The organism is Blastococcus saxobsidens, from assembly GCF_010682065.1.
Taxonomy (GTDB): Bacteria; Actinomycetota; Actinomycetes; order Mycobacteriales; family Geodermatophilaceae; genus Blastococcus; species Blastococcus saxobsidens_B.
On sequence record NZ_JAAGWG010000006.1, the window covers coordinates 1 to 55,222 of the forward strand.

The 55,222-nt window shown below is 74.3% G+C and carries 56 protein-coding genes, 1 pseudogene and 1 riboswitch (1 of these 58 cut by a window edge); of the genes and pseudogenes, 31 read left to right on the forward strand and 26 right to left on the reverse strand.

The window, feature by feature from the left end:
- The 5 genes from GCU60_RS04165 to GCU60_RS20070 form a co-directional block, all read left to right on the forward strand.
- Positions 1–960, forward strand: a 960-nt coding sequence (locus GCU60_RS04165) for an alpha/beta fold hydrolase (RefSeq protein ID WP_163202536.1), incomplete at its 5' end; no start/stop codon positions are given.
- 74 nt (positions 961–1,034) lie between these two features.
- Complete coding sequence (locus GCU60_RS04170; RefSeq protein ID WP_163202538.1) at positions 1,035–1,541, forward strand: hypothetical protein; 507 nt, start codon at positions 1,035–1,037, stop codon at positions 1,539–1,541.
- Positions 1,538–3,013, forward strand: a complete 1,476-nt coding sequence (locus GCU60_RS04175; RefSeq protein WP_163202540.1) for a phosphatase PAP2 family protein — start codon at positions 1,538–1,540, stop codon at positions 3,011–3,013. Before GCU60_RS04170 ends, GCU60_RS04175 begins: the two co-directional genes overlap by 4 nt.
- A 105-nt stretch (positions 3,014–3,118) precedes the next feature.
- A complete protein-coding gene (locus GCU60_RS04180) occupies positions 3,119–4,228 on the forward strand; it encodes an AI-2E family transporter (RefSeq protein ID WP_163202542.1) in 1,110 nt (369 codons plus the stop codon).
- 171 nt (positions 4,229–4,399) lie between these two features.
- Entirely contained in the window at positions 4,400–4,699 is a 300-nt protein-coding gene (locus GCU60_RS20070) for an STAS domain-containing protein (protein WP_163202544.1), read from the forward strand.
- A gap of 45 nt (positions 4,700–4,744) precedes the next feature.
- On the opposite strand, the gene GCU60_RS04190 is transcribed toward GCU60_RS20070, so the two are convergent.
- Positions 4,745–5,152 (reverse strand): four-helix bundle copper-binding protein, encoded by a 408-nt coding sequence (locus GCU60_RS04190; protein ID WP_163202546.1) that lies wholly within the window; start codon positions 5,150–5,152, stop codon positions 4,745–4,747.
- Positions 5,153–5,324: 172 nt separating this feature from the next.
- On the opposite strand from GCU60_RS04190, the gene GCU60_RS04195 reads away from it, so the two are divergent.
- Positions 5,325–6,983: a Na+/H+ antiporter gene (locus GCU60_RS04195; protein ID WP_163202548.1), complete on the forward strand. Its 1,659-nt coding sequence runs from the start codon at positions 5,325–5,327 to the stop codon at positions 6,981–6,983.
- Between the two features lie 9 nt (positions 6,984–6,992).
- Here the strand turns inward: GCU60_RS04195 and GCU60_RS04200 are convergent, their stop codons facing one another.
- The 5 genes from GCU60_RS04200 to GCU60_RS04220 all read right to left on the reverse strand — a co-directional run bounded on the left by GCU60_RS04200 (position 6,993) and on the right by GCU60_RS04220 (position 11,956).
- A complete protein-coding gene (locus GCU60_RS04200; protein WP_163202550.1) occupies positions 6,993–7,844 on the reverse strand; it encodes a formate/nitrite transporter family protein in 852 nt (283 codons plus the stop codon).
- Between the two features lie 148 nt (positions 7,845–7,992).
- Positions 7,993–8,856, reverse strand: coding sequence for a dioxygenase (locus GCU60_RS04205; protein ID WP_163202552.1), 864 nt, complete (start codon positions 8,854–8,856; stop codon positions 7,993–7,995).
- A 76-nt stretch (positions 8,857–8,932) separates the two neighbouring features.
- Positions 8,933–9,904 carry a zinc-binding dehydrogenase gene (locus tag GCU60_RS04210; protein WP_163202554.1) on the reverse strand — a complete coding sequence of 324 codons (972 nt, stop codon included), beginning with the start codon at positions 9,902–9,904 and terminating at the stop codon, positions 8,933–8,935.
- 10 nt (positions 9,905–9,914) lie between these two features.
- The gene (locus GCU60_RS04215; protein WP_163202556.1) at positions 9,915–10,757 is read right to left on the reverse strand and encodes a citryl-CoA lyase; all 843 of its coding nucleotides are present in this window, start codon (positions 10,755–10,757) and stop codon (positions 9,915–9,917) included.
- Positions 10,754–11,956 (reverse strand): CaiB/BaiF CoA transferase family protein, encoded by a 1,203-nt coding sequence (locus tag GCU60_RS04220; protein WP_163202558.1) that lies wholly within the window; start codon positions 11,954–11,956, stop codon positions 10,754–10,756. Before GCU60_RS04220 ends, GCU60_RS04215 begins: the two co-directional genes overlap by 4 nt.
- 228 nt (positions 11,957–12,184) lie before the next feature.
- Here GCU60_RS04220 and GCU60_RS04225 point away from each other — a divergent pair, with 228 nt between their 5' ends.
- From GCU60_RS04225 to pdxY, 3 genes are all read left to right on the forward strand, one after another.
- On the forward strand, positions 12,185–13,675 hold the full coding sequence (locus GCU60_RS04225; RefSeq protein WP_163202560.1) for an amidohydrolase family protein: 1,491 nt from the start codon (positions 12,185–12,187) through the stop codon (positions 13,673–13,675).
- Between the two features lie 140 nt (positions 13,676–13,815).
- Positions 13,816–14,643, forward strand: coding sequence for an IclR family transcriptional regulator domain-containing protein (locus GCU60_RS04230; protein ID WP_163202562.1), 828 nt, complete (start codon positions 13,816–13,818; stop codon positions 14,641–14,643).
- Between the two features lie 75 nt (positions 14,644–14,718).
- Positions 14,719–15,570 carry a pyridoxal kinase PdxY gene (pdxY, locus tag GCU60_RS04235; protein ID WP_163202564.1) on the forward strand — a complete coding sequence of 284 codons (852 nt, stop codon included), beginning with the start codon at positions 14,719–14,721 and terminating at the stop codon, positions 15,568–15,570.
- Between the two features lie 27 nt (positions 15,571–15,597).
- Here the strand turns inward: pdxY and GCU60_RS04240 are convergent, their stop codons facing one another.
- Genes GCU60_RS04240 through GCU60_RS20080 form a run of 4 tightly spaced genes read right to left on the reverse strand, consistent with a single transcriptional unit; the run spans position 15,598 to position 19,530 of the window.
- On the reverse strand, positions 15,598–16,419 hold the full coding sequence (locus GCU60_RS04240) for a hypothetical protein (protein ID WP_163202566.1): 822 nt from the start codon (positions 16,417–16,419) through the stop codon (positions 15,598–15,600).
- 32 nt (positions 16,420–16,451) lie between these two features.
- The gene (locus tag GCU60_RS04245; protein WP_345770385.1) at positions 16,452–17,897 is read right to left on the reverse strand and encodes an ATP-binding protein; all 1,446 of its coding nucleotides are present in this window, start codon (positions 17,895–17,897) and stop codon (positions 16,452–16,454) included.
- Complete coding sequence (locus tag GCU60_RS20075) at positions 17,894–18,655, reverse strand: NAD(P)/FAD-dependent oxidoreductase (protein WP_345770407.1); 762 nt, start codon at positions 18,653–18,655, stop codon at positions 17,894–17,896. The genes GCU60_RS04245 and GCU60_RS20075 overlap by 4 nt, the downstream gene beginning before the upstream one ends.
- On the reverse strand, positions 18,646–19,530 hold the full coding sequence (locus tag GCU60_RS20080) for a response regulator (protein WP_239520431.1): 885 nt from the start codon (positions 19,528–19,530) through the stop codon (positions 18,646–18,648). The genes GCU60_RS20075 and GCU60_RS20080 overlap by 10 nt, the downstream gene beginning before the upstream one ends.
- Before the next feature lie 215 nt (positions 19,531–19,745).
- Between GCU60_RS20080 and GCU60_RS04255 the strand changes: the two genes are divergently transcribed.
- On the forward strand, positions 19,746–20,090 hold the full coding sequence (locus GCU60_RS04255; protein WP_163202568.1) for a UBP-type zinc finger domain-containing protein: 345 nt from the start codon (positions 19,746–19,748) through the stop codon (positions 20,088–20,090).
- 210 nt (positions 20,091–20,300) lie between these two features.
- Positions 20,301–21,266, forward strand: a complete 966-nt coding sequence (locus GCU60_RS04260) for a sensor histidine kinase (RefSeq protein ID WP_345770386.1) — start codon at positions 20,301–20,303, stop codon at positions 21,264–21,266.
- Between the two features lie 13 nt (positions 21,267–21,279).
- Here the strand turns inward: GCU60_RS04260 and GCU60_RS04265 are convergent, their stop codons facing one another.
- The gene (locus GCU60_RS04265) at positions 21,280–21,666 is read right to left on the reverse strand and encodes a zf-TFIIB domain-containing protein (protein ID WP_163202570.1); all 387 of its coding nucleotides are present in this window, start codon (positions 21,664–21,666) and stop codon (positions 21,280–21,282) included.
- Positions 21,667–21,874: 208 nt separating this feature from the next.
- Between GCU60_RS04265 and GCU60_RS04270 the strand changes: the two genes are divergently transcribed.
- Complete coding sequence (locus GCU60_RS04270; RefSeq protein WP_163202572.1) at positions 21,875–22,681, forward strand: 3-oxoacid CoA-transferase subunit A; 807 nt, start codon at positions 21,875–21,877, stop codon at positions 22,679–22,681.
- Positions 22,678–23,346 carry a CoA transferase subunit B gene (locus GCU60_RS04275; RefSeq protein ID WP_163202574.1) on the forward strand — a complete coding sequence of 223 codons (669 nt, stop codon included), beginning with the start codon at positions 22,678–22,680 and terminating at the stop codon, positions 23,344–23,346. Before GCU60_RS04270 ends, GCU60_RS04275 begins: the two co-directional genes overlap by 4 nt.
- Before the next feature lie 71 nt (positions 23,347–23,417).
- Here GCU60_RS04275 and GCU60_RS04280 read toward each other — a convergent pair whose 3' ends face one another.
- Entirely contained in the window at positions 23,418–24,599 is a 1,182-nt protein-coding gene (locus GCU60_RS04280; protein WP_163202576.1) for an MFS transporter, read from the reverse strand.
- Positions 24,600–24,799: 200 nt separating this feature from the next.
- Here GCU60_RS04280 and GCU60_RS04285 point away from each other — a divergent pair, with 200 nt between their 5' ends.
- Together GCU60_RS04285 and GCU60_RS04290 are read left to right on the forward strand one after the other, a co-directional pair.
- Positions 24,800–25,627, forward strand: coding sequence for a PaaX family transcriptional regulator (locus tag GCU60_RS04285; protein WP_163202579.1), 828 nt, complete (start codon positions 24,800–24,802; stop codon positions 25,625–25,627).
- A 52-nt stretch (positions 25,628–25,679) separates the two neighbouring features.
- Positions 25,680–26,825, forward strand: coding sequence for an alpha/beta fold hydrolase (locus tag GCU60_RS04290; RefSeq protein WP_163202581.1), 1,146 nt, complete (start codon positions 25,680–25,682; stop codon positions 26,823–26,825).
- 73 nt (positions 26,826–26,898) lie between these two features.
- Here the strand turns inward: GCU60_RS04290 and GCU60_RS04295 are convergent, their stop codons facing one another.
- Positions 26,899–27,780, reverse strand: a complete 882-nt coding sequence (locus GCU60_RS04295; RefSeq protein WP_163202583.1) for a PaaX family transcriptional regulator — start codon at positions 27,778–27,780, stop codon at positions 26,899–26,901.
- 178 nt (positions 27,781–27,958) lie between these two features.
- Between GCU60_RS04295 and GCU60_RS21465 the strand changes: the two are divergent.
- The 3 genes and pseudogenes from GCU60_RS21465 to GCU60_RS04310 form a co-directional block, all read left to right on the forward strand.
- Positions 27,959–28,117: pseudogene (locus GCU60_RS21465) on the forward strand (ATP-binding cassette domain-containing protein); the annotation flags it as partial.
- Positions 28,118–28,179: 62 nt separating this feature from the next.
- On the forward strand, positions 28,180–28,707 hold the full coding sequence (locus tag GCU60_RS20090) for an FAD-dependent oxidoreductase (RefSeq protein ID WP_345770387.1): 528 nt from the start codon (positions 28,180–28,182) through the stop codon (positions 28,705–28,707).
- Positions 28,708–28,710: 3 nt separating this feature from the next.
- The gene (locus GCU60_RS04310; RefSeq protein WP_163202585.1) at positions 28,711–29,013 is read left to right on the forward strand and encodes an antibiotic biosynthesis monooxygenase; all 303 of its coding nucleotides are present in this window, start codon (positions 28,711–28,713) and stop codon (positions 29,011–29,013) included.
- 110 nt (positions 29,014–29,123) lie between these two features.
- On the opposite strand, the gene pcaC is transcribed toward GCU60_RS04310, so the two are convergent.
- From pcaC to pcaH, 5 genes are all read right to left on the reverse strand, one after another.
- A complete protein-coding gene (gene pcaC / locus GCU60_RS04315) occupies positions 29,124–29,528 on the reverse strand; it encodes a 4-carboxymuconolactone decarboxylase (RefSeq protein ID WP_163202587.1) in 405 nt (134 codons plus the stop codon).
- Positions 29,525–30,295 (reverse strand): 3-oxoadipate enol-lactonase, encoded by a 771-nt coding sequence (gene pcaD / locus GCU60_RS04320; RefSeq protein WP_163202589.1) that lies wholly within the window; start codon positions 30,293–30,295, stop codon positions 29,525–29,527. Before pcaD ends, pcaC begins: the two co-directional genes overlap by 4 nt.
- Positions 30,292–31,617, reverse strand: a complete 1,326-nt coding sequence (gene pcaB / locus GCU60_RS04325) for a 3-carboxy-cis,cis-muconate cycloisomerase (protein ID WP_163202591.1) — start codon at positions 31,615–31,617, stop codon at positions 30,292–30,294. Before pcaB ends, pcaD begins: the two co-directional genes overlap by 4 nt.
- 37 nt (positions 31,618–31,654) lie before the next feature.
- Positions 31,655–32,311: a protocatechuate 3,4-dioxygenase subunit alpha gene (pcaG, locus tag GCU60_RS04330; RefSeq protein WP_163202593.1), complete on the reverse strand. Its 657-nt coding sequence runs from the start codon at positions 32,309–32,311 to the stop codon at positions 31,655–31,657.
- 106 nt (positions 32,312–32,417) lie between these two features.
- Positions 32,418–33,164 (reverse strand): protocatechuate 3,4-dioxygenase subunit beta, encoded by a 747-nt coding sequence (gene pcaH / locus GCU60_RS04335; RefSeq protein WP_163202595.1) that lies wholly within the window; start codon positions 33,162–33,164, stop codon positions 32,418–32,420.
- Positions 33,165–33,235: 71 nt separating this feature from the next.
- Between pcaH and GCU60_RS04340 the strand changes: the two genes are divergently transcribed.
- From GCU60_RS04340 to GCU60_RS04350, 3 genes are all read left to right on the forward strand, one after another.
- Positions 33,236–34,012, forward strand: a complete 777-nt coding sequence (locus GCU60_RS04340) for an IclR family transcriptional regulator (RefSeq protein ID WP_163202597.1) — start codon at positions 33,236–33,238, stop codon at positions 34,010–34,012.
- 51 nt (positions 34,013–34,063) lie between these two features.
- Positions 34,064–35,233 (forward strand): 4-hydroxybenzoate 3-monooxygenase, encoded by a 1,170-nt coding sequence (locus GCU60_RS04345; RefSeq protein ID WP_163202599.1) that lies wholly within the window; start codon positions 34,064–34,066, stop codon positions 35,231–35,233.
- Between the two features lie 72 nt (positions 35,234–35,305).
- Positions 35,306–35,587, forward strand: a complete 282-nt coding sequence (locus tag GCU60_RS04350; protein ID WP_163202602.1) for a hypothetical protein — start codon at positions 35,306–35,308, stop codon at positions 35,585–35,587.
- On the opposite strand, the gene GCU60_RS04355 is transcribed toward GCU60_RS04350, so the two are convergent.
- Complete coding sequence (locus tag GCU60_RS04355; RefSeq protein WP_163202605.1) at positions 35,565–37,028, reverse strand: mannitol dehydrogenase family protein; 1,464 nt, start codon at positions 37,026–37,028, stop codon at positions 35,565–35,567. The genes GCU60_RS04350 and GCU60_RS04355 overlap by 23 nt on opposite strands.
- A 162-nt stretch (positions 37,029–37,190) precedes the next feature.
- Here GCU60_RS04355 and GCU60_RS04360 point away from each other — a divergent pair, with 162 nt between their 5' ends.
- The 3 genes from GCU60_RS04360 to GCU60_RS04370 all read left to right on the forward strand — a co-directional run bounded on the left by GCU60_RS04360 (position 37,191) and on the right by GCU60_RS04370 (position 41,049).
- Positions 37,191–38,366 (forward strand): acyl-CoA dehydrogenase family protein, encoded by a 1,176-nt coding sequence (locus tag GCU60_RS04360; protein WP_163202607.1) that lies wholly within the window; start codon positions 37,191–37,193, stop codon positions 38,364–38,366.
- Positions 38,367–38,372: 6 nt separating this feature from the next.
- Positions 38,373–39,521 carry an acyl-CoA dehydrogenase family protein gene (locus GCU60_RS21470; RefSeq protein WP_163202609.1) on the forward strand — a complete coding sequence of 383 codons (1,149 nt, stop codon included), beginning with the start codon at positions 38,373–38,375 and terminating at the stop codon, positions 39,519–39,521.
- A 220-nt stretch (positions 39,522–39,741) separates the two neighbouring features.
- Positions 39,742–41,049 carry a hypothetical protein gene (locus GCU60_RS04370; protein WP_163202611.1) on the forward strand — a complete coding sequence of 436 codons (1,308 nt, stop codon included), beginning with the start codon at positions 39,742–39,744 and terminating at the stop codon, positions 41,047–41,049.
- A 62-nt stretch (positions 41,050–41,111) separates the two neighbouring features.
- On the opposite strand, the gene GCU60_RS04375 is transcribed toward GCU60_RS04370, so the two are convergent.
- From GCU60_RS04375 to GCU60_RS04385, 3 genes are all read right to left on the reverse strand, one after another.
- Positions 41,112–41,897, reverse strand: coding sequence for an SDR family oxidoreductase (locus tag GCU60_RS04375; RefSeq protein ID WP_204261445.1), 786 nt, complete (start codon positions 41,895–41,897; stop codon positions 41,112–41,114).
- Positions 41,898–41,963: 66 nt separating this feature from the next.
- Complete coding sequence (locus GCU60_RS04380; RefSeq protein ID WP_163202613.1) at positions 41,964–42,809, reverse strand: HDOD domain-containing protein; 846 nt, start codon at positions 42,807–42,809, stop codon at positions 41,964–41,966.
- On the reverse strand, positions 42,806–44,929 hold the full coding sequence (locus GCU60_RS04385) for a putative bifunctional diguanylate cyclase/phosphodiesterase (protein ID WP_345770388.1): 2,124 nt from the start codon (positions 44,927–44,929) through the stop codon (positions 42,806–42,808). Before GCU60_RS04385 ends, GCU60_RS04380 begins: the two co-directional genes overlap by 4 nt.
- Before the next feature lie 250 nt (positions 44,930–45,179).
- Between GCU60_RS04385 and GCU60_RS04390 the strand changes: the two genes are divergently transcribed.
- The 4 genes from GCU60_RS04390 (at position 45,180) to GCU60_RS04405 (ending at position 49,669) form a co-directional block, all read left to right on the forward strand.
- On the forward strand, positions 45,180–46,736 hold the full coding sequence (locus GCU60_RS04390) for a Re/Si-specific NAD(P)(+) transhydrogenase subunit alpha (RefSeq protein WP_163202616.1): 1,557 nt from the start codon (positions 45,180–45,182) through the stop codon (positions 46,734–46,736).
- A complete protein-coding gene (gene pntB / locus GCU60_RS04395) occupies positions 46,733–48,148 on the forward strand; it encodes a Re/Si-specific NAD(P)(+) transhydrogenase subunit beta (protein ID WP_163202618.1) in 1,416 nt (471 codons plus the stop codon). Before GCU60_RS04390 ends, pntB begins: the two co-directional genes overlap by 4 nt.
- 56 nt (positions 48,149–48,204) lie before the next feature.
- Positions 48,205–49,071 carry an MEDS domain-containing protein gene (locus GCU60_RS04400; protein ID WP_163202621.1) on the forward strand — a complete coding sequence of 289 codons (867 nt, stop codon included), beginning with the start codon at positions 48,205–48,207 and terminating at the stop codon, positions 49,069–49,071.
- 166 nt (positions 49,072–49,237) lie between these two features.
- On the forward strand, positions 49,238–49,669 hold the full coding sequence (locus GCU60_RS04405) for a hypothetical protein (RefSeq protein WP_163202623.1): 432 nt from the start codon (positions 49,238–49,240) through the stop codon (positions 49,667–49,669).
- 35 nt (positions 49,670–49,704) lie between these two features.
- On the opposite strand, the gene GCU60_RS04410 is transcribed toward GCU60_RS04405, so the two are convergent.
- Positions 49,705–50,112 (reverse strand): hypothetical protein, encoded by a 408-nt coding sequence (locus GCU60_RS04410; protein WP_163202625.1) that lies wholly within the window; start codon positions 50,110–50,112, stop codon positions 49,705–49,707.
- A 74-nt stretch (positions 50,113–50,186) separates the two neighbouring features.
- On the reverse strand, positions 50,187–50,504 hold the full coding sequence (locus GCU60_RS04415; protein ID WP_163202627.1) for a DUF2218 domain-containing protein: 318 nt from the start codon (positions 50,502–50,504) through the stop codon (positions 50,187–50,189).
- 187 nt (positions 50,505–50,691) lie between these two features.
- Here GCU60_RS04415 and GCU60_RS04420 point away from each other — a divergent pair, with 187 nt between their 5' ends.
- Both GCU60_RS04420 and GCU60_RS04425 read left to right on the forward strand, forming a co-directional pair.
- On the forward strand, positions 50,692–51,891 hold the full coding sequence (locus tag GCU60_RS04420) for a glycoside hydrolase family 3 protein (RefSeq protein WP_163202630.1): 1,200 nt from the start codon (positions 50,692–50,694) through the stop codon (positions 51,889–51,891).
- A 55-nt stretch (positions 51,892–51,946) separates the two neighbouring features.
- A complete protein-coding gene (locus GCU60_RS04425; RefSeq protein WP_204261446.1) occupies positions 51,947–52,570 on the forward strand; it encodes a maleylpyruvate isomerase family mycothiol-dependent enzyme in 624 nt (207 codons plus the stop codon).
- An 82-nt stretch (positions 52,571–52,652) separates the two neighbouring features.
- On the opposite strand, the gene GCU60_RS04430 is transcribed toward GCU60_RS04425, so the two are convergent.
- On the reverse strand, positions 52,653–53,468 hold the full coding sequence (locus GCU60_RS04430; RefSeq protein WP_163202635.1) for a lytic transglycosylase domain-containing protein: 816 nt from the start codon (positions 53,466–53,468) through the stop codon (positions 52,653–52,655).
- Positions 53,469–53,667: 199 nt separating this feature from the next.
- Positions 53,668–53,831, reverse strand: a riboswitch (cyclic di-AMP (ydaO/yuaA leader).
- Positions 53,832–54,084: 253 nt separating this feature from the next.
- Here GCU60_RS04430 and GCU60_RS04435 point away from each other — a divergent pair.
- Positions 54,085–54,978 (forward strand): metallophosphoesterase, encoded by an 894-nt coding sequence (locus GCU60_RS04435; RefSeq protein ID WP_163202637.1) that lies wholly within the window; start codon positions 54,085–54,087, stop codon positions 54,976–54,978.
- Between the two features lie 31 nt (positions 54,979–55,009).
- On the opposite strand, the gene GCU60_RS04440 is transcribed toward GCU60_RS04435, so the two are convergent.
- Positions 55,010–55,222, reverse strand: partial view of a class I SAM-dependent methyltransferase gene (locus GCU60_RS04440; protein ID WP_345770389.1) — the end only. It continues 435 nt past the right edge of the window; only the last 213 of its 648 coding nucleotides appear in the window; its start codon lies off the right edge, out of view — the gene reads right to left on this strand; the stop codon is at positions 55,010–55,012.

Consider the following 55,222-nt stretch of genomic DNA (forward strand, 5'->3'; position numbering starts at 1 on the left):
GAGCGCTCCATGACCGGCACCACCTCGTTCGACGACCTGCGCCTCGACGTCCGTACCTGGGGGGCTCCCGACGGCGTCCCGATCGTGCTGGTGCACGGCCTGGGGCTGTCGGTCGAGTCCTGGGGCTCGGTGCCCGAGCGGCTCGCGGAGCGCCACCGCGTGGTCGCCTACGACCTCCGCGGGCACGGCCGCAGCGACCGGTCGCCCCTGGACGACTACCGCCTGGAGGCACACCGGCGCGATCTCGACGCCGTCCTCGGCAGCACCGTCCCCGACGGGGGGACGGCCGTGGTGGTCGGGCACAGCCTGGGCGGCGGGATCCTGCTCGCCCAGGCCGCCACCGGCGACCGGCGCATCGCCGCGGTGGTGCTCGCCGGTTCCGGGGGTTCCGGGGTGACGGCCCCCGGGCTCCCGGCCGGCTACCTGCCCGGCCCGGTGCGGACGGCGTTCCGCGCCGCCTGGCTGCGGACGCTGCGCGCCGCGGCGCGCGGGGCCCGCTCCGTGGCGCCGCTGCGCCCGCTGGCCGACCGGATGGTGCGGCGGATCGCCTTCGCGCCCGGCGAGCCCGCGGACCTGGTCGCCCGCGTCCGGGACGACGTCGTCGCCACCGCGCCCCGGGCCCTCGCCGGCACCACGCTGGCCAGCGTCAGCCACGACGGCGTCCGGTACGCCGCCGCCGTCCGGGTGCCGACGCTGGTCCTGCACGGCACGGCCGACCCGGAGGTGCCCGAGGACGAGGTGCACCGGCTGATGGACACCCTCGCCGACGCCGAACTCGTGGAGGTGCCCGGCGCCGGTCACATGCTCCCGCTGGTCGACCCGGCGCTCGTCGCCGAGCAGATCGACCGCTGGGCGACCTCCGCCCGGGCGCGGTCCGGTGGCGCGGAGGAGGCGTCCGCACGCCCCGAAGATGACGAGGTCATGGCATCCGGCCCCCAGGCGGCATCGCCGACCCCGTGACGGGCACCGGACCGACATCACTCCCGGATCGGCCTTCGCTCCCGGCCGCCGGAACCCGTCGAGAGGACAGCACCATGGCCGTTCCCGAGCGCTCCCTCCGCAGCCCGGCAGCAGCGGGCCTCCTCCTGGCGTCGACGGGCGTCCTGGCCGGCTGCGGGCAGGACGACAGCACCGGGGCGGGGGCCGACGCGTCGGTCGGCGACGTCCAGCAGGAAGGGAGCACCGAGGCCTACGACGGCCCGTACACCACGCGCTTCGCCGCGGAGGTGCAGTCCTACGACGGGAAGACAGTGGCGCTGTCGGCCGACGTCAACCGGGTCCTCGGTCCCGCGGCCTTCTCGCTCGCCGGCACCGACGACACCACGATCCAGCCGCTGCTCGTCGTCGCGCCCGATGCGGACACCGAGGTGCGGACCGATCACACGGTGGCCGTGACCGGGACCGTGCACCTCTCCTTCGACCTGGCCGCGGTCGAGCAGGAGACCGGAACCGATCTGGACGACGGGCTCCTGGAGAGGTTCGACGGGAAGCCGTACCTGACGGCTGGGCGCGTCGAGGCGTCGGCGCCCGCAGACCGGTGAGCGGCCACCGGGCCGAAGAGGCCCTGGCCGGGCCCACCTCCGCCCAGGACGCCGGACCCGGCGCCCGCCGCTTCGGCGCCCGCGCGCTGCTCGGGCTGGCGGCGGTCGTGGTGGGAGCGCTGCCCTTCCTCGCCCTGTGGCTGCTGGTCCAGGGCCGTTGGAGCCCGCTGGCCGACCTCGACGGAGAGGTCGCGGCCGACCTGAACGCGGCGGTGGCCGGCTCCCCGGCCGTGGTCTCCGCCCTCCGGCTGATCACCGACGCGGGAGGCACCGGGACGGCCGTGTGGGTGCTGACCCTCACCACCCTGGTCCTGGCCATCCGCGGGCAGCGACGGCTGGCGTACTTCGTCGCCGCCACGGGAGCCGGTCTGGCGGTCCTCGTGCCGCTCACCAAGGCCCTGGCCGATCGCGCCCGCCCGCTCGTGGCCGAGCCGGTGGTCGACACGCCGAGCAACGCCAGCTTCCCGAGCGGGCACGCCATGACCTCGCTGGACACCTGGGGGGTCCTCGTGCTCATCGCGCTGCCGGCCGTGCGCCGCCGGTGGCACCCGTGGCTGGTCGGGGGCGCCCTGCTGCTGGTGCTGGCCGTGGGCTTCACCCGGGTCGCGCTGGGGGTGCACTTCGTCTCCGACGTGCTGGCCGGCTACGCCCTGGGAGCCGCGTGGCTCGCCGCCATGACCGCCGCATTCCGCGGCTGGCAGCACGAGACCGCCGCGGTGTCCCGCGGCGGCCCGCACGACCCGCTGGAGCTGGGGCCCGACGCCGCGCCGCACCTGGACGTGCGGCCGGAACCGGCCCGCACCGGGCGGGGCCGGATCGCGCTGCGGCTGGCCGCCCTCGCCGCGCTGCTGTGGGCGGCGCTGGCCGCCGCGGGCCTGGTCCTCACCGCGGCCTTCGGCGACTCCGCCCTGGTCCGGGCCGACCTCGTCGTCGTCCGGTGGTTCTCCGAGCACCGCACGGCCACCTGGACCACCCTCGCCGAGCTCGCCGGGGGCCTCGGCGACACGCGCACGATCATCGCCGGAGGCGTGAGCGCCGCCGTCCTGGGAGTGGCGGTGACCCGGCGGTGGCGACCCGCCGTGTTCGTCGCCGTCGCCCTGGCCGGCGAGGTGCTCCTGTACTTCCTGATCGCCGAGACCGTGGACCGGGCCCGCCCGGCGGTCGCCGACCTCACCGAGGGCCTGCCCGTCGCGGCCAGCTGGCCCTCCGGCCACGTCGCCGCCGCCACGGTGCTCCACGGGGCGATCGCCGTCCTCGTCGTGCGGCTGGGGCGGTCCCGCTTGCGGTGGCTGGTGCTGGCGCTGCCGATGCTCGCGGTGCCCGCCGTGGCGCTGTCGCGCATCTACGTGGCGGCGCACCACCCCACCGACGTCCTGGCCGGTGTGCTGCTCGGAGCCGTCTGGCTCCTGGGTTGCCGGCACCTGCTGCTGCGCGACCTGCGCACCGCGCCGCCCTCCATGACGATTCGCTGACTTCCGGCCGCGTCGCCCGCCGCGGGCGTGTGCGGAGGCCGCCGGCGGGCACCACCGGAGCCGGCGGTGGACGATCACCGGCCGGTTCCGACTCGGAGGTCCCGCATGGGAGAGCCCAGCGCACGGCCGGCGCCGCCCCCAGGGCGCTACCGGCCGGCCGGCGCCGCACGGCTGGCGATCGTCTGCGCCGCCGCACTGGGCGTGGCGGCCGTGGGCTGGCTGGTGCTGGGGCTGCTGACACAGCTGGCCCTGGTCACCTGCTCGCTGCTGGCCGCGGTGCTGCTGACCGCGCTCGCCGCCCCCTTCACCCGGCGGCTGCGGCGGATCGGCGCGCCGGCGGGGCTGGCCGCGGCCGGTGCGGTGCTGGCCCTCCTCGCCCTGCTCGCCGGGATCGGCACGCTGGTCTGGTTCCGCACCAGCTCACGGCTCACCGACCTGGCGCCGGCCATCACCGTCGGCATCGACCGGATCCGGGCCTGGCTGGTCGACGGTCCGCTCGGGCTGGACCCGGAGCGCGTGGAGGGCATCCGCGACCGGATCGTCACCCAGCTGTTCGCGGCGGTCCCCGACCCGGTGTCCGGTGCGACGATGGCGGTCACCGTGGTGAGCGCCCTGCTGCTCGTCCTCTTCATCGTCTTCTTCCTGCTCAAGGACGGCGCCGGCATGTGGGCCTGGATCGTGGAACGGGTCCCGGCCAGGCAGCGGGAGCGCATCGACGGCGCCGGTGACCGCGCCTGGTCCACGCTGAGCGCCTACGTGCTCGGCGTGGTCGCCGTCGCCGCGGTCGACGCCGCCCTGATCGGACTGGGCCTGCTGATCGTCGGCGTGCCGCTGTGGCTCTCGCTGACGCTGCTCACGTTCTTCGGGGCGTTCGTGCCCTACTTCGGCGCGGTCCTCAGCGGAGCGGCTGCCGTGCTGGTCACGCTGGTCACCAACGGCGCTGCGGATGCGATCACCATCCTGATCGTGGTGCTGGTAGTCCAGCAGATCGAGGGCAACCTCCTGCAGCCGCTGATCATGCGGCGGGCGGTGCAGCTGCACCCGGTCGTCACGCTGGTGGCGGTCACGTCCGGCACGCTGCTGTTCGGCATCCTCGGCGCGGTGGTCGCGGTGCCGCTGACCGCCGTCACCCACCACGTGGCGGAGTACCTCCGCACGCACCGCCCGGCCGCTTTGCCGCTGCCCGAGCCCGGCACGGCCGCCGTCGCCGGATGAGCGACGGGGACCGTCGGGGTGGCCGCCATGCGACGACTCCGTGACGTTCCGCGCCGGTCCCTCCCGGCGACCGGCGTGCGCTGACACCCTGGCTCCGGTACCCCGGACGGGGGCTCGACGAGCCGGGGGCCCAGCCGTGCGACAGCACGGGCACGACATCGAGGAGGAAGCGTGAGCTCGAGCCCCGTACCCAGGCCGGCACCGGACGGCGACTCCTTCACCGAGACCATCGACGGCCGCCTCGGCTCGATCCGGGCCGAGGGTCACCTGACCGGGCGCGCCGCGGACATGGTGCGCGGCACGGTGGAGGTGCTGCGGCGCAGCGGCCACGACCGCGTCGTCGTGGACCTCAGAGAGGTCCGGCAGGTCGACGACGACGGGCTGCGCGCCCTCCGCACGCTCGCGGACGGCATCCGCGACGACGGCGGACGGCTGACCCTGCTGCACCCGCCCCGCCCCCGGCAGGACTGAGCGGAGGCGTCCTCCGCTCCCCGCCGGGGGTGCGAGCCGCCGGGCTCAGCCCAGGCTGCTGATCAGGTCCCGGCAGGCGGCCTCGCAGCGGCGGCACGCCTCCGCGCAGACGCGGCAGTGCTCGTGCATCTCCGCGTGGCTGCCGCACTCGTCCCCGCACGCCTTGCACGCGGCGGCGCAGGCCTCCAGGACCGCCCGCGTCAGGTTGGCGTCGTAGCCGGTGTGCCGGGACAGGACCCGACCGGTCGTGTCGCAGATGTCCGCGCAGTCGGTGTTGGTGCGGATGCACTTCGTCAGCTCGGCGACCATGTCCTCGCCGAGGCAGGCATCGGCGCAGGCGGTGCACGCCTGCGCGCACTCGACGCAGGCCTCGATGCACTCGAGCAGCTTCTGCCTGTCCACCCCGCCGAGGTCCTTGGGATAGGTGTCCAGCATCTGTGCGGCGACCGTCATGAGGGGTCCTCCCGGTACGTGGTCCCGGCCGCGGTCGCGGCGCGGGGGCTCTCGCCACCGGACGCCTACCCCCGGGGGCAGGGGCCCGCACCCGCGCCCGATGACGATCCCGTGACGAGCGGGGGAACCGTGCCCGGCGGCAGGGGCCGGGCAGGTCGGGAACGATGCGGGGGTGGGTGTGGAGACCGTGCTGCTGCTCGTCCTCGCGTCGGTGGCGGTCATCGTCGCCGTGCACGCCGTCGCCGACCGCTCGGGCATACCGGCGGCCGCGCTGCTGACCCTCGTGGGGCTGGGCTACGCGGTGCTCCCGGCGGACGAGATCGAGCTCGACCCCGAGGTGGTCCTCACGCTGGTGCTGCCGCCGCTGCTCTACAGCGCGGCGCTGGAGTCCTCGCTCGTCGCCATCCGCCGCAACCTGCGCACCGTGGTGAGCCTCTCGGTGCTGCTGGTGCTGGTCACCGCCCTGGTCATCGGCACCGGGTTCGCGCTGTTCGTCACCGGCGCCACCCTGGCCGCCGGCATCGCGCTGGGCGCTGCCGTAGCCCCGCCGGATCCCGTCGCGGCGCTGGCGGTCGGCCGCAAGGTGGGCCTCCCACCCCGGCTGATCACCCTCATCCAGGGCGAGGGCCTGCTCAACGACGCCACCGCTCTGACCATCCTCACCGTGGCGGTGACCGCCGCCCAGGGCGACGGGTTCTCGACCCCGGCCGCGGTCGGTCAGTTCCTGCTGGCCGCGGTCGGCGGTGTGCTCGCCGGTCTGGCAGTCGCCTTCGGCGTGCGGCCGCTGCGCCGGCTGCGCCGCGACCCGCTGACCTCGAACGCCGTCAGCCTGGCGACCCCGTTCGTCGCCTACCTGCTCGGGGAGTTCCTGCACGTGTCCGGGGTGCTGGCCGTGGTCGTCGCCGGGCTGGTCATCGGGCACCACAACCCGGGATGGGCCTCCGGCGCCAGCCGACTGCAGACGAACGCGGTGTGGCGGTTGGTCGGCTTCCTGCTGGAGGGCTTCGTCTTCCTGCTCATCGGCCAGCAGCTGCCCGCGGTGATCGCCGGTCTGGACGGCTACGACACCGGCACGATCGTCACTGCGGCGCTGGTCACGGTCGGCGGCGTGCTGCTGGTCCGCCCGCTGTGGCTGCTGCTCACCGAGTTCCTGCCGCAGTCACTGCACACCCGGCTGGGCGGGTCCGGAGCCGGTGGGGAGCAGCCGGCACGGGGGCGGGCGGAGCGGCTCAGCGGCCGGGAGATCGTCGTCCTCAGCTGGGCGGGCACCCGGGGGGTGATCAGCCTCGCCGCGATCTTCACCCTCCCCGTCGTCACCGCCGACGGCGAACCGTTCCCCGACCGCGCGCTGCTGTTGTTCTGCGCGTTCCTCGCCGTGCTGGTGACCCTGGTCGGCCAGGGCGTCACCTTCGCCCCCCTGGTGCGCGCCCTCGGGTTGCGCGCCGACCGCGCCGACCAGGCCCGGCTGCGCAACGAGGCCCGGATCGCGTCGGCGGAGGCCGCTCTGCGGCGGCTGGACGAGCTCGCCGTCGACGAGCCCGACGACGTCGGCGGCGAGGCGCTCGACGTCCTGCGGTCCCAGCTGCGCGGGCGGCTGGAGGGCTACCGGAAGCGGATGGACCTGCTGTCGGCCGCCGAGCCCGGCGAGGTGCCGCTCGCGCCGCAGTACGAGGCGGCGCTGCGCTTCCGGCGGGCCGCACTGGACGCGCAGCGGCAGGAGCTGCTGCGCTGGCGGGACGCGGGCCGGCTGCCGGACGAGGGGCTGCGTGCGCTCACCCGGGAGCTCGACCACGAGGAGGGCCGGCTGCCCGTGCGGGCAGCCGGCCGCTGAAGCCCCACCTCAGGCCCGCTCGGCCGGCTCCGCGGTCGCCTCGGCCTCCGACGGGGCGGGCGCCTCCCGGAGGAAGAGGTACCAGTAGGACGTCGCCACGAAGACGACGGCACCCACCAGGTTCCCCACCCCGGCCAGCAGCCAGTTGAGCCCGACGTCGCCCCAGCCGATGTCCGGGACGCCCGCGAAGATCGCAGCCGGCAGGAAGAACATGTTGGCCACCACGTGGTCGAAGCCCATCGCCACGAACGCCATGATCGGGAAGAAGATCGCCAGGATCTTGCCCGACACCGTGGTCGCCGCGAGCGACATCCAGACGGCCAGGCAGACCAGCCAGTTGCAGCCGACCGCCCGCAGGAAGGTCTGCCAGGGCGTCTCGCCCAGCGCCTTGCCCTCGGCGATGCCGGCCAGCCGGTCGTGGGTCAGCGCGGCGCTGCCGGACGCGTCGGCGTCGCCGATGACACCGGTCTGGACGGCGAGGAAGAAGGCCACGAAGAGGGCGCCCGCCAGGTTGCCGAGCAGCACCAGGGAGAGGTTCCGGGCGACGTCGCCGATGCCCAGCTTGCCCTTCATGGCCCCCAGCGGGACCAGCAGCATGTTGCCCGTGGCCAGGTCGGAGCCGGCGATCAGCACGAGCACCAGCCCGAGGGTGAACGCGGCGCCGGTGAACAGCGTGGGCAACGTGCCCCAGGTGGCCGGGTCCAGGCCCGAGGAGATGGTGATGGCCACCAGCGCCCCGAAGCCGATGTAGGCACCGGCGAGGAAGGCGCTGACCAGCACCCGGTCCCAGGTGCGGTGCACCTTCTTGGCACCGGTCGCGGCCGCGACCTGGGCCATCTCCTGCGGTTCGCGTGCGGCCATGGGGCCTCCCTGGCTGAGGCCGGCGGCCTCTCGGCCGCCCGGCGTGAACGGACCCCCGGGTAGGTGACCCGGGAGACCGGCGCTCAACCGGAGACCGTCGCGGCGGACGCCCGCGCCCCGGGCGGGTCGGGGGCGCGGGTCCGCGGGCTCAGCCCTGGCGCTGCAGCACGAAGTCGTAGGTCGACTCCAGCCACGGCACCTCGATGGTGCCGCCGTCCGGCGTCGGGCCGGGCTCGCGCTCCTCGAAGGCGGTGACCAGCTCCTGCTTGGTGCCGAAGACGACGTCGCTGTCCAGGTAGTCCGAGCCCTCCTGGAACAGGTGGGTGATCAGCGGCTCGAAACCGGGCACGTTGATGAGGAAGTGGATGTGCGCGGGGCGGAAGTAGCTGATCTCGGTCCGGCTGATCAGGTTCCCCACCGGCCCGTCCATCGGGATGGCGTATCCCAGGGGCGCGATGGTGCGGACGCAGTAGCTGCCGTCCTCGCGGGTCGTGTACTTCGCCCGCAGCCGCGCCTCGTCGATGTCGGGGATCTGCGACTCGTAGGCGCCCTCGGTGTCGGCCTGCCAGACGTCGAGCACCGCGTTCGGCACCGGGTTGCCCTCCAGGTCGCGGAGCGTCCCGTGCAGGTAGAGCGGCACCCCCTCGAGCCCGTCGGACATGTCCTCGGCGTACCCGAGCTCCGGCGAGCCCTCGATGTGGAAGGGCCCCAGCACGGTGGCGGGGGTGGCCCGCGGGTCCAGCCGGTGGTTCATCTGGACGACGAGCATCGACAGACCCAGGACGTCGGAGGCGAGGATGAACTCCTCCCGCTTGTCGGTGCTGATCTGCCCGGTCGCGGTCAGCCACTGCACGGCGGCCATCCACTCGGCCTCGGTCAGCCGCACCTCGCGGGCGAAGTCGTGCAGGTGCCGCACGAGCGCGGTCATGAGCTCGGCCAGCCGCGGGTCGCCGGCGGTGGCCCACCGCTGCACGGCGAGTTCGGTGATGTTGTCCTCGGTGACCGGCTGCACGGGAGTTCCTCCTGCCGTCCGCGCGCCGGGGGCCGGTCGCGCTGCCTCCTCCGCGACTGCCGCGGAGGTGTCGTTCCTAGGGCGTGAGCACCAGGCGCACGCCGGGGTCGCCGGTGGCCTGCCGCCGCCACGCCTCGGGGGCGTCGGCGAGCGGGACCTGCTCGTGGGCGACCGCGAGCGCTCCGGCCGCCGCGTGCGCCGCGACGGCGGTGACCGCGGCCCGGCGCTGCTCCACCGTGAGCGCGTTGTTCGTGTAGCCCAGCACCGCGGCGCTCTTCGCCCGGAGGACCGCGGAGGAGAACTCGGCGACGTCACCGGAGGCGCCACCGAGGTTGACCAGCCGGCCGCCGGGTGAGAGGACGCGGGAGGCGGCGGTCGCGGCCGTGCCGAACACCGGGTCCACGACCAGGTCCAGCCGCCCGGCGCAGGCCTCGGCGAGGCCCGCGGTGAAGGCGTCGACGTCGTCGTCCGGCGCGAGCACCACGTCGGCCCCCGCCGCGCGGGCCCGCTCCCGGGACCGCTCCGACCGCGCCACCGCCACCACCCGTCCGGCGCCGAGCAGCCGGGCCGCGCCGACGGCGGCCTGGCCCACCGCGCCACCGGCGCCGAGCACCAGCACGTGCTCGCCGGGCCGGAGATCCCCGCGCCAGGTCAGGCACATCCAGGCGGCGACGCCGGAGAGGCCCAGCGCGGCCAGCGCGGCGTCGGGCACCTCGGCGGTCACCGGGACCAGGTCGTCGTCGGCGACCGAGCAGAGCTCGCCGAGGCTGCCGTCGCCCGGAGCCATCCCGGCGGAGGTCGCGAAGAACACCCGTGTGCCGGCGTCGAGGTGCGCGGAGCTCTCCACCACGCCGACACCCTGCACGCCGGGGACGTAGGGCACCTGCGGCCGGCCGAAGTAGGAGGTGCCCGAGGCGCAGAGCAGGTCCAGCGGGACGATCGGCGCGGCGGTCACGCGGACGACGCTGCGCCCCGGGACGGCTGCCGGGGCGGGGTGCTCGGCGACGACCGGGGTCTCCGCCGGTGTGCGCAGGACGACGGCGCGCATGCCGGCGCCCTCAGGCCTGGCCGCCGTCGCCGCTGCCGGGCAGCGGCGCGGGGACGAACGGGTCCGGGGCGACCGGACGGTTGTTGAGGTCCACCGACAGGAAGACGTCGTTGGCCACCGGGTGCCGGAGCTCCTCGGCGAGCTGACCGATCAGCCCGGCGGTGCGGGCCAGCAGCGCGAAGCCGCGCAGCAGCTCCATCGGCAGGCCGAGGTCGGCCAGTGCGGCACCGCAGACGCCGGCGCCGTTGAGGGGCAGCTGCTTGCCCAGCACCTGGGGGTGCACCCGGCCGATCGCGGCGAACAGCGAGAGGTGCGGGCCGTAGAGCCCCTCCTCGGTCGCGATCCGGAACAGCCGCGGCGTGCGCGGGTCGCCCTGCTTGTGCACGTGGTGGCCGAGGCCGGGCACGAACCGGCCGGCCGCGCGCTGTGCGGTGACCGTCTCGAGCGCGAGGGCGTCCCAACCGGCGTCGTCGGTGGGCAGCGCGTCCTCCACCCCGGCGAGCACGTCGTGCAGGAACCGGCCGCAGTCCTCGGTCACCCCGAGGAACCGCGAGCCCCCGCCGAGCAGGCCGGCGGCCAGCGCGCCCTGGATGGAGTCCGGGGCGGACAGGTAGGTGAGCCGGGTGACGATGGCGGTGGGCGTGAAGCCGTGGTCGGCGAGCGCGGCCAGCACCGCCTCGAACACCCGGGTCTCCCCCGGGCTCGGGCGGCGCTGGGTGGCCAGCCAGAACGCCAGCTCCCCGAAGCCGACCGAGCCCATCACGTCCTCCGCCAGGTCCGAGCCCAGCAGCGTGATCCTCTCCAGGCTCGAGGCGCCCAGCGCCGTCGGGTAGACCGGCCGGTCGGCGGTCACGGCTGCTCCTCCCCCGCGGGCTCCGCCAGCCACCGGCGGATCTCCTCGCCGTGCTCGTCCACCGTGGGCGGCGGCAGCCGGTAGGCCGCGGCGGTGTCGGAGAACCGGATGGGGTTGCGCACGGACGGGACGGCGGCGTCCCCCTCTCCCACGCGCACCACCGGGTCCAGGCCGATCTCCTCGGCGAAGGCCACGCCCTGGTCGATGGTGTTGATCGGCCCGCAGGGCACCCCGGCGCCGATGATCTCGCGGAACCACTCCATCTTCGTGCGGGTGGCCAGCCGTTCGACCAGCAGCGGACGCAGGGCCTCCCGGTTGGCCGTGCGGTCCTCGTTGCGGCGGAACCGCGGGTCCTCGACCAGGTCGGGGAGCCCCAGCACCTCGCACAGCTTGCGGAACTGGCCGTCGTTGCCGGCGGTGATGATCAGGTCCCCGTCCGAGCACGGCAGCGGCTCGTAGGGGAACAGGCTGGGGTGGCTGTTGCCCATGCGGAAGGGCACCACCCCGCCGGCCACGAAGGCGCTGGTCTGGTTCACCAGGCCGGACAGCGCCGAGGACAGCAGGTTGACCTCGACGTGCTGGCCCCTGCCCGTCTCGTGCCGGAGGTTCAGCGCGGAGAGGACGCCGATGGTGGCGTGCAGCCCGGCCATGACGTCGAAGACGGCCACCCCGGCCCGGTACGGCTCGCCGTCGGGGTCGCCGGTCACGCTCATCAGCCCGGAGATGGCCTGGACGATCAGGTCGTAGCCGGGCAGGGCCCGGCCGCCCGGCCCGCTGCCGAACCCGCTGATGGAGGCGTACACGACGCCGGGGTTGGTGGCCGCCACGCTGTCGTAGTCCAGCCCGAAGCGGCCGAGGCCGCCGGGCTTGAAGTTCTCCACGACGACGTCGGCCCGCCGGGCGAGCTCCCGGGCGGCGGCGAGGTCGTCGGCGTCCTTGAGGTCGAGGGCGACCGACCGCTTGTTGCGGTTCACACCCAGGTAGTAGGTGGAGACGCCCTCACGGACCGGCGGCTGCCACGTCCGGGTGTCGTCGCCCCCGGGTCCCTCGACCTTGACCACCTCGGCCCCGAGGTCGGCGAGCAGCATCGTGGCGTAGGGACCTGCGAGGATCCGGGAGAAGTCGGCCACGAGCAGCCCGGACAGCGGGCCGGGGCGTGCGCCCTCCGACGGCGGTGGCAGTGCTCCGGGTTCGCTCATCGGTGGTCGACCACTCCTCGGCATCGGTTCGCGGACAGCCGTCCGCCGATCTGCCTGCGAGTCTCGGGCGCGTTCTCGAGGCTGTCAACCGCGGCGGAGCAGATTGATCCGGCCGACTCCGTTCTTGTTGACAGCGCGCTCCCGACGGCGGAAGGTGACCTGCGTCGCTTCCGTCGTCCGCTGTGCGGACGGTGGTCCGCGCAGCCGACGACGACGAGGAGGAGACGAATGACCCACTCCGAGCCCACCCCGGTGGCCGGCCGCCCGGTGGTCCTGCGCGGCGGGACGGTCCTGACCATGGACGACGCCGCGACGGTGCTGACCGATGCCGACGTCCTGGTGGTCGACGACCGCATCGCCGCCGTCGGGCAGGCGCTGGACGTCCCCGAGGGCACCCAGGAGATCGACGCCCGCGGCGGGATCGTCATGCCCGGCATGATCGACACCCACCGGCACATGTGGCAGACGGCCATGCGCGGGTACGGCGCGGACTGGACGCTCACCCAGTACTTCGTCTGGTACTACCTCGAGCACGGCCGGAAGTTCCGCCCCCAGGACGTCGCCGCGGGCAACCGGCTCTCCGCCCTGGAGGCGATCGAGGCCGGTGTCACCACCACCGTCGACTGGTCGCACGGGCTGCAGTCGGTCGACCACGCCGAGGCCGCCGTCGAGGCGCTGCGCTCGGTGCCCGGCCGCTTCGTGCTGGCCTACGGCAACATCCAGGCCGCGCCGTGGGAGTGGACCGCCGACCCGGCCGTCCGCTCGTTCCTCGAGCGGCACCGCGACGCCGCCGACGACTCGCTGGGGCTGCAGCTGGCCTTCGACGTCACCGGCGACCCGGCCTTCCCGGAGAAGGCGGCCTTCGAGGTCGCCCGCGAGCTCGGGCTGTCGGTGACCACGCACGCCGGCGTCTGGGGCGCCACCAACGACGACGGCATCCGGCTCATGCACGAGCACGGCTTCATGACGCCGGAGACGGTGTACGTGCACGCGGCCAGCCTCAGCCCCGACTCCTACCACCGGATCGCCGCCACGGGCGGCTCGATCTCGGTGTCCACCGAGTCGGAGCAGAGCGCCGGCCAGGGCTACCCGCCCACCTGGCAGGTGCGCTCGCACGACATCCCGGTGTCGCTGTCCATGGACACCAGCGTGTGGTGGAGCGGCGACCTGTTCTCCGCGATGCGCACGACGCTCGGCGCCGACCGCTCCCGGGAGCACTTCGAGGCCCACCTCAAGGGCGACACCGTCACCCACCTGGCGCTGCGTTCGGAGGACGTCGTCCGCTGGGCGACCCGCGGCGGGGCGGCCGCGCTGGGCCGCGAGGACCTGGGCAGCCTCGAGCCCGGCAAGAAGGCCGACGTCGTGCTGATCAAGAACGACGCCTCCCCGGTGTCCTTCCCGCTGCTCAACCCCTACGGGCACGTGGCGTTCCAGGCGCAGCGGGGCGACGTGCACACGGTGCTCGTCGACGGCCGGGTCGTGAAGCACGCGCACGCGCTGGTGGGCACCGACCTCGCGAGCGTGCGCCGCGAGATCGAGGACACCGTCGAGCACCTGCGCAGCGAGCTGGGCGAGGAGGCCTGGGCCGGCGGCATGTCCCCGGACCTGCCCGACGCCCAGGTCCTGGACAACCCGTACCAGTACACCGACTACAAGTCCGAGGGCACGCACGCCGCCCGCGAGCAGGTCTTCGAGGACCACCTCCGGAACGAGCGCTGAACCCCGGGGGCCGACGCGGCCTCCCTCCTCCGGGGCACCGCCTCGGGCGTCGGGCCCGGCGGTCTCGCACACTCCCAGCAGCGGGAGCGTGCGGGATCGCCGGTCCCGGCCGGACCTGACCACCGATCGAAGGGACCCACATGGCGGGGCGTGGCACCGGGCCCGACTTCGTCGAGGCCCTCGCCCGGGGGCTCGACGTGCTGGCCTGCTTCGACGCCGACCACCGGACCATGTCGCTCACCGAGGTGGCGACGGCGGCCGGCCTGGCCCGGCCCACCGCGCGCCGGCTGCTGCTGACCCTCGAGGAGCTCGGCTACGTCCGGTCGACCGACGGCGCCTTCTCCCTCACCCCCAAGGTGCTGGGCCTGGGCATGGCCTACGTCGGCTCCCTGGGGCTGTGGGACATCGCCCGCCCGCACATGGCCGAGCTCGTCGGCCGCACCGGCGAGTCGTCGTCCATGGCGCAGCTGGACGGCTCCGACATCGTCTACGTCGCCCGGGTGGCCGTGCCCAAGCTGATCGCGCTGCGGGTGGACATCGGCACCCGGTTCCCGGCGGCACAGACCTCGCAGGGGAAGGTGCTGCTCGCCGCCCTCGAGGCCGACGACCTGGCCGCCACCCTCGCCGAGCGCACCCGGTCGGGTCTGCCCGAGCCGATCCGCCGCACGCCGGCCCAGTTGTGCGACGAGCTCACCGAGGTGCGGGCGCGCGGCTGGGCGCTGGCCGACGAGGAGCTGGCCCCCGGCGTCCGCTCGGTCGCCGTCCCCGTCCGGGACGGGACCGGGGCGGTCCGCGCCGCCATGAACGTGACCGTGCACGCCGCCGAGACCAGCACCGAGCAGCTGCTCCGGGACCACCTCCCCCAGCTGCTGCGGACCGCCGGCGACATCAGCGCCGAGTGGGCGCTGTGGCAGTCCCGCCCCTACCGGGAGCTGCCGGCCCGCACCCAGGGCTCCGCCGCCGGCTGAGAAAACACCCCCTGCCCCCCACCGCTCGCAGGCTCGCAGCGGGGCCCTGCAGGGGGCGTGTGCCAGGGTTCCGGCGTGACCGCTGTCCTCTCCATCCAGTCGCACGTCACCTTCGGCCACGTGGGCAACAGCTCGGCGGTGTTCCCGCTGCAGCGCCTGGGCATCGAGGTGTGGCCGGTGCACACCGTCCAGTTCTCCAACCACACCGGCTACGGCGAGTGGACCGGCCGGGTCTACGACGGCCAGTCCATCGACGAGCTGGTGCAGGGCGTCGCCGACCGGGGCGTGCTCGGCCGGTGCGACGCCGTCCTGTCGGGCTACCTCGGCTCGGCCGACATCGGGCACGCCGTCGTCGGCGCCGTCACGCGGGTGCGCGAGGCCAACCCACGGGCCGTGTACTGCTGCGACCCGGTGATCGGCGACGTCGGCCGCGGCGTGTTCGTGCGCCCGGGGATCGAGGAGTTCATGCGCGAGGTCGCCGTGCCCGCGGCCGATCTCGTGACGCCCAACCACTACGAGCTCGACCTGCTCTCCGGTGCGGCGACCCGGTCGCTCGCGTCGGTCAAGGACGCCGTCGGGGCGGTGCAGGCCCTGGGCCCGCGGGTGGTGCTCACCACCTCGCTGGTCGCCGAGGACACCCCGGACGAGGCGGTCGACCTGCTGGCGTCGGAGGGCGGCCGGCACTACCGGGTGCGCACCCCGCGGCTGGGCGTGTCGGTCAACGGCGCCGGCGACGCGATCGCGGCACTGTTCCTCGCCCACTGGCTGGAGACCCGCTCGGCCGCCGACGCGCTGGCCCGCGCCTCGGCGTCGGTGTTCGGGCTGCTGGCCCGCACCGAGGCGGCGGGCTCGCGGGAGATCCTGCTGGTCAGCGCGCAGGAGGAGTTCGTCAGCCCGACTCGGACCTTCGAGCTCGAGGAGGTCTGACCCGGCCGGCCGACCTCGTCCTGACGATCAGAACCGGTCGAGGGTCGCCGCGATCCGGGTGATCGTGGCCTCCTCGACCGGCAGGTGCGGCAGCACCGCGGTCACCTCGTCCGGCTCCAGCCCGTTGTCCCCGAGCGCGGCCAGCAGCAGATCGGCCTCCTCCGGGCCCACGGGCACGGTGCAGCCCGACTCCTCCAGGGCCGTGCGGGCGAGGAACAGCGCTCCGGCCAGGCTGTCGTCCGGTACCGGCGCGGTCTCGGGGACCGCGGCCGCGCGGGTGGTCGCCTCGGCGGCCCGCACGAGCGAGAGCGGCAGGCCCTCGGCCTCCACCTCGATCAGCGGGACGGCGCCCAGCGCGGCCAGCACCAGGTGCTCGGCGTCGATGCGCAGCGGCGCCTCCCAGCCGCCGGCCCGCACCACGTCCAGCAGGTTGCCGGGGTCCTCGCCGACGTCGTGCGCGAGCTCCGCCCAGTCGGCCGGGCGCGTGACCCGGGCCCGCTCGGCCGCCACCCGGCAGGTCTCGGTCACGAATGGCACCAGCACCTCGTCGTCGAACCGCTCCGCCTGCACGCGTCCGTCGGCGCCCACCATGTTCAGCGCGTCCTGGAAGCTGCCCGGCCGGGCGTCGCCCAGCTCCAGCCGGCCGTCCTCCTCACCGGCCAGCGGCCGGCCGTGCGCGGCCCGCTCCCCCACGGTGAGCCCGGTGGCCACCAGCCGGCCGGCCCGCCGTTCGTGGTGCTGCGCATCGGACATCCCCACGGCCCAGGCGCAGCTCTCCGCGATCAGGGCGGCGCCGCGCTCGCGCAGCACCTCGCGGGTGAGCAGTCCCATCCAGTCGACGTCGAACACGCCCCCCACTGTCCCAGCGCCCCGCCCCGGAGTCAGGTGGCCGGTTCCGACAGCGGGAGCAGCACCCGGAAACGGGTGTCCCCCGGCGACGACGTCACCCGCAGGTCCCCGCCGTGCCGCTTGACCACGACCCGCCACGACACGTCGAGACCCAGGCCGGTCCCCTGCCCCACGGGCTTGGTCGTGAAGAAGGGCTCGAACACCCGCGACCGCAGCTCGGCCGGGATGCCGGGCCCCGTGTCGGCGATCTCGACCAGCGCGTGCTCGCCGTCGCGGGCCGTCCGGACGGTCAGGGTGCCCTCGCCGGCCATGGCGTCGAGGGCGTTGACGACGAGGTTGGTCCAGACCTGGTTGAGCTCGCCTGCGTAGGCGGGTACCTCCGGCAGGGTCCGGTCGTAGTCCTTGACCACCGTCACGCCGGGCGGGATCTTCCCGCCCAGCATCACCAGCGTCGCGTCCAGACCCGCGTGCAGGTCGGTGGGCTGGTGCGGCGTGCGGTCCATCTGCGAGTACTGCTTGGCCGCGTCCACCAGGGCGGAGATGCGGCGGGTGCTGTCGGCGATCTCCACCAGCAGCGTCTCGGTCTCGACGGTGTAGGCCAGCCAGCGCAGGGCGGGTTCGAGGAAGGACGGCGCGACGGCATCCGTCACGCGGTCGAGGTCCTCGGGCACGAGCCCGGCGGCGACGAACACCCCGGCCAGCTCCCAGGGCCGGGTCACCCCGTGCCCGTCCAGCCACTCCCCCAGCCGGTCCTCCAGGTCCGAGCGCTCCAGCGTGGAGAGCTCCTGGGAACCGCTGATGCGGGCGACGAACTCCTCCTGCAGCCCGGTCAGCGACCGCAGCACCTCGCCGTCGATCGTGCCCTCGGACAGCAGCGCCAGCTTGTGCCGCATGCCCGCGAACCGGTCGCGCAGCGCCTCGGTCGCGCGGGCCGCCGCGGCCGCCGGGTTGTTGAGCTCGTGGGTCAGCCCTGCGCTCAGCTTGCCCAGGGCCAGCAGCCGCTCCCGCTGCCCGACCAGCTCGGCGGAGTTCCGCTGCCCGACGAACATGCCCTCGAGCAGGTGAACGGCCATCGGGTACCACTGCCGGAACACCTCGGCGAACGGCCCGGCCGGCAGGGCCAGGAACCGGCAGTCGGTGACCGCCCGGACCGTCGCAGGGTAGCGCTGCTCCAACCGGTCGCCGAAGTAGAACTGCACCGCGCCGGAGTAGACGCCGCGGTGCGACGTCCGGACCATCTCCACCTCGCCGCCGCCCACGAGGCGGAGCATCGTCATCGTCCCCTCGAGCAGGACGAAGAAGCAGTCGGCGGGCTCGCCCTCGACCGACACGTCGGTGCCGGCCGGGCAGTCGACGACGTCGCCGTTGCCGGCCACCCACGCCAGCTGCTCGTCGTCGAGGTCCTCGAAGAGGAAGAGCCCGCGCAGCTCGCCGGCCGGCAACCGGCGCGGCGATGCCTGCTGCCCCTGCGCGGTCACCGCTCCCCCAGGTAGCGGTGCACCAGGGTGACCGCCATCGCGCCCTCACCGACCGCCGAGGCGACCCGCTTCACCGACTCCGCGCGCACGTCGCCGGCGACGAAGACGCCCGGCACGCTGGACTCCAGGTACCAGGGGTCCCGGTCCAGCGCCCACCCGGGCGGACGCCGACCGTCGTCGACCAGCCCGGGCCCGGTGGGGATGAACCCCCGCCGGTCCCGGACGACCACCCCGTCCAGCCAGTGCGTGCGGGGCTCACCGCCGATGAACACGAAGAGGTGGCCGGCGTCGTAGGTGGTCCGCTCGCCGGTCCGGGCGTCCTGCAGCGTCACCTGCTCGAGGTGGTCCTCGCCGTGCGCCTCGGCGACGGTGGTGCAGGTGTGCACGTGGACGTTCTCGATCGCGGCCAGCTGCTCGATCAGGTAGTGCGACATCGACGCCTCCAGCGCCGGCCCGCGCACGAGCAGGTGGACCGAGCTCGCGTAGCGGGCGAAGAACACCGCCGCCTGCCCCGCCGAGTTCGCGCCCCCGACGATGAACACCTCCGTGCCCGCGCAGGCCGCCGCCTCGGTCATGGCCGAGCCGTAGTACACGCCCTTGCCGGTGAGGGCGTCGGCGCCGGGCACGCCGAGGCTCCGGTACGACACGCCGGTGGCCAGGACGACGGCGTGGGCTGCGATGGTGCTGCCGTCGTCGAACCGCACGACCCGCTTGGGCCCGTGGGCCTCCAGCGCGACGCAGTCACGGGTCAGCAGCAGCTCGGCGCCGAACTTGCGCGCCTGGCGCCACCCGAGACACCGTTGGGGAAGCCGAGGTAGTTCTCGATCCGGCTGCTCTGACCGGCCTGCCCGCCGGTCGCCTCGCGCTCGACCAGCACGGTCCGCAGCCCCTCCGACGCGCCGTAGACGGCGGCACCGAGCCCGGCCGGCCCACCGCCCACGACCACCAGGTCGTAGAAGTCCGCCTCGGGCGCGGTGCTCAGCCCGACGACGGCGGCGAGCTCGCTCTCGGTGGGCGCCTTCAGCACGACGCCCTCCGGGGTGACGATCACCGGGACGTCGTCCGGGCCGGCGCCGGCGGCCTCCAGCAGGCGCTGGCCCTCAGGCTCGTCCACGCTGTACCAGCGGTAGGGCACGGCGTTGCGGGCGAGCAGGTCCCGGGCGCGGAACGACGGCGCCGACCACCGGTGCCCGACCAGTCGGACGTCCGCCACCACCGCATCGGGGCTGTCCCGCCAGGTCTGGATCATCTGGTCGAGGACCGGGTAGAGCTTCTCCTCGGGCGGGTCCCAGGGCTTGAGCAGGTAGGAGTCGACGTCGACCAGGTTGATCGCCTGGATGGCGGCGTCGGTGTCGGCGTAGGCGGTCAGGAGTGCCCGCCGGGCCCGCGGGAACAGGTCCATGGCCTGCTCGAGGAACTCGATGCCGTTCATCTCCGGCATCCGGTAGTCGGCCAGGAGCACCGCGACGGTGTCGCCGCGCAGCTTCAGCTCCCGCAACGCCTCCATCGCCTCGCGTCCCGACGACGCGCGCAGCACGCGGAAGTCCTCGCCGTACTTCCGCCGGAGGTCGCGCGCGACGGCGCGGGAGACCCCGGGGTCGTCGTCGACGCTGAGGAGAACCGGTTTGCCCATCCTGACTCCCATCGGCGGCCGCGCTCCGCCCGCGTCGGGAACGGGTACGCGCGGACGGCGCCGCGAGCCGTTGTCGCGCTGCTCTCGTGCTGCCGCCCACGACGCTAGTCGGCCACGGCCCCCCGGCACAGCCGGTCACGAGAGCTACGGGCACTGGACGGCGTCCGTAGCGTTGTCCCGTCCCCGGAGCACGTCGTCCGTCCAGGAGGCCGGCCATGTCAGCACCTGCCATCGAGCCTGCGGTGCCGCCCAGCGGGAGCGGTTGCGTCGAGTGCGAGAGCGACGGGGGCTGGTGGTTCCACCTCCGCCGGTGCGCGCAGTGCGGCCACATCGACTGCTGCGACTCCTCGCCGAGCCGGCACGCCCGCGCGCACGCGGCCTCCGCCGGCCACCCGGTCGTCCGCAGTTTCGAACCGGGTGAGGAGTGGTTCTGGGACTTCGACGCCGACCGGCCGGTGGCCGGCGCCCCGCTGGCCCCGCCGCAGCACCGCCCCCTCGACCAGCCCGCACCCGGGCCGCGCGGTCGCGTGCCCGACGACTGGACCGCCCGCCTGCACTGAGCGGGACACCCAGCACCCGTCGCCCCACGCCCGGCCCGCGGTGACTCGGAGGCCGCTGTTCCGCGCCGGCTCCGGTGGCTTGTTGCCGGCAGCGTGGTGGGCCCGAGCTGACCTCGAGCCGTCCCTGGCCTACCGTGGCAGGGGAGCCCGGTGCACGCCGGGATCGAGCACACGGCGGGGGCGCGAGTGAACTGGACGACTGCGGGCGGGGTGGGTCACCCCCCGGCCGGGGGCTTCCCGCACGACGCCCTCCTCCACGACTCGGTCGACGAGCTCGTCGGCACCGTGCTGCCGTTCGTGCGCGACGGGCTGGACGCCGGTGACGCCGCGATCCTGGCCGTGCAGCCCGACGCCTCGGCGCTGCTGCGCGACGCCCTCGGCGACGACCCGCGGCTCGTCGTCCTGGACCAGGACCGGGTGTACGGGCCACGGACGCCCGCGGCCATCAGCTCGCTGCGCCGGCTGGCCAGGGAGCACGCACCGGGCGCCGGCCGCCGGGTCCGTGTCGTCGGCGAGATCGACTTCGGGCCGACCGCGCGCGACTGGCTGGAGTGGGAGCGCTACGAGTCGGTGATCAACGAGGCGCTGCGCGGCTGGGACCTGTGGGGGGTGTGCCTGTACGACACCTCGCGCCTCCCGGACCCCGTGCTGGAGTCCGCGCGCCGCACGCACGGCCAGCTGGTCAGCCCCACGCAGCGGACGCCCAACCCCGACTACACCGACCCCGCGACGTTCCTGCGCTCGCTGCCGATCCCCGACGAACCGCTGGAGCGCACCGCTCCCCGGCTCGAAGCGGGCGACGTCCGCGACTTCATCGGGCTCCGGCACGCCGTCGCCGCCGAGCTCGCCGGGCTCCAGGCGCCCGCCGACCTGATCGAGGACTTCCTGCTCGCCGTCGACGAGATGACCTCGAACGCGGTGCGGCACGGCCTGCCACCGGTCAGCCTGCGGCTGTGGACCGCGCCGGACCGCGTCGTCTGCACCATCACCGACGGCGGCCCCGGCTGGGACGACCCGTTCGCCGGGTACGGCCCGGCGCACGGGGAGGACCTCTCCCGGGGCGGCATGGGGCTGTGGCTGGCCCGGCAGCTGTGCGACCACGTCGACATCACCGGCGGCGAGCACCACCCCGGCACCGGCACGATCAGCGTGCGCCTGACCACGCGCCTGCCCTGACCGGCGCGGGTCCTCAGCCGAACAGGTCGCCGAGGAAGGACTCATTCTTCTTCCGCTTGTAGCCGCCGGAGGAGTGCGAGCTGTGCGAGCTGTGCGAGGACCCCTGCACCTGGCGCAGCACCTCGCCGACGAGCCCGCCGAGCCCGGCCGCCGACGTCCCGCCCTGCGGAGCGCCGGAGTGCTCGCGCCCGTGCTCCCCGCGCCCGGCCGACGGCGGCGCCGCGGGCGGCCGGCGGTCGGCGGCGTCCTCGCCGTGCCAGGCGTTCTCGGCGTCGATCAGCCGGTCGAGCTCGCCCCGGTCGAGGAAGATGCCGCGGCACTCGGTGCACTGGTCGACGTGCACCCCGTTGCGCTCGTAGGTCCGCATGGTCCCGTGACACTTCGGGCAGGTCAGCTCCATGCCCGCGCAACGGGTCGACCGAGGAGGGAGTTCCCGTCCACCCCGGGGGGCGGCCCATTCCACCCAGTGGTGACCGCCGTCTCCCCCCGCACCCCCCGACGGCGATACTGGCTCAGGTCAGCCGGCGATCGATGGGAGCAACTGGTGGATCGGACCCGCATGCGCGACGGGGTGGCACCCCCGGTGACCCCCGCCCAGGAGGCCTGACGTGGACAAGGTCGTCCCCTCCTCCCGGGAGGCCGTCGCCGACATCGCGCCCGGCTCGGTGCTCGCCGTCGGCGGATTCGGGCTCTGCGGCGTGCCCTTCTCGCTCATCGACGCGCTGCTCGAGCAGGGCGCCGACGGCCTCACCACGATCTCCAACAACTGCGGCGTCGACGACCAGGCGCTGGGCGTGCTGCTCTACGCCGGGCGGATCCGCAAGACGATCAGCTCCTTCGTCGGCGGCAACAAGGAGCTCGCCCGGCTGTACCTCACCGGTCAGCTGGAGGTCGAGCTCACCCCGCAGGGCACGCTCGCGGAGCGGCTGCGGGCCGGCGGCACCGGCATCCCGGCGTTCTACACGCCGACCGGCGTCGGCACGCTCGTGGCCGACGGCGGCATCCCGATCCGCTACGACGCCGACGGGAACGTGGTCGAGACCAGCCGGCCCAAGGAGGTCCGCGAGTTCGGCGGCCAGCAGTTCGTGCTGGAGACCGCGCTGACCGCCGACTTCGGGCTCGTGCACGCCCTCAAGGGCGACCGGCACGGCAACCTCTACTTCCACGAGTCGGCGCGGAACTTCAACCCGCTGGCCGGCATGGCCGGGCGGATCACCGTCGCCGAGGTCGAGGAGCTCGTCGAGCCCGGCGAGCTCACCCCCGAGCACGTGCACCTGCCCGGCGTCTTCGTCGACCGCGTCGTGGTCGTCGGGGGCGAGCGCAAGCCGATCGAGAAGCGCACGACCCGCCGGCGCACCGACGCGGCCCCGGCCGCGGCCGCCGGCGAGGAAGCCACCGAGGGAGCTGCCCGATGAGCCTGACCCGCGACCAGCTCGCCGCCCGCGTGGCGCTCGAGCTCGAGGACGGCCAGTACGTGAACCTGGGCATCGGCATGCCGACCCTGGTCCCCAACCACGTCCCCGACGGCGTGCACGTCGTCCTGCACTCGGAGAACGGCGTCCTGGGCGTCGGGCCCTACCCGCTCGAGGGCGAGGAGGACGCCGACCTGATCAACGCCGGCAAGGAGACCGTCACGGTCCTCCCCGGGGCCAGCTACTTCGACTCCGCCGAGTCCTTCGGCATGATCCGCGGCAAGCACCTCGACGTCGCCGTCCTCGGCGCCATGCAGGTCAACGTCCGCGGCGACCTGGCCAACTGGCTCATCCCCGGCAAGATGGTCAACGGCATGGGCGGGGCGATGGACCTCGTCCACGGCGCCCGCCGGGTGATCATCATGATGGAGCACGTGGCCCGGGACGGGTCGCCGAAGATCGTCCAGGAGTGCACCCTGCCGCTCACCGGCAAGGCCTGCGTCGACCGCATCATCACCGACCTCGCCGTCATCGACGTCACCGAGGCCGGGTTCGTGCTGCGCGAGACCGCGCCGGGCGTGACCGTGGACGAGGTGGTCGCCGGCACCGGTGCGCCGCTCACCGTCGCCGACGACCTCCGCGAGATGCCGCTGCCCGCCGCCGTCTGAACCGGCCGCCCGGAGCGGGCACCGACGGCCCGGCCGCGCGCGATCGCGGCCGGGCCGTCGTCGGTCCCGGCTCAGCCGAGGACGCGCGGCCGGCCGGCGACCACCCCGGCCGCCCCGTGTGCGACCGCGACGGCGACGAGCAGCGCCAGCGGCGCCGCCCACCCCCCGGTGGCGGAGTACAGGGCGCCGACCGCGAGCGGCGCCACCGCGCCCACGCCGTAGCCGACGAGCTGGGACATCCCCGACAGCCGGCGGACGACGCCGTCGTCGGCGGACCGGAGGACGACCAGGGCGAACGCGAGCGAGATGCCCGCGCCCTGCGCGACCCCGCCGACCGCCACCCACACCGGCCACGCGGCCGGCCAGAGCAGGAGTCCCGCGGGGAGCACTCCCCAGGCCAGCGCCACCACCGCGGCCGGCCCCGACTGCCCGCGCCACCTGCCCAGCAGTGCGGGGACGACCAGTGCGCCCGGGATGCCCAGTACCTGGAACGCCGAGGCCGCGATCGCGGCGGTGCCCAGGTCGAGCGCGAGGTCCTCGACCAGCAGGCTCGGCAGCCAGGTGGTGACGGCGTAGTACAGCGCCGACTGCATCGCCAGCACCGCGGTGACCGCCCAGGCCACCGGCGACCGCCACACCGCGGCGGGCACCGCGGGCGGCGGCGCCGTCGCCCCGGGGACGACGGCGGCGACCTGTCGCGGGAAGACTCCGGCCCAGACCACGGCCGCGACGACCGCCAGCACGGCCCAGACGGCGAGCGCCGGCTCCCACCCGCCGAGGACGGCGATGGGCGCCGTGAACGCCGCGGTCAGCGCGGCCCCGGCCGCGAGCGCGGCGGTGTAGAGCCCGGTGACGGTCCCCGCCCGCGGCCCGAACTCACGCTTGACCACCACCGGCAGGAGCACGTTCCCGACGGTCATCGCCGCCCCGACGAGGAAGGTGCCCGCGAAGAGCAGCGGCGGGCCGCCGAGGACGCGCAGCACCGTCCCGAGCGCGACCGCCACCATGCCCGCGAGCACCGCCGTCCCGGTGCCGACGCGACGGCCCAGCCAGGCGCCGGCCGGCGCCAGCGCGGCGAAGCACAGCACCGGCAGGGTGGTCAGCAGCCCGGCCGCCGCCGGCGAGAGATCGAGATCGGCGCGCAGCTGCGGGAGCACGGGACCGACTGCGGCGATCGCGCCGCGCAGGTTGAGGGCCACGAGGAGCACCGCGGCCAGGCGCAGGGCACCGCCGCGCGCGAGCGGACCGTTCATCCGGCCACCACCGATCTCCTCCTCCAGCCCGCCGGCCGAACTGTAGCGACGCCGCCGGCGCGGCCCCGGACCTGGCAGCGGAGCCGGTGGACCGGCAACGGCGCCGCCGGGGCCACGGCATGATGCCTGCCGGAGGACGACCGCGACCGCGCCGGAACGACACCGGTGGGCGCACGTCCCGGGACCGTTGCGAGGGCGGGATGGCGGAGCGGGGCACCGGAGCGTCGCCGAAACCGCAGGACCTCCTGTTCGCCCTCGGTGGTGCGCTGGTGCTGGAGCACCTCGACGAGCCGGTGCCGACCCGGGTCTTCCTCGAGGTGCTCGGCGGCCTGGGCATCGCTCCGGCGACCACGCGGGCGACCCTGAACCGGCTGACCGGACGGGGCTTCCTCGCCCGCGGCCAGGAGGGCCGGGTGGTCAGCTACGCCCTCACCGACGCGTCCCGGCGGCTCCTCGAGGACGGCCGGCAGCGGGTCCGGGCCCCCGCCCCCTTCCACCAGGACAGCGACGAGTGGACCCTGCTGAGCTTCTCCCTGCCGGAGGCGCACCGGGACGTCCGGCACCGGCTGCGCTCGCGCCTGACCTGGCTCGGGTTCGGCTGCGTGCGGGACGGCCTGTGGATGGCACCCGGCCTGGTCGAGCTCGACCGGGTGCTGGCCCTTCCCGCGGCCGGCCCGGCCCTGCAGATCGACGGCTTCGCCGTCCGCCCCGCGCCGGGCACCGACGTCGGACGTCTCGTGCGCCGCGCCTGGGACCTGCCCGCCCTGCGCCGGGAGCACGAGGAGTTCATCGCCCGCTGGGAGGGCCCGCCGGCCTCCGACGTCGACCCGGTGGCCGCCTACACCCTGCTCGGCGCGCACTGGGTGCGGCTGCTGCGGCAGGACCCGGTCCTCCCGCAGGACCACCTCGGCCCGGACTGGCCCGCCGCCCGGTCGGCGGACGTCTACCGGAGCGCCGCCGGCGAGCTGGAGCCCCGCGCGAGGGCGGCGTTCACCGAGCTCATGGCCTGGGCCCGGACGCTGCGGTAGCGGCTCCGCGACGGGGGCGGCGTCCCCTCGGCGATCTCGCTACGGTGACCCGGTGAGCACCTCCGGCGTCGTCCCCTTCACGATCTCCGTGCCCGACGAGGACGTCGAGGACCTCCGGCGCCGGCTGCGCGCCACCCGCTGGCCGGACCGGTCCACCGTCGGCGACTGGTCGCAGGGCGTTCCGCTGGAGTACCTCCGGGAGCTCTGCCGGTACTGGGCCGAGGAGTACGACTGGGCGGCCCGGCAGGCCCGGCTCAACGCGGTGGAGCAGTACACGACCGACCTCGGTGGGGTCCCGGTCCACTTCCTGCACGCCCGGTCGCCCCGTCCGGACGCCCTGCCGCTGGTGCTCACCCACGGCTGGCCCGGCTCCGTGGCCGAGTTCTCCGCCGTGCTGGGTCCGCTGACCGACCCGGCCGCGCACGGCGGTGATCCCGGCGACGCGTTCACCGTGGTGGCGCCGTCCCTGCCCGGCTTCGGCTGGAGCGGGAAGCCGACCGAGCCGGGCTGGGGCATCGCTCGCGTCGCGGACGCCTGGGCCGAGCTGATGTCCCGGCTGGGCCACGAGCGGTTCGGCGCCCAGGGCGGCGACCTCGGGTCCTTCGTCTCGGCCAACCTGGCCGCCCGGCACCCCGACCGCCTGGTGGGCATCCACCTGAACATGGTGGTCACCCCGCCGCCGCCCGGGCAGACGGAGTTCACCGAGCGCGAGGAGCGCGCCCGCCGGGCCGAGGAGCGCTTCCGCACCGTCGACTCCGCGTACCACATGCAGCAGCGCACCCGGCCGCAGACGCTGGCCTACGGCCTGACTGACTCCCCCGCCGCGCAGTGCGCCTGGATCCTGGAGAAGTTCTGGTCGTGGGCCGACTGCGCCGGCGACCCGGTCGGGACCCTCGGCGCCGACCGGATCCTCGACCACGTGTCCACCTACTGGTTCACCGGCTCGGCCGGCTCCTCGGCGCGGATGTACTGGGAGATGGCGCAGGACCCGGCGAGCCGGCTGCCGACCGTCGGCGTCCCGACCGGGGTGTCGCTGTTCCCGCACGAGATCATGCAGCCGACGCAGGAGTGGGCCAGCGCCCAGTACACCGACCTGCGGTTGTGGCGCGAGCACGACCGGGGTGGTCACTTCGCCGCCATGGAGCAGCCCGACCTCCTCGTGCGCGACATCCGGGAGTTCTTCCGGCCTTTGCGCTGATCGCCCCGACCGGGACCCGATGGTGGACACCTTCGTGACGGGCGTCCGCGCGACGGTGCGTCACGACGCCGGTTCAGCCGGCGACGGACCGCCCCAGCTCGAGGTCCAGCGCCCGTTCGGCGGCCGGCAGGAGCGCCTCGTAGCAGCGCCGGTAGATCGCCGCGCTCTGCGCCGCGGGCCAGTCGGCGCACAGGTGCCGGGCCGGCAGCCCGGGGTCGGCGCGCAGCAGCTGGAGCCAGTCCGCCCCGAGCCCGGTGATCTGCCCCAGCGGGTCCGCCTCGTCCGGCCCGGCCCACCAGGTCGCGATGAACTCGTCGTGCCGCTCCCGGATCCGGTCCACCGGCCAGGCCCGGCGGATGAGCTCGTCCACGCGCACCCCCGGTAGCGGCGCGGCGGCGAACCACTCGGCGAGCTCGGTGACCTCGTCCAGCCCGCCGGCGGCGAAGACCTCGGCCACGTCGACCGTGCCGGGCGCGATCCACACCCCGTCCCGCAGGCCGCCGAAGCCGGCCCAGGTGAGCGCGGCCCGAACGCGATGCCGCAGGTCACGGCGGCTCTCGGGCATCGAGTAGCTGAGCAGCGTCCAGGTGTCGTCGGGGTGCTCGAAGGGTGCGGCGGCCGCCACCCGCAGGCCCGCGCGGGTCACCAGCGCCTCGGTGTCGGGGCTCAGCCGGTAGTACGCCGCGCGGCCCACCTGCGTCCGCTCGAGCAGACCCTTGCGCGTCATCCGGGCCAGCGTGGCCCGGGCCGCGGCCTCGGCCACGCCGAGCCCTCCCAGCACGCGGAGGAAGACCGCCGAGGGGACGGGGTCGACCTCCTCGCGGTGGAGCACCACTCCGCCGAAGAAGCTGAAGATCAGCGCCTGCGGACGGTGCCCGCCGCTCGCCGCTGCCGGCGCCGCGCCGACGGCAGCGCCGTCCAGCCCCTGGAGCGCCCACCCGTTCCGTGCCGTCATGCCCGCCTCCCGACGAGGCGTTGCGCCTCATGACAAACCTTAGACATCTTCTTGACGTACGTCACGGGTGCTTCTACCTTTCCTGTGACTCCCGCCACGATGCGGTGGTCGCGCCCGCAGACTGCGGCTCCGCCCGGACCCCGGCAGGAAGGTTTCCGTGCCCGATCCGATCCTCACCGTGGACGACCTCGCCGTCGCGTACGACGGCGCCGTCCAGGCACTGCGCGGGGTCTCCCTGCGCGTCGACACGGGCTCCGTGGTGGCCGTGCTCGGCAGCAACGGCGCCGGCAAGACGACCCTGCTGCGCGCGATCTCCCGATCGCTGGGCGGTGTCGGCGGCGCCGTCACGGCCGGCACCATCCGATCCGGCACGACGGCCGTGACGGCCACCAGTGGTGGGTGCTCACCGCCACCGACCCCGACGCCCCGGCCCCCGCCGACCTCAAGGCCGAGGCCACCGCACTCGGTGCCGAGTTCCCCGCGCCGCTGCCCGGCCTCATCGCCGCCACCGAGCCGGAGAACGTGCAGCGCTGGGTGCTGCGGGATCGACCGGCGCTGAAGCAGTGGTCGAAGGGCCGCGCCACCCTCGTGGGCGACGCCGCCCACCCGACGTCCCCCTATGCCGCCTACGGCGCCGGCATGTCGATCGAGGACGGCTACTTCCTGGGCGTGGCGCTGCGCGGGGTCGAGCTCACCGACGCCACTGCCGTGGCCACCGCCCTGCAGTCCTACGAGGAGCCGCGCAAGCCGCACACCGCCAGGCAGGTGCAGATGGCGTGGATGCTCGGCAAGATCTTCCACCACGCGCCGGCGCCGCTGCGGCCCATCCGCGACTTCGTCTTCGACCACACGCCGTTCCTGCAGAAGATGGCCGGCGACTCCAACCCCCGCGAGATCAACAAGCAGCTCGCGCTGATCGAGGGCTGAGCGGTGCTCATCGTCATCGGCAGTGCCACTGCCGCACCCGGGCGCCGCGACGAACTGGTGGCGGCGGCCCGGGCCGTCACCGCAGCCACGAGCGGGGATCGCGGGTGCGTCACCTACTCGTTCTCCGCGGACCTCGGGACTCCCGACCGCATCCACAGCGTCGAGATCTGGGCCGACCGGGCTGCACTGGACGAGCACCTGACCCACGACCACACCCAGGAGTTCCTCCGGGTGGCACCCGGCCTGGTCACCGGCGCACCGATCATGTCCTTCTACGACGTGCCCACGGCCTCAGGGAGCCGCTGACCTCCGCGATCGGCCCACCCTGACCGGTCGGCGTCCGGGTGCGACGGCCAGGGCGGGAGGTACCACCGTCGTGGACGAGCCGGCCCGGATGACACCACCGGGGGCGTCGGTCAGGCGGAGGTGCCGCCCAGGTCGTCCAGGATCGGACCGGCCACCTTGTAGGCGTGGTTGGCCGCGGGAACACCGGCGTAGACGGCGGAGTGCTGGATGACCGCGCCGATCTCCTCGTCGGAGAGGCCGTTGTTCTTCGCCGCCCGCACGTGCAGGGCGAACTCCTCCCAGTGCCGCAGCGCGATGGTGATCGACAGCGTCATCAGGCTGCGGTCGCGGCGGGACAGCTCCGGCCGCTGCCACACGTCGCCCCAGGCCACGCGGGTGATGAAGTCCTGGAAGCCGGCGGTGAACTCCGTCGTGCTCGCCACCGCGCGGTCCACGTGGGCGTCGCCCAGCACTTCCCGCCGGGTGCGCATGCCGGCCTCGCGGCGGGCGGCATCGGTGTCGGGCTGCTCGGTCATCGGGTGCCTCCGTCGAAGTGGGCCAGCAGCGCGCCCGTGACCTCCACGGGGCGCTCCAGGTTGGCCAGGTGGGCGCCGGGCACGGTGAGCAGCGCGGCGCCGCGGATCCCGGCGGCGACGGCCGCCTGGTGCGGCGGCGGCAGCGCCGGGTCCTCGCTCCCGGAGACGACGAGGGTCGGCGCGGCGATGCGACCGAGGTCCTCGCGCAGGTCGATGCCGCCGACCACCTCGCAGCACGCGGCGTAGCCCTCGTCGTCGGCGCCGGCGATCATCGCCTCGAGCCGGGCCACCAGGTCGCGGTGCTCGGCCGCGTACGCCGGCGTCAGCCACCGCTGCACCACCGTCGGCGCGAACTGCTCGGTGCCGCCGGCGCGGGCCTGGGCGGCCCGGTCGAGGAAGCCCTGCGGATCGACCTTCGACGAGCTGAACAGCACCGCCAGCCGGTCCACCCGCGCGGGCTCCCGGGCCGCCATGCGCATCCCGACCATGCCGCCGAGGGAGACCCCGGCGACGTGCGCGCGCTCGGCGCCGATCCGGTCCAGCACGCCGAGGACGTCGTCGACCAGGTCGTCGATCGTGTACGGCCCGGCCGGCGCGGGCGACTCGCCGTGCCCGCGACCGTCGTAGGTGACCACCCGGAACCGCTGCGCGAGCGCGGGCACCTGCGGGTCCCACATGGCGCGGGTGGCACCCAGCGAGTTGGACAGGACGACGACCGGCGCCTCGGCCGGCCCGTCGACGTCGTACGAGACCTCGACCGCGCTCATCGCTCCCCCTCCGTCAGACGCACGTGCTCGGCCAGGACGGCGTCCACCTGCGCCCCGGCCTCCCCGACGTCGGGGCCGCCACCGAGCAGCGCGCCCAGGTCGACGTCGTCGCGGCCGGCGATCACGTCCGCCAGTGACCGGCCGGACGCCTCCGCCTCGCGGACCGCGGCCGCCGCCTCGTCGTGCGCGGGACCGTGCCCGAGCGCAGGCGCCAGGGCCGCGGCCAGCGCGCCGGCGAGCTCCGGGTCACGGGCGGCCATCACCGTCGCGGCCATGCGGGAGGTGTCCGGCCGGAGCCCGCTGAGGCTCTCGGTCAGCCAGGCCGCGGCCGAGCCCACCGACACCAGCAGGTCGGTGAGCGCCGGCCACTCGCTGTGCCAGGCGCCCGCGGCCCGCTCGTGCTCCTGCTCCATGGCGGCCAGCAGGGTGGCGACCAGGCCGGGTGCGCGCCGGGCGCAGGCCCGGGCCGAGATCGCGGCGACCGGATTGCGCTTGTGCGGCATCGCCGACGACCCGCCCCGGCCGGCACCGCCCTCGGCCACCTCGGCGACCTCGCTCTGCGCCATCAGCACGACGTCGACGGCGACGGTAGCGAGCACCCCGGCGGTCGCGCCGAGCGCACCGGCGAGGTCGGCGATGGGCAGCCGCACGGTGAACCACGGCACGGCGGGCGCGACCAGGCCGAGCTCCGCGGCCAGCGCCTCGCGCAGGAGCGTGCCCGAGCCGTCGGAGGCGACCAGGGTGCCGACCGCTCCTCCGTACTGGACCGGCAGCGAGGCCACGACCTCGGCCAGCCGGAGCCGGGCGCCGTCGAGGCCGCTGAGCCAGCCGGCCGCCTTGAGCCCGAAGGTGGTGGGCAGGGCCTGCTGCATCAGGGTGCGGCCCATGACGACGTCGTCGCGGTGGGCGCTGGCCAGCCCCGCCGCGGCCTCGGCGGCCGCGGCGAGGTCGCGGTCGATCGCGCTGATCGCCCGCCGGGCCAGCAGCACCAGCGCAGTGTCCAGGACGTCCTGGCTGGTGGCGCCCACGTGCACGGCGACGGCGTCCCGCTCGCCCACCGCGTCCTGCAGCACCCGGACCAGCGGGGGCACCGGGTTGCCGGCGTCGGCCGCCCGCGCCACGACGGTGGCGAGGTCGAGCCCGGCCGGCCCGGCGCAGGCCCGCGTCACCGCGTCGGCGGCCGTGGTGGGCACCAGCCCGGTCGCCGCGGCCGCGCGGGCCAGCGCGGCCTCCACGTCCAGGAGTGCGTCGAACCAGGCGGAGTCGGAGACCGCGGTCGCCGCGCCACCGCGGGCGAACGTCCCGCTGAAGAGCGCTGTCACGCCGTGTTCCTACCGCGTCGGTGCCCCGCGCGTGCGGTCATACGGCGAAGAACACGGTCTCGCGCTCGCCCTGCAGGTGGATGTCGAGCCGGTAGCCGTCGTCGGTCGGCGTGGCGATCAGCGTGCCCCGCCGGTCCTCCGGCAGCCCGCGCAGGACGACGTCCTCGGCGTTGGCCTCGGCCTCGTCGGCGAAGTAGATCCGCAGGACGACCCGGTCGAGCAACCCGCGGGCGAACACCGACACGGCGATGTGCGGCGCCTGCAGGCCGCCCTCGCCGTCGGGCACCCGGCCCGGCTTGAGCGTGTGGACGGCGAACTCACCGGGGGGCTGCGCCGTCGCGACCCGCGCGAAGCCGCGGAAGCCCGGGTAGGACGAAGCACCCCGGGGGTCCTCCGGCGACGGGAACCCGCCGTCCGGGTCGGCCTGCCAGGTCTCCACCATCGCGTCCGGCACGACGTCGCCGTTGCCGTCGAAGATCCGGCCGCGGACCCAGATGCCGCCCTCGGCACCTTCCACGGCCGCCCACGTGCCGTCCGGCCAGGTCAGGCCGATCGCCAGGTAGGGGCCGACCGTGGCGCTGGGGCTGGTGCCCAGGCGCAGCGGCTCGGTCAGGAAGCCGGTGGTGCGGCTGCGGCCGGGGAGCGGCTGGTAGGGCTCGGTGACGTCCGGGACGTCCAGCGGGTTGACAGTCATCAGGCCATTCCTCCAGCGCGATTCCGCGCCTCGTTCCGCTCCTCGGTCGCTGTCCCCCGCAAGCGGGAGGTGCCCCCAGCCAGTGGCAATGCTCGCTCGGCTGTCATCACGCCACGTCTCCGTCGTCCTCGGTCTCGAACGGGGTCTGGTCGGTGCCGCGCAGCACGATGTCCCACTCGAAGGCCAGCGCCCAGTTGTCCACGGTCCGCTCGAGGCTGAACCGGCTGATGGCCCGGTGCCGCGCCGCGGCCGGGATCGAGTTGAAGATCGGGTCCTGGCCGAACAGCTGGTCGTCCGGGAAGTACATCTGGGTCACCAGCCGCTGGGTGAAGGCGCGGCCGAAGAGGCTGAAGTGGATGTGCGCCGGCCGCCACGCGTTGTGGTGGTTGCCCCACGGATAGGCGCCGGGCTTGATCGTCATGAACTCGTAGCGGCCCAGGCTGTCGGTCAGCACCCGGCCCAGCCCGTCGAAGTGCGGGTCCAGCGGCGCGGGGAAGACGTCGACGACGTGCCGGTAGCGGCCACCGGCGTTGGCCTGCCACACCTCGACCAGGGCGTTCGGGACGGGGCGGCCGTCGCTGTCGAGGACCCGCCCGTAGACGAGGATCCGCTGGCCCACGGCCTCCCCGCCGTTGCGCAGGGTCAGGTCGGCGTCGGTCGGCACCACCCGGTCCTCGCCGAGCACCGGCCCGGTGATCTCGGTCAGGCGGTGCGGCAGGTCCACCGGCGTGCGCAGCGGGGCGCGGAGCCCGGTGCTGCGGTAGTCGGGGAACCCGACCGGCGTCCGTGTCGCGTCTGGTTCACGCAGGTACCGCGGTAGGTGCAGGCCACCGCCCGATGTGCTCCCGGTCATAGCCGGACGGTACGGCTCCTTGGCTACGCTGCCCAAGCCCAGAGTTCCACTGGACGGAGGACTCCCACCGCATGGCCGGACGCAGCGCCGAACCGGGCAGGTCGGTGACCTCGCGCGCCCTGGGCATCCTCGACGCGTTCGGCAGCGATGCCCCCCGGCTGTCCCTGTCCGAGATCGCCGAACGCTCGGGCACCCCGCTCACCACCGCCCACCGTCTCCTCGGTGAGCTCACCGGCTGGGGCGCGCTGATCCGCCGGCCCGACGGCCGCTACGAGATCGGCCGCAAGCTCTGGGACCTCGGGCTGCTCGCCCCGGTGCAGCTGGAGCTGCGGCAGGTGGCCGCCCCCTTCATGCACGACCTGCACACCACCGTCCGTGACACGGTGCACCTCGCCGTGCGGGAGGGCCACCACGCGCTCTACGTCGAACGCATCTCCGGCCGGGAGTCGGTGCCCATGGTCAGCCAGGTCGGCAGCCGGCTGCCGCTGCACGCCACCGGCGTCGGCAAGGTGCTGCTCGCCGCCGCCCCGGACGACGTCGTCGGGCAGGTCCTCGCCGACCTGCGACCGGTCACCCGGCACACCGTCGTCGACCCCGAGCGGCTGTCGCTGGAGCTGACCGAGATCCGCCGGCGCCGCTACGCCCGCACGCACGAGGAGATGTCGCCGGGCGCCGCGTCGATCGCCGTCCCGGTGCAGGTCGAGCGGACCGGCGGCCCCCTCGCGGTCGCCGCCCTGGGGGTCGTCGTGCCGCCGCACCGCCGGGACCTCGCCCGCATGGTCCCGGCCCTGGAGATGGCGGCCCGCGGGATCGGGCGCGAGCTGGCCAGGTCGCACGAATTCCACTGACCGGGAGCGCCCGGTTCCCGCAACGGCCCCCGTTCGCCCAGACTCGTCGGCGTGCGCACCCAGGTAGGCATCATCGGCGCCGGCCCGGCCGGCCTCCTGCTCTCCCGGCTGCTGGCGCGGCAGGGCATCGACTCGGTGGTCCTGGAGAACCGGTCCCGCGACTACGTCGAGGCCCGCATCCGCGCCGGGATCCTCGAGCAGCACACCGTCGACACCCTGACCGAGGCCGGGCTCGGCGACCGGCTGCGCCGCGAGGGACTCGAGCACCGCGGCATCCACCTCCAGTACCCGGGCACCCGGCACACGCTGGACTTCCCGGAGCTGTGCGGCCGGACCGTGTGGGTCTACGGCCAGACCGAGGTGGTCAAGGACCTCATCGCCGCGCAGCTGGACGGTGGCCCGCCGCTGCTCTTCGACGTCTCCGACGTCACGCCGGAGGACGTGGACGGCGACTCGCCGCAAATCCGGTTCGCCGACGCCGACGGCGTCGCGCAGGTGCTCGAGTGCGACGTGATCGCCGGCACCGACGGCTTCCACGGCGTCTCCCGCCCGCTCGTGACCGCCGGCACGGCCGGGCAGCTGTGGGAGCGCACCTACCCCTACGCCTGGCTGGGCATCCTGGCCGACGCCGCGCCCTCCACCGACGAGCTGATCTACGCCTGGCACCCGGAGGGCTTCGCGCTCTACTCCATGCGCTCGCCCTCGGTGTCGCGCCTCTACCTGCAGGTCGACCCGTCGGACTCCATCGACAACTGGTCCGACGACCGCATCTGGGACAACCTCTCCCGCCGCCTGGGCATCGACGGCTGGGAGGTGTCGACCGGGCCGGTCACCGAGAAGTCGATCCTGCCCATGCGCTCGTTCGTCAGCGCGCCGATGCGCCGCGGTCGGCTCTTCCTCGCCGGGGACGCGGCGCACATCGTGCCACCGACCGGCGCCAAGGGCCTCAACCTCGCCGTCGCCGACGTCACGCTGCTGGCCACCGCACTGGCCCGGCTGCTGCGGGAGAAGAACACCGACCTGGTCGACGCCTACTCCGACACCGCCCTGCGGCGGGTCTGGCGCTGCACCCACTTCTCCTGGTGGATGACCTCGATGCTGCACACCTCCGGCGACGACTTCGACGCCCAGCTGCAGCTCTCCCAGCTGCGGCGGGTCTGCTCGTCGGAGGCCGCCGCCCGCGAGCTGGCCGAGAACTACACCGGGCTGCCCATCGAGTGACCGCACGGGGCGGATCGGCACCCACCGACCGCCCGGTGCATCCAGATGACGGCCAGCGGCCGAATGCCCTGCGTGGAGTCCTACGCCCCCGAGCAGGAGACGTACTGGGTGGTGCAGCCGCTGGTGGACGCCGGGCTGCGCCTCGAGGAGATCAGGGACCTCGTCGGCCGGCTGGGTTTCGAGGCAGTGGTCTCCGACAGCCGCAGCCTCGACGCGGCCGCGAGCAGCCTCGTCCTCGACCAGCCGGCCGACGTGCGAGCGGCCTGGGTCGAGACGATCAACCGGATGATCACCGCGCCCCGGCCGGCCCCCGACGCCGGCCCGCCACCGTTCAGGCCAGCGCCTCCAGCGTGACCCGCACGCCGTCGCGCCGCATCGACGCCCAGGTCGACCGGTAGGCCTCGGTGAAGCGCTCGTCGTCGACCAGGTCGCCGAAGATCTCCCGGTCGGCGACGAAGGCCAGCGGGTCGGCGTCCCCGGCCGCGGCCGCGAGCCGCTCCGCGCGGGCGTCGACCAGCTGCAGCGGCCGACCCTCCTCGTCGACCCCCCCGGCCGATCGCGCCCACGCCGCCAGGACGGCGACGGACCGGCGGATCTCCCCACCGGCGTGCAGATTGTCCCGCAGCACCGGCAGCAGGAACTGCGGGATCCGGTCGGAGGCCTCGGCGCGGATGCGGTCGAGCGTGTCGGCGATCGCCGGGCTGGCGAACCGCTCGAGCAGCGTCGCCTTGTAGCGGTCCAGGTCGATCCCGGGCACCGGGCGCAGCGTGGGCGTCGCCTCCTCGTCGAGGTAGCCCTGCAGGAGCCGGCGGAACAGCGGGTCCGCGCAGGCCTCGTGGACGTACCGCAGCCCGGCGACGCGGCCGGGCTGCGCCAGCACCTGGTGCCCGGCGTTGAGCAGGCGGAGCTTCATCAGCTCGTAGGGCGCCACGTCGTCGACCAGCTGGACGCCGACGTCCTCCAGCGGCGGGCGCCCGCAGGCGAAGGAGTCCTCCTGCACCCACTGGGTCCAGGGTTCGCAGACCACCGGCCACCGGTCCTCCACCCCGAAGCGCCCGGCGAGGTCGGCCCGGTCGGCGTCGGTCGTCACCGGGGTGATCCGGTCGACCATCGAGTCGGGGAAGGGCACCTCCCGCTCGACCCACTCCCCCAGTTCGGGATCGCGGAGCCGGGCGAAGGCGGCGAAGCTGCCCCGGGCCAGCTGCCCGTTGCCCGGGATGTTGTCGCAGGAGACGACGGTGAACGGCGGCAGCCCGCGTTCCCGCCGGCGGACGAGCGCCTCGACGACCAGACCGAACGACGTCCGCAGCGCCGCGCCCGGTTGCAGGTCGTGGACGACGCCGGGATCGGCGCCGTCGAACTCCCCGGTGACGGCGGAGGCGTTGTACCCGCCCTCGGTGACGGTGAGCGTCACGACGCGGATCTCCGGGGAGGCCATCCGCTCCACGACCGCGTCGGGGTCGTCGGGGGCGAAGAGGTACTCGACGAGCGAGCCGATCACCCGCGCGTCCGCGGACCCGTCCGGATGACGGACCAGGAGGGTGTAGAGGCAGTCCTGCGCGGCCATCACCTCGGCCATGCGCCGGTCGGCCGGCAGGACCCCGACGCCGCAGATGCCCCAGTCCAGCGCCTTGCCCTGCTGCATGAGGCCGTCCAGGTAGGCGGCCTGGTGCGAGCGGTGGAAGCCGCCCACCCCCAGGTGGACGATGCCGGCGCGCACGCGGCTCCGGTCGTAGGTGGGCACGGAGACCCGCCCGTCCAGCTCCTGGACGGTCCGGGCCGCGAGAGGCGTCACTGTCCCAGCATGCCCACTGGCGGGCCGGCGGAACGGTCGGACGCGCAAAACCGCGCCGCTCCCGGCCCGGAGCTACCGGCCGGTACTGGATGTGGGATCGTCCGACGTACACGTCGAGACGGCGCGCGCGACGACGAGTGCCGCCGTCAGGAATGAGGACCGATGCGGTTGCAGCTGTCCCCGGAGCTCGAGGCCTTCCGGGAGGAGATGCGCACCTTCTTCACCACACAGGTGCCGCAGCAGATCCGTGACAAGGTCGCGGGTCACGGGCACGTCTCCAAGGAGGAGTACGTCGAAGCCCAGCGCGCGCTCAACGCCGCGGGCCTGGCCGTGCCGCACTGGCCCGTGGAGTGGGGCGGCCGGGACTGGACGCCGCTGCAGCGCCACATCTGGCGCGAGGAGATGCAGCTGGCCAACGTGCCCGAGCCGCTCGCGTTCAACGCCAGCATGATCGGCCCGGTCATCGCCGCGTTCGGCAACCAGGAGCAGAAGGAGCGCTTCCTGGCGAAGACCGCGAACCTCGACATCTGGTGGTGCCAGGGCTTCTCCGAGCCCGACGCCGGCTCCGACCTGGCCTCGCTGCGCACCACCGCCGTGCGCGACGGCGACGACTGGGTGGTCAACGGCCAGAAGACCTGGACCACGCTCGGCCAGCACGCCGACTGGATCTTCTGCCTCTGCCGCACCGACCCGACCGCGGAGAAGAAGCAGCGGGGCATCTCGCTGCTGGTCTTCCCGATGGACACCCCCGGGGTGACCCTGCGCCCGATCGAGCTGATCGACGGCGGCTTCGAGGTCAACGAGGTCTTCTTCGAGGACGTCCGCGTCCCCGCCGAGAACCTCATCGGCGAGGAGAACCGCGGCTGGGACTACGCCAAGTTCCTGCTCGGCAACGAGCGCGTGGGCATCGCCCGCATCGGCTCCACCAAGCGGATGCTGGCGCAGGCCAAGGAGCACGCGCGGGAGATCACCGTCGACGGCCGTCCCCTGCTGGAGGACCCGTTCATGGCGACGCGCATCGCGGAGCTGGAGAACGAGCTGGTGGCCCTGGAGCTGACCGCGCTGCGGGTCGTCGCCAACTCCGCCGACGGCAAGCCGCACCCGGCCTCCTCGGTGCTCAAGCTGCGCGGCTCGGAGCTGCAGCAGGCCGCCACCGAGCTGCTGGTCGACATCGCCGGCCCGCTGTCGGTGGCCTCCTTCGCCGAGGAGGGGTCCGACGTCCCCGCCTGGGCGCGCGTCGCGACGCCGCACTACCTGAACTACCGGAAGGTCTCCATCTACGGAGGCTCGAACGAAGTTCAGCGGACCATCATCGCCGGCACGATCCTGGGGCTGTGATCTGACGTGGACTTCACCTTCGACAGCGAGCAGAACGACCTCCGCGAGGCCGTCCGCGGTCTCCTGGAGCGGGCCTACAGCGACAGCGAGGTGCGTCGCAAGGTCGCCGCCACCGACCCGGGCTTCGACGAGAAGACCTGGTCCCGGCTGGCCGAGATGGGCCTGCTGGGCCTGCCCTTCGCCGAGGAGCACGGCGGCATGGGCGCCGGCCCGATCGAGGTGGCGATCGTCGCCGAGGAGATCGGCCGGGTCATCGCCCCCGAGCCGTTCATCGAGGCCGTCGTGCTCGCCGGTGGCCTGATCGCCGCCGTCGGCACCGACGAGCAGAAGGGCGAACTGCTCGCCGGCGTCGCCGAGGGCACCAGCGTGCCCGCCTTCGCGCACGCCGAGATCGGCACCCGCTGGAGCACCTCGGCGTCGTCGGTCACGGCGACCCAGGCCGGCGAGAGCTGGACGCTGTCCGGCGTCAAGGAGCCGGTGCCCAACGGCGCGCGCGCCGACGTCCTGGTCGTCTCCGCCGTCGTCGACGGCGGGACCGGCCTGTTCCTCGTGCAGGGCGACGCCGCGGGCCTGACCCGCACCGGCTACCGCACGCACGACGGCACCCGCGCCGCCAACGTCCGGTTCGACGGCACCCCGGCGACCCTGCTGGGCACCGGCGGGGACCAGACGGCCGCCATCGAGCGGGCGCTGGCCGAGGCCCGCATCGCCTACAGCCACGAGGCGATCGGCGCCATGGACACCGCGCTGCGGACCACCGCCGAGTACCTCAAGACCCGCAAGCAGTTCGGGGTCACCCTCAACCGGTTCCAGGCGCTCACCTTCCGCGCCGCGGACATGTACGTGTCCCTGGAGCTGGCCCGCAGCACCGCGCTGTGGGCGTCGATGGTGCAGGACGCCGGCGGCGACGTCGTCTCCGCCGCCGACCGCGCCCGGCTGCAGACCAGCCGCGCCGGGCGGCACATCGGCAAGGAGGCCATCCAGCTGCACGGTGGCATCGGTGTGACCGCGGAGTACTCCGTCGGGCACTACACCAGCCGGCTCACCGCCATCGACCACCTGCTCGGTGACGGCGACTTCGCCGCCGCCCGGCTGGCCCGGACGGTGGCCGACCGGGAGACCGTCGACCCGCTGGGTGCACCGTACGCAGTCTGATCCGTCCCGGATCCGCACCGCGGCGTCGTCCCCCGATCAGGGGGATGGCGCCGCGGTGGCATTTCCGGCACGCTCCGGTAACGGTCGGCCACCTGCCGCCCCAGGCGTCCCACCTGCAGCGACGCGCGCCCCGCCTCCGGGCGCGGGCGCCGGCCCGGTCCCAGGCTCGCGCCGTCCACGATGGACCCGGCTCACCCCGGGACGTGCCCCGGAGGAAACCGTGCGCCTGAACCGACGACTGCTCGTGGGAGGTTCGGTCCTCGCCCTGCTGAGCGGCACCGCCGCCTGCGGGATGCAGAGCATCGAACCGAAGATCCAGCTGCGCGACGCCCTGCGCGCGTTCGGCGACCAGTCCTCCGGCGCCGTGCGGCTGTCCGTCCCGAGCTCCGAGGACGACGTGCGCGCCTTCATCGAGGCCGTCGACGACACCTCCGGGGATGCCGACGTCCCCGACGACGTGCTGCGCACGCTGCTGTCGACGTCGGTGGTCCACGGCTACGACTCCGGCGAGGACGACGAGGACCCGGCCGACGACGCGGTCCGCACCGTGGTCGAGATCGGCGACCTCACCGCCGTCGAGGTGCGCGCGATCGGCGAGACCGTCTACACCCGGGCCGACGTCGACGGGCTCCTGGACGAGTTCCCCGACCTGGCCGCCGACGTCGACTCCTTCCGCGCCGAGCTGGACGGCGTCGACGGTGCCCCCTCGTCGGTGCCGGAGGCGCTGCTCGCCCCGGCCCGCGCCCTGCTCGACGGCGGCTGGGTGTCGGTCGACGGCGAGGTCCTGCTCGCCCAGCTCGAGGAGCTGGGCGGGACGCCCTCGGCCGGGCAGGAGGCACAGCTGCAGTCCGATCTGCAGGAGCTCGCCGGGAAGGCGCTCCAGGACGCCGTGGTGGGAGTGGAGCGCACCGGTGAGGACGACGACCTGGGCGACCAACTCACGGTTCGGCTGAACCTGCGCAAGGGCTACGAGACCGTTCGCGACGGGCTGCCGGCGATCGTTCCCGACGACGTCGAGGACGAGGCGGTGCTGGCGGAGCTGCCGCCGGCGGACGAGGTGCCGGACAAGGACGTCGAGGTGTCCGTCTGGGTCCAGGACGGGGAGCTGACCCGGGCGGAGCTCGACGCCGCCCAGTTCCTCGACGACCCCGCCGGCCACCTGGTGCTGCGGCTCGACGCCCTCGAGGCGCAGCCGGTCACCGCGCCGTCGGACGCGGTGGCGGTCGACGTCGCGACCCTGCTGGAGAACGGCCTGGCGTCCTTCGTGCCGGGCGCCGACGTCCCGCTGGACGCCCACACGATCGCCACCTGGGTCGACATGGACCTCGCCGGCCTCGCGGCCGAGCAGGGCACCGAGCCCTCCGTCGCCCTCCTGCCCGAGCTGCTGCCGTACTACGAGGGCATGACGCCGGACCTGCTGATCACCGCCGTCGGCCCGCGCATCGAGGTCACCACCGCCGGGGAGACGGCGTGCCTGACGCCGTCACCGGACGGCATGGCCGAGGACGTCCTCGACGGTCCCTGCTGACCGCTGCACCACTTGCGGAGCCCCGTCCCCTTCCCGGGGGCGGGGCTCCGGTGCGTCCGGGGTCAGCTGCCGAGGCGGCCGACGACCAGCCGGTTCAGCCAGTCGGGGCTCACGGACGACGCGACCGCCAGCACGCGCGTCTGCCGGCCGACCGTGCGGTGCGGCGAACGCGGCAGGCGGGTCCGCTCGTGCACGACCCGCCATGCGGCCTCGGCGACGTCGGCCGGCACCAGCCGGACCCCGAGGTTCGCCACCGACGCCATGCCCTGGCCGTCGCGGGTGACCATCTCGGTGTCGACGAACAGCGGGACCAGGCTGCGCACCCGGAGCCCCTCGGCCCGCCACTCCAGGTCCAGCGCCTCGGTCAGCGACTTGACCGCCGCCTTGGTGGCCCCGTAGGTCGCCAGCGTCGGCTGCCCGTAGAGCGCCGAGGCCGAGCAGAGGTTGAGCAGCATCCCGTGCCTGGCCCGGCGCAGGTAGGGGTGCCCGGCGAGCGCGCCGTTGACCACGCCGCCGACGTTGACGTCGACCTGGCGCCGGTGACCGGCGGCGTCGATGCCGGTGAAGGGCCCGGAGGCCAGCACCCCCGCGTTGTTGACCAGGACGTCGAGGGTGCCGTCCGGGCAGAAGCGCTCGAGCGCGCTCACCCACTGCGCGGGGTCGCGCACGTCCAGCAGCCCGGGGACGGCGTCCGGCCGGCCGGCTGCGGCCCCGGCCACGGCCGCCTCGTCGACGTCGAAGAGCCCGACCCGCCAGCCGGCGGCGAGGAACCGCTCGGCGATCGAGCGGCCGATCCCCCGCCCGGCACCGGTGACGAGGATGCTGCCTGGCCGGGTTCGCATGATCATCCGGTAACTCTTACCGGAGCCCCACCCGGGCCGCAGGGCCCGGGGCCGTCCGCGTGGACGTCGCGATCAGTCGGTGTCGACGTCGCCGAGCATGGCGCGGCGCAGCTCGTCGGCGTCGGCGCGCACCTGGTCCAGCACCGGCACCAGGTCGTCCTCGCGGAGCTGACCGCAGCTGAGCCGCACGATCGGCACCGTGTCGTAGTCCTCGGTGGTCAGCCGGGCCGCGACCTCGAACGCCGAGCGCAGCAGCCCGCCCTCCATCGAGGTGAAGTCGTCGACCTGGTTGAGCCGGCTGGTCATGCTGTGCGGGAAGCCCCACTGCTCCAGGGCGACGGCGGTGAGCCGCAGGCTGTTGATGCCGTAGCGCCGCAGCTCGGCCACCCGCCGGGCGGTGAAGTCGGGGTTGTCGTCGACGAGCTCGGCGTACCCCTCGCGGTCGTTGTGGTTCAGCAGCGCCGCGCCCATCTGGGCCAGCAGCCCGATGCAGAGCGCGTCCTGGGGGCGCTCGCCGAAGCGGGGGGCCAGCGCGGAGGAGGCCAGCGCGAGGCTGGTCGTGACGTCCCAGAAGTTCTCCGGCAGCCGCGACTCGTCGTCCAGCTCGGTCAGGGCCACGGTGGCCATGGTCCGCACCGTGGTGAAGCCGACGACGGTGACGGCGAACTGCAGCGAGGTGACCCGCCCGCGCATGCCGAAGTAGGCGGAGTTCGCGAGCTTCATGACCCGGCTGGCCAGGGCGACGTCGGAGGCCAGGATCCGGGACAGCACCTTGGCGCTGGTGTCGTCGGAGTTGGCGACCGACACGATCTGGGCGGCGACGGGTCGCTGCGCGGCCATGGTGTCGATGCTGGCCAGCACCTTCTCGAGGTCGAACGCGTCGGTCTCGACGCGGGCCTGCAGCGGGGTGACGGTCATCGGGTGCGATCTCCATGTGCGGCGAACCAGGCGGCGGCGTGCCCCCCGGTGAGGGGCTGGCTGAGGCTGAAGCCCTGCAGGTAGGTGGCGCCCATGCGGGTGAGCTCGGCGGCCTGCTCCGGGGTCTCCACCCCCTCGGCGACGGTGCTCAGGTTGAGGCTGCGCGCCAGTGCGATGACCGCCGTGGCGATCTCCGTGTGACCGTGCGCCAGCTCCGCGACGAACGAGCGGTCCACCTTGAGGCAGTTCACCGGCAGGTGGCGCAGGTAGGCCAGCGAGGAGTAGCCGGTGCCGAAGTCGTCGATGGCCAGCTCCACCCCGAGGTCGCGCAGCTGGTGCAGGATCTCGCGGGCGGAGTCCGGATCCTTCATCAGCGCGGACTCGGTGATCTCGATGGAGATCCGCGACGGGCTCAGGCCGTGCCGCTCCAGCGCCGCGGACACCTGCGGGGGCAGGTTGCCGTCCAGCTGCAGCGCCGAGACGTTGACGTTGGCGCGCGCCGGTGCGGCCCAGCCCATGAGCCGGTCCCACTCGGCCAGCTGCCGGCAGGTCTCGTCCAGCACCAGCAGGCCCAGGCCGGCGATCAGGCCGCTCTCCTCGGCCAGCGGCACGAACACCGCGGGGCTGATCGGGCCGCGCTCGGCGTGGTCCCAGCGGGCCAGCGACTCGACCGCGACCGGGCTGCCGTCGACGGTGCTGAAGATCGGCTGGTAGAGCAGCGTGATCTCGCGCTTCTCGATGGCGTCGCGCAGCTCGGCCACCAGCCGCAGCTTGTCGCGGGCGTCCTCGCGGGCCCGCTGGTCCAGGACGGTGATCCGGCCCTTGCCGCCGGCCTTGGCCTGGTACATGGCGATGTCGCAGTCGCGGATGAGCTCCTCGGCGGAGAGGTGCTCCTCGGTCTGCACGGTGACGCCGACGCTGGCGTAGGGGCGCACGTCCACGCCGCCGAGCCGCACCGGGCGGGCGAGCTCCACCGAGATCCGCTCGGCCAGCGCGACCGCGGCGTCCTGCTCGACGTTCTCGCAGACCACCACGAACTCGTCCCCGCCGAAACGGGCGACGAGGTCACCGGGGCGGACGACGGCGCTGAGCCGCGCGGCCACCTCGGTGAGCAGCTCGTCGCCGGCGGTGTGGCCCAGGGAGTCGTTGACGACCTTGAAGTTGTCCAGGTCGAGGAAGAGGCAGGCCAGACCGCCGGTGCCGGGCACGAACCGGCCGGCGACGTACTGCGCCAGCAGCGTCCGGTTGGGCAGCCCGGTGAGCGGGTCGTGGTTGGCCTGGTGCGCCAGCCGGGCCTCGAAGGCCAGCCGGTCGGTGATGTCCTCGATGGTCCCGACGAAGCCGGCGCCGACCCCGGGGGTGAACAGGTGGGCGAACCGGATGATCGTGGTGCGCACCGTGCCGTCGTCGCGGAGCAGCCGGGCCTGGGTCTCGACCTCCTCGCCGTCCAGTGCGGCCGACACCTGCTCGATCACCGTGTCGAGGTCGTCCTCGTGCACCGTCTCGATCCAGCCGGTGCCGAGCAGCTGCTCCGCGCGCCGGCCGACGAGGGTGCAGAAGGCGTCGTTGACGTGCGCCAGCCGCATGCCCTGCTCGGAGAGCAGCGTGGGCACCGGCGAGCGCTCCGTCAGGGTGGAGAAGCGGCGCTCGTGGGCGTCGGCGGTCGCGCGCAGGGCGCGCTCCTGCTCGCTGGTGGTCGACAGGATGCGGATGGTCCACATCCGGTTGTTCGGCGACGGCGTCGTCGTGACCACCGCCTCCACCGTCGCCCCGCTGGCGGTGCGCACGGGCAGGGTCATGCGGGCCGCGCGCTCGCGGCGCAGCAGCAGCTTGAGCTCCCCGCCCCCGAGGGTCGGGAACAGGTGGTCGACCGGAAGCGCGCGCAGGTCGTCCAGGCCGTAGCCCAGCAGTTCGACGGCGCCGACGTTGCCCCACGTGATGCGGCTGCGGCCGCCGACCTTCTCGGCCACGACCAGCGCCAGGGTGTCGCTGACCGTCGCGCTGTAGAAGACCGACGAGACGATCTCCGGCGGGACCCGGTCGTCGTCGGGCACGCTCATGGTGACGGACACGGTCCTCCCCTCGGGCTGCTCGGCGACGGCACCGATCGGCGGCGTCACGGGTGTCTTCGGCCGGTCCTCCCCGTGGTCTTCACCCGAGAGCGCCCCACTCCCCCCGTTGGGGGGAGCCGCGAGCGCCCACCCGTTCCCACCGGACGGCGGACACCCCGACGGGCGTGCGGTGCCTCACATTCGCGCAGCCATCCCTCACCACGGACCGTTAGCAGGCAAGATCCACCGAGCACCGCGTACGACCCCACCACTGGCGGACCGGCGACGAGGCCCGTCCACCGAGGAACGGAGCGCCACGATGCACCTCGGAGTCCCCCGCGAGACCCGCGCCCGCGAGACCCGGGTCGCCGCCACGCCGGCCACCGTGCGGCAGCTGGTCGGGTTGGGCTACGACGTCGTCGTCGAGACCGGGGCGGGCGCGGCCAGCAGCTTCCCCGACGAGGCCTACGCCGAGGCCGGCGCACGGATCGGGGCCGCCGACGAGGCGTGGCAGGCCGACGTCGTGCTGCGGGTGAACGCCCCGGCCGCCGACGAGATCCCCCGGCTGCGCGACGGCGCCACGCTGATCAGCCTGCTGAGCCCGGCGCTCAACCCCGACCTGGTCGACGCGCTGGCGCAGCGGCCGATCACGGTGCTGGCGATGGACGCGGTGCCGCGCATCTCCCGCGCCCAGTCGATGGACGTGCTCAGCTCCATGGCCAACATCGCCGGCTACCGGGCCGTCGTCGAGGCCGCCCACGTGTTCGGCCGGTTCTTCACCGGCCAGGTCACCGCGGCCGGCAAGGTGCCCCCGGCCAAGGTCCTCGTCGCCGGCGCGGGCGTGGCCGGGCTGGCCGCCATCGGCGCGGCGAGCAGCCTGGGCGCCATCGTCCGCGCCACCGACGTGCGTCCCGAGGTGGCCGAGCAGGTGCGCTCCCTGGGTGGGGAGTACGTCGCCGTGCCGGCCGGCGACCAGGAGGTCAGCACGGACGGCTACGCCCGCGAGATGGGCGAGGACTTCAACCGGCGGGCCGCGGAGATGTACGCCGAGCAGGCCCGCGACGTCGACATCATCATCACCACCGCCCTGATCCCCGGCCGCCCGGCGCCCCGGCTGGTCACCGAGGAGATGGTCGCCTCGATGCGCTCCGGCAGCGTGATCGTCGACATGGCCGCCGCGCAGGGCGGCAACGTGGCCGGGTCGGTCGCCGACGAGATCGTGGTGACCGGGAACGGCGTCTCGATCATCGGCTACACCGACCTGCCCGGCCGGCTGCCCGCGCAGGCCTCCCAGCTCTACGGCACCAACCTGGTCAACCTGCTGAAGCTGCTCACGCCGGGCAAGGACGGCCTGCTGGTCCTCGACCTCGACGACGTCGTCCAGCGGTCGATCACCGTCGTCCACGAGGGCGAGAAGACCTGGCCGCCGCCACCGGTCCAGGTGTCGGCCGCGCCGACGGCCGCCCTCCCCGCGCGGAGGGAACCCGCTCCCCCACCGGAGCCACCGAAGCCCGGACGGCGGTTCGCGCTCGTGGGTCTGGGCGCGGCGCTGCTGTTCCTGGTCACCGCCTTCTCGCCGAACGACCTGGTGCAGCACTTCACCGTGTTCGCCCTGGCCGTCGTCGTCGGCTTCTACGTGATCGGCAAGGTGCACCACGCGCTGCACACCCCGCTGATGAGCGTCACCAACGCCATCTCCGGGATCATCGTGGTCGGCGCGCTGCTGCAGCTCGGCAGCGACGACGGCGTCGTCCGGGCCCTGGCCTTCGTCGCCACCCTCGTGGCGAGCATCAACGTCTTCGGCGGCTTCGCCGTCACCCGCCGCATGCTGGGCATGTTCTCCCGCGGCCCGAACGTGAAGGGCGCGGCCCGATGACCGCCACCTCCGCCGCTTACGCGGCCTACATCGTCGCCGCCCTGCTCTTCATCCTGAGCCTCGCCGGGCTGTCGAAGCACGAGACCGCCAAGGCCGGGAACGCCTACGGCATCGCCGGCATGGCGATCGCCCTGGCGGCCACCGTCGCCGTGGCCACCGAGGACATCTCCATCGTCGGGCTCGTCCTGCTCGTGGTCGCCGTCGTGATCGGTGCGGCGATCGGCATCTGGCGGGCCCGCCAGGTCGAGATGACCGGCATGCCGGAGCTCATCGCCCTGCTGCACAGCTTCGTCGGCCTGGCCGCGGTGCTCGTGGGTTGGAACGGCTACCTGTCCGTCGAGGGGGTGGACCCCTCCGACGGCGGGCCGCTGCTGACCGGCGCGGAAGCGGGCATCCACTCCGGTGAGGTGGTGGTCGGCGTCTTCATCGGCGCGGTCACCTTCACCGGCTCGATCGTGGCCTTCCTGAAGCTGTCGGCCCGGATCAAGAGCAACCCGCTGATGCTGCCGGGCCACAACTGGCTGAACCTCGGCGCGCTGGTGCTCTTCGCCGTCCTCACCGTGGTGTTCGTGATCGAGCCGAACCTGCTGGTGCTGTCGGTGGTCACCGCGCTGGCGCTGGCGCTGGGCTGGCACCTGGTCGCCTCGATCGGCGGCGGGGACATGCCGGTCGTCGTCTCGATGCTCAACAGCTACTCGGGCTGGGCCGCCGCCGCCTCGGGCTTCCTGCTGGGCAACGACCTGCTGATCATCACCGGCGCGCTGGTCGGCTCCTCGGGTGCCTACCTGTCCTACATCATGTGCAAGGCGATGAACCGGTCGTTCATCTCGGTCATCGCCGGCGGCTTCGGCAACGAGGGCAGCGCCGCGGCCTCCGACGTCGACTACGGCGAGCACACCGAGATCAGCGCCGAGGACACCGCCGAGCTGCTGCGGGATGCCGCGTCCGTGGTCATCACCCCCGGCTACGGCATGGCGGTGGCCCAGGCACAGGGCGCGGTGGCCGACCTGACCCGCAAGCTCACCGAGCGGGGGGTCGAGGTGCGCTTCGGCATCCACCCCGTCGCCGGCCGCCTGCCGGGCCACATGAACGTGCTGCTGGCCGAGGCCAAGGTGCCCTACGACGTCGTCCTGGAGATGGACGAGATCAACGACGACTTCGCCTCGACGTCGGTCGTGCTCGTCATCGGCGCCAACGACACGGTGAACCCGGCCGCGACCGAGGACCCGACCAGCCCGATCGCCGGCATGCCGGTGCTGACGGTGTGGGAGGCCGAGCGGGTGATCGTGTTCAAGCGGTCGATGAACACCGGGTACGCCGGCGTGCAGAACCCGCTGTTCTTCCGGGACAACAGCCGCATGCTCTTCGGGGACGCCCGTGAGCGCGTGGAGGACATCCTCCGCGCGCTCTGACCGGGAAGGGGCGTTCGCCCCTGTTCCGGAACGCGGCGAGGGCCTACTCTGTGTACGTGCGCGTTCACGGAGCGGTTGCCGAAGTCCCGGTCGCGGGAGCGCACGACCACGTCTGCTGGGTCTACCGCGACGACACCGACCTCACCGCCGCCGCGATCGAGTTCCTCGCCGGTGGTCTGCTCCACGGCGAACGGCTGCTGTGCGTCGGCGACCGGGTGGTCGAGGGGCTGCGCCGCGGCCCCACCGCGCTCGGCGACATCGACGCGCTGATCGCCGACGGCCGCCTGCGGCTGCTCACCGTGGCCGACGCCTACGCCGCGACGGGCCCCTTCAGCGCGGAGAGCCAGCGCGCCTTCTACGACGACGCCACCCGGCGGGCAGTGGCCGACGGGTACACCGGCCTCCGGGTCTTCGCCGACGTGACCGCGCTGGCCGCCGACACCACGCTGCGGCCCGAACTCGTCCGCTGGGAGCACGTGGCCGACGAGTTCATCGCGCACGGCCCCGGCATGACCGCCATGTGCGCCTACCGCGAGGACCTGCCGGCCGCCGCGCTCGGCGACCTCGCCGGCGTGCACCCGCAGGTGCACGCGCCGACCGGCACCGCCCCGTTCCAGGTCTTCTTCGACGACCGGGGCCCCAGCCTCGTCGGCGACGTCGACACCGTGGGCGCCGAGCGGCTGGCCCGCATCCTCGCCGCCACTCCGGTCAGCGGCGGCGCCTGCGCCCTCGACCTGTCGGGGCTGGAGTTCGCCGACGTCGCCGCGTGCCGGGTGCTCGCCCGGTGGGCCCGCACGCTCGGCGAGCGCGGGGTCCGGCTGGAGCTCTGGAACGCCCCGCCGCTGCTCGAGCGCATGTGGCACGTGCTGGCGCTGGACGAGTGGGCGTCCGTCGCGTTCGACGCCGCCGATCGACCGGTGTGACCGGCGTCCGGGCGCGCCCGGTGGCGGCCCGGCATCCCGCACCGCACGGCGCCCTGACTGCCGGCGGTCCGGGAGCCGAGCTCCAGCGGTGGAGCACACGGCCGCTGGGTCACCCCCGGTCCCGCGCCGGGTTGCGTGCCCGGCCCCGGACGCGGACGGTGGCCAGGTGGATCCCTTCCGAGGTCTCGGCCTTCCCCGCATCCCGGGGTTCAGCGAGCTCATCACCCTGCTCCAGACCCAGACCGAGGCGCTGGCCCAGCTCCCCCGGACGCTGAGCGACCTCAACGGGACCGTCCGGCAGCTGACCGAGGCCACGACGAGCGCCCGCGACACGATCGCGTCGGCCCAGCGGATCGCCGAGCGCCTCGAGTCCCTGGTCGAGGAGCTGGAGGAGCCGGTGCGGGCGCTCAAGCCGGGCCTGGAGCGGGTCGGCAAGGTGCTCGACGACCCGGCGGTGGACACCGTGCCGGAGACCCTGCGCCGGATCCACGACGACCTGATGCCGCTCATCTCCGGGCTGCGGCAGGCCCAGACCCGCGTGGGGTCGGTGACCGGCCTGCTGCGGCGGCGTCCCGCGGACGAGGACGACGGGTACTGAGCGACGGCTACTGAGCGACGGCTACTGAGCGACGGCTACGGGGCCGACTGCTGGGCCGGCGGCTCCCCCTGGCCCGGCTCGCGACGGACGAAGTCACCGACCGCCTTCTCCAGCTGGGCCCAGGAGGCGCTCCACTCCTCCAGCGGGTCCAGGATCCGCTCGAAGACGGCGAGCTGCTGGTCGAAGGCGTCCAGCTGCGCCCGCATCGCGGCGATCGACTGCCGCTGCGCCCGGACCGTCTTCGCGACCGCTCCCACCTGCGCCGCGGACATGGCACCCGGCGGGCTCGGGAGGGCCGGCAGGTGCAGCTTCGACGGGACGGCACCGGCCAGGGAGCGGGCCCGATCGCTGAACCCCCGCAGCTGGCCGACGAACTCGTCGATCGACCGCCCGACGATCCCGCCCGACGGTGTGCTGCGGTCGGCGTCGCCCGCCTCGGTCATCGCTCCCCCTCCGGTCCGGTCACCGACCCGACCTTAGGCAGCCGGACACCCGGCCGGCGACCGCGACGTGCCGGTCAGACGGCGGTGGGACCGGCCTGCGCCGCGCTCCAGCTGACGACGAGGCCGTCGCGCTGGCCGAACCGCTGGAGGTGGTCACCGAGCACGTGCTGCACGCGGGCGAGCCCCTCGGGCGTCCCTGACTCGGCCACCAGGGTGAGCACCCCGTCCCCGACGACGATCGAGCCGGTGCCGTGCTCGAAGAACGCAGCGGTGGAGGTGCCGGCCTGGGAGGAGAACTCGACCTTGCGGCCGAGGTGCGACACCAGCTGCTTGGCGTAGCGGCCCGGGACGCCGGTGCGGACGGCGGCGGTGGCGCGCAGCGGTGCGGTCATGGGATCGGTCCTCCTCCGTCGCCGACCTGGCGACTTAGGGTCACCTTACTCCGAGGTGGCGGGCGCGGCGGACCCCTGATTGGGCCTCCGACACGTCGCCGCGCCTGCCGGGCCCGCGCCGTCCGCCGGGCGAGACTGGTCCCACGGGCGGTCGTTCCTCGGGCCGCCGGAACTCCTGAGGACCTCCGTGCGCCCCACTGCCGCCCAGCCCTTCGCCCTGCTCCCGGTCGCGCTGCTGTGCGCCGCGACGCTCGCCGGCTGCAGCTCCACGCCCACGCGGTCGGCCTCCAGCTCCGCGGACACCGCGACGAGCTCCGCCTCCCCGGCGACGGGCGGGTCCGAGGCCGGCGCCGGCGACCCCCGGGTGGACGCGGCACTGCAGCAGCTGGACGCGGAGGCACGGATCCGGCAGCTCTTCGTCGCCGGCGTCCCGCTGGAGGACCTCGGGCGCGGCGAGGCGATCGCGACCAGCGGCGTGGGCGGGATGTTCCTGCACGGGCGCACGACCGCCCCGGTCGAGGAGCTGGCCGCCACGACCGGCGGGTGGCAGGAGGCCGCGGCCGGCCCGGGCCTGTGGGTCGCCGCCGACCAGGAGGGCGGCCTGGTGCAGACGCTGAAGGGCCCGGGCTTCGATGTGCTGCCGACCGCCGTGGAACAGGGCCGGCTCCCCGCCGACGGGCTCGCCGCGCTCGCCGACGAGCTGGGCGCCGCCATGAGCGCCGCGGGCCTCAACGTCAACCTGGCGCCGGTCGCCGACGTGGTGCCCGCCGGGTCCGAGCCGGGCAACGAGCCGATCGGTGCGGTCGACCGGCAGTACGGGAGCACCGCCGCCGAGGTCGCCCGCGCCGCCGCCGCCGTCGCCGACGGCCTGGCCGCGCACGACGTGGTGCCGACGCTGAAGCACTTTCCCGGGCTGGGCCGGGTCCAGCAGAACACCGACACGAGCAGCGACGTCGTCGATCCGGCGACGGGCCGCGCCGACGAGCAGGTGACCGCCTTCGCCGACGCCCTGTCCCGCACGGCGGAGGACCCGTTCGTGATGATGTCCTCGGCGACCTATCCGCAGCTGGACCCGGCGAACCAGGCCGCCTTCTCGCAGCCGGTGGTCACCGGCCTGCTGCGCGAGGAGCTCGGGTTCGACGGCGTGGTCATCTCCGACGACCTCGCCAACGCCGAGGCCGTCGAGGGCATCCCACCGGGCGAGCGGGCGATCCGCTTCCTGGCGGCTGGCGGCACGCTGGTGCTCAGCGTCGACGGCACGCTGGTGCCGGAGATGGTCGAGGCCGTCGCGGCGCGCAGCGAGCGGGACCCGGCGTTCGCCGCCGTCGTCGAGGACGCCGTCCGCACCGCCCTGACGGCCAAGGCCGAGGCCGGCCTCCTGGGCTGACCGCCGGGCCGCCAGTGGCAGACACCACCTGGTCCCCGATGCCAGGATGCCGCCCGTGGACACCTTCGCCGAGATCGCCGACGAGCGTCGTGGTCTCGCCGACCTCATGGCGGGACTGACGAGCGAGCAGCAGGCGGCGCAGAGCCTCTGCAGCGCCTGGCGCGTCCACGACGTGGTGGCGCACCTGGTGATGCCCCTGGAGGTGGGCATGCCGAGGTTCGCCCTGGCGATGCTCCTCTGCCGCGGCAACTTCGACCGGGCGAACGTCCGGCTGACCCGCGAGCTGGCGCGTCGGCCGTTCGAGGAGCTCACCGAGCTGCTGCGCCGCAAGGCCGACTCGCGGTTCACCCCTCCCGGGCTGGGCCCCGAGGCGCCGCTCACCGACCTGCTCGTGCACGGCCTGGACATCCGCCGACCGCTGGGACTGACCCGCGAGGTCCCCGAGCAGCGGTTGCGCACGGCGCTGGCCTTCGTGGCCACTGCCGGCGGCGGTGGCCCGGTCGCCGAGGGCCGGCTGGACGGGTTGCGCTTCGAGGCGACCGACGTCGACTGGGCCCACGGCAGCGGTCCTTCCGTGCGCGGCGGCGCCGAGGACCTGCTGCTGGCGATCACCGGCCGCTCGGTCGCACTCGACCAGCTCACCGGCGACGGCGTCCCGACGTTGCGGAGCCGGCCGTGACATGAGCGAGGCCCCACCCGGATCGGGTGGGGCCTCACTCATGTTCCGGTGCTGTCGACCGGGCCTTCACCCGGTCGACCGCCTAGTACCAGCCCTTGGCCTGCGAGTGGCTCCAGGCGCCACAGGGTGAGCCGAAGCGGTTCTCGATGTAGATCAGCCCGGCGTCGATCTGCCGGTAGCCGTCCGACGTCTTGGCGATGCCGGTGCCGGCCCAGGTCGAGTCCAGGAACTGCGGGATGCCGTAGGCAGTGCTGGTCGGGTTCTGCGCGTTGGGGTTCCAGCCGCTCTCCTTGCCCCAGAGACGCTCGAGGCAGCCGAACTCGCTCGCGCTGCCGACCTTGCTCATCGCGTACTCCTTGTAGGAGCCGGCCGGCGCGGCGGGCGCGCTCGAGCCGCGGCCCGGGCGGGCGGCGGCGGCCTGCGCCTCGGCGGTGCGCCGGGCCTCCTCCTCGGCGACGACGCGGGCGGCCTCCTCGGCGGCGCGGCGGGCCTCCTCCTCGGCGGCGATGCGGGCGGCCTCCTCGGCGGCGCGGCGGTCCAGCTCGGCCTGGTCGGCGGCGGCCTGGGCCTGCGCGGCCGCGTCCTGCTCGGCCTGGCGCTCGCTGCGGCTCGCCGCCAGCTCACCGAGGGAGTCGACCGCGGTGGCGGCGCTCTCGGCGACCGGCGGCTGCTCCGCGGTGAGGCCCAGCTGCTCGGCGACGCTGACCGACTCCAGCTGCGGCTCGGCCTGCGCGGCCGGCTCGTTCACGGTGAGGACGTTGACCATCAGGCCGCCCGCGGCGGCCACCGCCAGCAGCAGGGCCGGACGCCGGGCGGGCCCACCGGCGCGGCGGCCGGTGCCCGGGCGTGCGGTGCCCGGCCGTGCGGAGCGGGTCAGCGAGGGAAGGCGAAGGTTCATGGAAGGGAACTGCTCCAGATGCAGGGCACAGCGGTCCGACGGCGTTCGACGCGGCGGACTGCTGCGAAGTGGTCGAGTGGCAGCGGGTGTCGGGCGAGGGCCCGGGCACTCAGCGCGGGGAAGGCGCGCGCGAGGCTCCGTACCGGCTGTCGTTCGGTGCAAGGTGGGCCCGCAGGCTCGCCATGCGGCGGCGCTCCGTTTCTCCTGTCTCGCCGCCTACCGGGTTAGCTGACGGGTTCGGGCCGGAGAAGTGTGGCCCTACTCGCACCGGGTCGTGCCCGGTGCGCGATTCACCCCAGTACTGCGGTGGGTCCCCGGTTCGCCGGAAGCCCGAGGGCTGCAGCGATTCGGCGGCGCCCGGCGGACCTCCCCGGCCGGGGAGAGAACGACCTGCCGGACCCGGCCACCGTAGCCGTCGTTACCGAGCCGTGACAATGCCTGCGGCGGATGTGTGGGCTGCCTCATCGGGCCCCCGGTCCGCCGCGGGCCCGCCGGCCATGACGTTTCGCTGACAAGCCCGCCGCTCCCGGGTCGGATGGCGGCCGGCCGGGCAGGGTCGGTGCGGAGCAGCCGGCATCCCCGCCGGCGGGAGCTCCACACCTCGGACGGAGAACCCGTGAAGCGCTGGATCGCCCGGATCGCCGCCGCCCTCGGCACGGCGCTGGTGCTGCTGCTCGTCTACGGCGTGGCGATCGAGCCGCGGTTCGTCCTGAACGAGGAGCGCCAGCAGGTCCCGCTGCCCGGGCTGGGCCAGGAACTGGCCGGCACCGCGGTCGCGGTGGTCTCGGACATGCAGATCGGCATGTGGTGGTCCAACGAGGGCATGGTCGAGCGCGCCGTCGAGACCATCGTCGAGGCCGACCCGGACGTCGCCCTGCTGGCCGGCGACTTCGTCTACAGCACCGACCCTGACGTCGGCACCCAGGTCGACCGGGTGGTGGAGCTGATCACCCCGCTGGTCGAGGCCGACATCCCGACCTTCGCCGTCCTGGGCAACCACGACTACGCCGTCTCGGCGGAGGACGAGCTGACCACCGCGCTCGAGGACGCCGGCGTGCCGGTGCTGGCCAACGAGGCGGTGCCCGTGCCGTCGACCGGCTCCGGCCCGGAGGCCGGCCGGCTGCACGTCGTGGGCCTCGGACCAGCGGTCCCGGACCGGGTGGACGTCGACGCCGCGTTCGACGGCGTGCCCGACGACGCGCCCCGCGTGGTCGTGATGCACAACCCGACCACCTTCGACCGGCTGCCGGCCGGCACCGCTCCCCTGGCGGTGGCCGGGCACACCCACTGCGGGCAGGTGGCGCTGCCCGGCGCTCCACGGTGGTCCTACATGGGCCTCACCGAGGAGGAGGCGATCGTCGCCGACGGCTGGGCGCCGGACGCTTACGGCGCCGAGGGCAACCGCATGTTCGTCACCTGCGGCATCGGGTTCAGCCTGGCCCCCGTCCGGATCAACGCCCCACCGCAGGTGGTGTTCTTCGAGCTCGTCCCCGGCGAGGTGGACGGCTGACCCGCCCGGCCGCGTACGACCGCCGGTGGGGTCAGGGCAGCCGCCAGACCGTGGTCCGGCGGATGTCGGGCCCTTCGGTGTCGGGGACGTCGTAGACGGCCAGCGCGGTCAACCGGTCCTCCGGCAGGTAGATGCGGCCCGGGTCGCCGATGAGCACCTCGGTGCCGCGGGCACGTGCGCGCTCCAGGAACGGCAGCACCCGTCCGGTCATCTCCCGGTCGTAGCAGACGTCGCCGGCCACGAT

Excerpts from the sequence above, each read along its gene's own strand:
- GCU60_RS04170 (WP_163202538.1), top strand. The coding sequence starts at position 1,035 with ATGGCCGTTCCCGAGCGCTCCCTCCGCAGCCCGGCAGCAGCGGGCCTC.
- GCU60_RS04180 (WP_163202542.1), top strand. The coding sequence starts at position 3,119 with ATGGGAGAGCCCAGCGCACGGCCGGCGCCGCCCCCAGGGCGCTACCGG.
- GCU60_RS04190 (WP_163202546.1), bottom strand. The coding sequence starts at position 5,152 with ATGACGGTCGCCGCACAGATGCTGGACACCTATCCCAAGGACCTCGGC.
- GCU60_RS04200 (WP_163202550.1), bottom strand. The coding sequence starts at position 7,844 with ATGGCCGCACGCGAACCGCAGGAGATGGCCCAGGTCGCGGCCGCGACC.
- GCU60_RS04210 (WP_163202554.1), bottom strand. The coding sequence starts at position 9,904 with ATGCGCGCCGTCGTCCTGCGCACACCGGCGGAGACCCCGGTCGTCGCC.
- GCU60_RS04220 (WP_163202558.1), bottom strand. The coding sequence starts at position 11,956 with ATGAGCGAACCCGGAGCACTGCCACCGCCGTCGGAGGGCGCACGCCCC.
- GCU60_RS04225 (WP_163202560.1), top strand. The coding sequence starts at position 12,185 with ATGACCCACTCCGAGCCCACCCCGGTGGCCGGCCGCCCGGTGGTCCTG.
- GCU60_RS04230 (WP_163202562.1), top strand. The coding sequence starts at position 13,816 with ATGGCGGGGCGTGGCACCGGGCCCGACTTCGTCGAGGCCCTCGCCCGG.
- GCU60_RS20080 (WP_239520431.1), bottom strand. The coding sequence starts at position 19,530 with ATGGGCAAACCGGTTCTCCTCAGCGTCGACGACGACCCCGGGGTCTCC.
- GCU60_RS04255 (WP_163202568.1), top strand. The coding sequence starts at position 19,746 with ATGTCAGCACCTGCCATCGAGCCTGCGGTGCCGCCCAGCGGGAGCGGT.
- GCU60_RS04265 (WP_163202570.1), bottom strand. The coding sequence starts at position 21,666 with ATGGAGCTGACCTGCCCGAAGTGTCACGGGACCATGCGGACCTACGAG.
- GCU60_RS04275 (WP_163202574.1), top strand. The coding sequence starts at position 22,678 with ATGAGCCTGACCCGCGACCAGCTCGCCGCCCGCGTGGCGCTCGAGCTC.
- GCU60_RS04280 (WP_163202576.1), bottom strand. The coding sequence starts at position 24,599 with ATGAACGGTCCGCTCGCGCGCGGCGGTGCCCTGCGCCTGGCCGCGGTG.
- GCU60_RS04285 (WP_163202579.1), top strand. The coding sequence starts at position 24,800 with ATGGCGGAGCGGGGCACCGGAGCGTCGCCGAAACCGCAGGACCTCCTG.
- GCU60_RS04295 (WP_163202583.1), bottom strand. The coding sequence starts at position 27,780 with ATGACGGCACGGAACGGGTGGGCGCTCCAGGGGCTGGACGGCGCTGCC.
- pcaC (WP_163202587.1), bottom strand. The coding sequence starts at position 29,528 with ATGACCGAGCAGCCCGACACCGATGCCGCCCGCCGCGAGGCCGGCATG.
- pcaD (WP_163202589.1), bottom strand. The coding sequence starts at position 30,295 with ATGAGCGCGGTCGAGGTCTCGTACGACGTCGACGGGCCGGCCGAGGCG.
- pcaG (WP_163202593.1), bottom strand. The coding sequence starts at position 32,311 with ATGACTGTCAACCCGCTGGACGTCCCGGACGTCACCGAGCCCTACCAG.
- pcaH (WP_163202595.1), bottom strand. The coding sequence starts at position 33,164 with ATGACCGGGAGCACATCGGGCGGTGGCCTGCACCTACCGCGGTACCTG.
- GCU60_RS04340 (WP_163202597.1), top strand. The coding sequence starts at position 33,236 with ATGGCCGGACGCAGCGCCGAACCGGGCAGGTCGGTGACCTCGCGCGCC.
- GCU60_RS04360 (WP_163202607.1), top strand. The coding sequence starts at position 37,191 with ATGCGGTTGCAGCTGTCCCCGGAGCTCGAGGCCTTCCGGGAGGAGATG.
- GCU60_RS04375 (WP_204261445.1), bottom strand. The coding sequence starts at position 41,897 with ATGATCATGCGAACCCGGCCAGGCAGCATCCTCGTCACCGGTGCCGGG.
- GCU60_RS04380 (WP_163202613.1), bottom strand. The coding sequence starts at position 42,809 with ATGACCGTCACCCCGCTGCAGGCCCGCGTCGAGACCGACGCGTTCGAC.
- GCU60_RS04390 (WP_163202616.1), top strand. The coding sequence starts at position 45,180 with ATGCACCTCGGAGTCCCCCGCGAGACCCGCGCCCGCGAGACCCGGGTC.
- pntB (WP_163202618.1), top strand. The coding sequence starts at position 46,733 with ATGACCGCCACCTCCGCCGCTTACGCGGCCTACATCGTCGCCGCCCTG.
- GCU60_RS04410 (WP_163202625.1), bottom strand. The coding sequence starts at position 50,112 with ATGACCGAGGCGGGCGACGCCGACCGCAGCACACCGTCGGGCGGGATC.
- GCU60_RS04415 (WP_163202627.1), bottom strand. The coding sequence starts at position 50,504 with ATGACCGCACCGCTGCGCGCCACCGCCGCCGTCCGCACCGGCGTCCCG.
- GCU60_RS04430 (WP_163202635.1), bottom strand. The coding sequence starts at position 53,468 with ATGAACCTTCGCCTTCCCTCGCTGACCCGCTCCGCACGGCCGGGCACC.